The 57,671-nt window shown below is 74.8% G+C and carries 31 protein-coding genes (2 of these 31 cut by a window edge); 14 read left to right on the top strand and 17 right to left on the bottom strand.

Translation table 11 applies throughout. The features are described 5' to 3' along the window. The 3 genes from SYYSPA8_RS00630 to SYYSPA8_RS00620 form a co-directional block, all read right to left on the bottom strand. Nucleotides 1–8,088: the 5' portion of a non-ribosomal peptide synthetase gene (locus tag SYYSPA8_RS00630; protein ID WP_323444867.1), read on the bottom strand. Its footprint begins 4,401 nt before the window's first position; 8,088 of the gene's 12,489 nt are visible here — the first part of the coding sequence; it begins with the start codon at nt 8,086–8,088; its stop codon lies beyond the left edge, outside the window. Further along, nucleotides 8,085–22,397 (bottom strand): non-ribosomal peptide synthetase, encoded by a 14,313-nt coding sequence (locus SYYSPA8_RS00625; RefSeq protein WP_323444866.1) that lies wholly within the window; start codon nt 22,395–22,397, stop codon nt 8,085–8,087. The genes SYYSPA8_RS00630 and SYYSPA8_RS00625 overlap by 4 nt, the downstream gene beginning before the upstream one ends. A gap of 218 nt (nt 22,398–22,615) precedes the next feature. Beyond that, nucleotides 22,616–23,986, bottom strand: coding sequence for an MFS transporter (locus SYYSPA8_RS00620; protein WP_323444865.1), 1,371 nt, complete (start codon nt 23,984–23,986; stop codon nt 22,616–22,618). 511 nt (nt 23,987–24,497) lie between these two features. Here SYYSPA8_RS00620 and SYYSPA8_RS00615 point away from each other — a divergent pair. Next, nucleotides 24,498–24,986 (top strand): GNAT family N-acetyltransferase, encoded by a 489-nt coding sequence (locus SYYSPA8_RS00615; protein ID WP_323444864.1) that lies wholly within the window; start codon nt 24,498–24,500, stop codon nt 24,984–24,986. Nucleotides 24,987–25,074: 88 nt separating this feature from the next. Here the strand turns inward: SYYSPA8_RS00615 and SYYSPA8_RS00610 are convergent, their stop codons facing one another. Further along, entirely contained in the window at nt 25,075–26,430 is a 1,356-nt protein-coding gene (locus SYYSPA8_RS00610) for a sensor histidine kinase (protein ID WP_323444863.1), read from the bottom strand. Continuing rightward, on the bottom strand, nt 26,427–27,083 hold the full coding sequence (locus SYYSPA8_RS00605) for a response regulator transcription factor (protein ID WP_323444862.1): 657 nt from the start codon (nt 27,081–27,083) through the stop codon (nt 26,427–26,429). Before SYYSPA8_RS00605 ends, SYYSPA8_RS00610 begins: the two co-directional genes overlap by 4 nt. A gap of 243 nt (nt 27,084–27,326) precedes the next feature. Here SYYSPA8_RS00605 and SYYSPA8_RS00600 point away from each other — a divergent pair, with 243 nt between their 5' ends. Beyond that, nucleotides 27,327–28,316 carry a DUF3152 domain-containing protein gene (locus tag SYYSPA8_RS00600; RefSeq protein ID WP_323444861.1) on the top strand — a complete coding sequence of 330 codons (990 nt, stop codon included), beginning with the start codon at nt 27,327–27,329 and terminating at the stop codon, nt 28,314–28,316. A gap of 24 nt (nt 28,317–28,340) precedes the next feature. Here the strand turns inward: SYYSPA8_RS00600 and SYYSPA8_RS00595 are convergent, their stop codons facing one another. Further along, complete coding sequence (locus SYYSPA8_RS00595; protein ID WP_323444860.1) at nt 28,341–29,909, bottom strand: long-chain-fatty-acid--CoA ligase; 1,569 nt, start codon at nt 29,907–29,909, stop codon at nt 28,341–28,343. A gap of 130 nt (nt 29,910–30,039) precedes the next feature. Between SYYSPA8_RS00595 and SYYSPA8_RS00590 the strand changes: the two genes are divergently transcribed. Continuing rightward, nucleotides 30,040–30,168: a hypothetical protein gene (locus SYYSPA8_RS00590; RefSeq protein WP_323444859.1), complete on the top strand. Its 129-nt coding sequence runs from the start codon at nt 30,040–30,042 to the stop codon at nt 30,166–30,168. 134 nt (nt 30,169–30,302) lie between these two features. Continuing rightward, nucleotides 30,303–31,520 (top strand): 5-aminolevulinate synthase, encoded by a 1,218-nt coding sequence (gene hemA / locus SYYSPA8_RS00585; protein WP_323444858.1) that lies wholly within the window; start codon nt 30,303–30,305, stop codon nt 31,518–31,520. 128 nt (nt 31,521–31,648) lie between these two features. Here the strand turns inward: hemA and SYYSPA8_RS00580 are convergent, their stop codons facing one another. Continuing rightward, entirely contained in the window at nt 31,649–33,388 is a 1,740-nt protein-coding gene (locus SYYSPA8_RS00580) for an ABC transporter ATP-binding protein (RefSeq protein ID WP_323444857.1), read from the bottom strand. After that, on the bottom strand, nt 33,385–35,130 hold the full coding sequence (locus SYYSPA8_RS00575; protein WP_323444856.1) for an ABC transporter ATP-binding protein: 1,746 nt from the start codon (nt 35,128–35,130) through the stop codon (nt 33,385–33,387). Before SYYSPA8_RS00575 ends, SYYSPA8_RS00580 begins: the two co-directional genes overlap by 4 nt. Nucleotides 35,131–35,556: 426 nt before the next feature. Between SYYSPA8_RS00575 and SYYSPA8_RS00570 the strand changes: the two genes are divergently transcribed. From SYYSPA8_RS00570 to SYYSPA8_RS00540, 7 genes are read left to right on the top strand one after another with little or no spacing between them, the layout of a single operon-like run. Beyond that, on the top strand, nt 35,557–36,585 hold the full coding sequence (locus SYYSPA8_RS00570; RefSeq protein WP_323444855.1) for an NAD-dependent epimerase/dehydratase family protein: 1,029 nt from the start codon (nt 35,557–35,559) through the stop codon (nt 36,583–36,585). 18 nt (nt 36,586–36,603) lie between these two features. Next, complete coding sequence (gene asnB / locus SYYSPA8_RS00565) at nt 36,604–38,559, top strand: asparagine synthase (glutamine-hydrolyzing) (protein WP_323444854.1); 1,956 nt, start codon at nt 36,604–36,606, stop codon at nt 38,557–38,559. Further along, on the top strand, nt 38,549–39,763 hold the full coding sequence (locus SYYSPA8_RS00560) for a glycosyltransferase family protein (protein ID WP_323444853.1): 1,215 nt from the start codon (nt 38,549–38,551) through the stop codon (nt 39,761–39,763). Before asnB ends, SYYSPA8_RS00560 begins: the two co-directional genes overlap by 11 nt. Continuing rightward, on the top strand, nt 39,760–41,349 hold the full coding sequence (locus SYYSPA8_RS00555) for an asparagine synthase-related protein (protein WP_323444852.1): 1,590 nt from the start codon (nt 39,760–39,762) through the stop codon (nt 41,347–41,349). The genes SYYSPA8_RS00560 and SYYSPA8_RS00555 overlap by 4 nt, the downstream gene beginning before the upstream one ends. Nucleotides 41,350–41,393: 44 nt before the next feature. After that, the gene (locus tag SYYSPA8_RS00550) at nt 41,394–42,908 is read left to right on the top strand and encodes a B12-binding domain-containing radical SAM protein (RefSeq protein ID WP_323444851.1); all 1,515 of its coding nucleotides are present in this window, start codon (nt 41,394–41,396) and stop codon (nt 42,906–42,908) included. Beyond that, entirely contained in the window at nt 42,898–44,217 is a 1,320-nt protein-coding gene (locus SYYSPA8_RS00545) for a glycosyltransferase (RefSeq protein ID WP_323444850.1), read from the top strand. The genes SYYSPA8_RS00550 and SYYSPA8_RS00545 overlap by 11 nt, the downstream gene beginning before the upstream one ends. A gap of 8 nt (nt 44,218–44,225) precedes the next feature. Then, nucleotides 44,226–45,821, top strand: coding sequence for a carbamoyltransferase C-terminal domain-containing protein (locus SYYSPA8_RS00540; protein ID WP_323444849.1), 1,596 nt, complete (start codon nt 44,226–44,228; stop codon nt 45,819–45,821). A gap of 19 nt (nt 45,822–45,840) precedes the next feature. Here SYYSPA8_RS00540 and SYYSPA8_RS00535 read toward each other — a convergent pair whose 3' ends face one another. The 4 genes from SYYSPA8_RS00535 to SYYSPA8_RS00520 all read right to left on the bottom strand — a co-directional run bounded on the left by SYYSPA8_RS00535 (nt 45,841) and on the right by SYYSPA8_RS00520 (nt 49,440). Further along, the gene (locus SYYSPA8_RS00535; RefSeq protein WP_323444848.1) at nt 45,841–46,668 is read right to left on the bottom strand and encodes a Moenomycin biosynthesis protein MoeN5; all 828 of its coding nucleotides are present in this window, start codon (nt 46,666–46,668) and stop codon (nt 45,841–45,843) included. Next, nucleotides 46,665–47,522, bottom strand: coding sequence for a beta/alpha barrel domain-containing protein (locus tag SYYSPA8_RS00530; protein ID WP_323444847.1), 858 nt, complete (start codon nt 47,520–47,522; stop codon nt 46,665–46,667). The genes SYYSPA8_RS00535 and SYYSPA8_RS00530 overlap by 4 nt, the downstream gene beginning before the upstream one ends. Nucleotides 47,523–48,055: 533 nt before the next feature. After that, a complete protein-coding gene (locus SYYSPA8_RS00525; protein WP_323444846.1) occupies nt 48,056–48,718 on the bottom strand; it encodes an ABC transporter permease in 663 nt (220 codons plus the stop codon). A 14-nt stretch (nt 48,719–48,732) separates the two neighbouring features. Then, nucleotides 48,733–49,440, bottom strand: coding sequence for an ABC transporter ATP-binding protein (locus SYYSPA8_RS00520; RefSeq protein ID WP_323444845.1), 708 nt, complete (start codon nt 49,438–49,440; stop codon nt 48,733–48,735). Nucleotides 49,441–50,079: 639 nt separating this feature from the next. Between SYYSPA8_RS00520 and SYYSPA8_RS00515 the strand changes: the two genes are divergently transcribed. The 3 genes from SYYSPA8_RS00515 (at nt 50,080) to SYYSPA8_RS00505 (ending at nt 52,665) form a co-directional block, all read left to right on the top strand. After that, nucleotides 50,080–51,282 carry a glycosyltransferase family 2 protein gene (locus tag SYYSPA8_RS00515; protein WP_323444844.1) on the top strand — a complete coding sequence of 401 codons (1,203 nt, stop codon included), beginning with the start codon at nt 50,080–50,082 and terminating at the stop codon, nt 51,280–51,282. 12 nt (nt 51,283–51,294) lie between these two features. After that, nucleotides 51,295–52,113 carry a glycosyltransferase family 2 protein gene (locus SYYSPA8_RS00510; protein ID WP_323444843.1) on the top strand — a complete coding sequence of 273 codons (819 nt, stop codon included), beginning with the start codon at nt 51,295–51,297 and terminating at the stop codon, nt 52,111–52,113. A gap of 129 nt (nt 52,114–52,242) precedes the next feature. Next, nucleotides 52,243–52,665, top strand: coding sequence for a DUF350 domain-containing protein (locus tag SYYSPA8_RS00505; RefSeq protein WP_323444842.1), 423 nt, complete (start codon nt 52,243–52,245; stop codon nt 52,663–52,665). 44 nt (nt 52,666–52,709) lie between these two features. Here the strand turns inward: SYYSPA8_RS00505 and SYYSPA8_RS00500 are convergent, their stop codons facing one another. The 5 genes from SYYSPA8_RS00500 to SYYSPA8_RS00480 form a co-directional block, all read right to left on the bottom strand. Beyond that, nucleotides 52,710–54,179: an AlkA N-terminal domain-containing protein gene (locus tag SYYSPA8_RS00500; protein ID WP_323445492.1), complete on the bottom strand. Its 1,470-nt coding sequence runs from the start codon at nt 54,177–54,179 to the stop codon at nt 52,710–52,712. A gap of 140 nt (nt 54,180–54,319) precedes the next feature. Then, nucleotides 54,320–55,315 carry an NAD(P)H-dependent glycerol-3-phosphate dehydrogenase gene (locus tag SYYSPA8_RS00495; RefSeq protein WP_323444841.1) on the bottom strand — a complete coding sequence of 332 codons (996 nt, stop codon included), beginning with the start codon at nt 55,313–55,315 and terminating at the stop codon, nt 54,320–54,322. Between the two features lie 174 nt (nt 55,316–55,489). Beyond that, the gene (locus tag SYYSPA8_RS00490; RefSeq protein WP_323444840.1) at nt 55,490–55,921 is read right to left on the bottom strand and encodes an NUDIX hydrolase; all 432 of its coding nucleotides are present in this window, start codon (nt 55,919–55,921) and stop codon (nt 55,490–55,492) included. Between the two features lie 157 nt (nt 55,922–56,078). After that, nucleotides 56,079–57,347: an FAD-dependent oxidoreductase gene (locus SYYSPA8_RS00485; RefSeq protein WP_323444839.1), complete on the bottom strand. Its 1,269-nt coding sequence runs from the start codon at nt 57,345–57,347 to the stop codon at nt 56,079–56,081. A gap of 59 nt (nt 57,348–57,406) precedes the next feature. Next, nucleotides 57,407–57,671, bottom strand: partial view of an NAD(P)/FAD-dependent oxidoreductase gene (locus SYYSPA8_RS00480; RefSeq protein WP_323444838.1) — the final stretch only. Its footprint extends 1,172 nt past the window's final position; only the last 265 of its 1,437 coding nucleotides appear in the window; the start codon falls outside the window, past its right edge — the gene reads right to left on this strand; it ends in the stop codon at nt 57,407–57,409.

The raw sequence follows: 57,671 nt of genomic DNA, 5'->3' as shown, positions 1-57,671 counted from the left end.
CTGACGGTGCTCGACCAGCACCCCCTTCGGCCGCCCCGACGAACCCGACGTATGGATCACAGAGGCGAGGTGGTCCGGACGGACCGGCACGCCGACCGGGTCGTGGGCCGGGCCGTCCTCGGGGATCGTGTCGACGACGGCGACGGGGCGGCAGTCTGCGAGCAGGAGTTCCTGCCGTTCCACCGGATACGAAGGATCCACCGGCACATACGCGGCACCCGCTTTCAGCACGCCCAGGAGGGCCGCGATCAGATCGGCGCCGCGCTCCATCCGCACCGCCACCAGATCATCCGGAACCACACCCCGCGCCAGCAGGTCGTGCGCCACCCGATTCGCCCGCGCGTTCAACTCCCCATAGGAGACCCGCACACCACCATCGACCACAGCCACCGCACCCGGAACCGAAGCCACCCGGGCCTCGAACACCTCATGCACACACGACTCCACCCGCGACGAGACCACACCGGTCTCGACCGGCACCGGAACCGCGTCCAGTGCGACCACTGCCACCGACCCATCACCTGCGAGCGCGTCGGTGAGGGCCGTGGCGGCGGTGTGCAGATAGCCGGCGATCCGCGCGGGATCGGCCTGCCGGGGGGCCTGGACGGTCAGGGCGAAGGCGGCCGGGGACTCGTCCACGGAGACGGTGAGCGGATAGTTCGTACGGTCCAGGGCCGCGACGGGTGCGGCGGTGGCCGGGCCGGTGGTCCCCTGCGGGGTCTCCTGCCCGGCGGAGTCGTCGTGGCGGTAGTTGAGGAGGGAGGTGAACAGCGGCGCGGGCGCGGGCACGCCGCTGCACCGCTGGGCGTCAGCGAGGGAGGCGTGTTCGCGGCGGAGCAGTTCCGCCAGGAGGGCCTGCGTGTTCCGGACGGCGGTGGCCGCCGGGGTGCCGTCCACGGTCAGGCGGACCGGCAGGGTGTTGATGAACGGGCCGAGCGCGCCCGCCGTCGCCGCGGAGCGCCCCAGCAGGACCGTTCCGAAGACGACGTCCCGCCGGCCGGTGAGCCGGGCCAGGACGAGGCCCCAGGCCAGGTGCCAGAGGGCGGCGGGGCTGACGGAGAGCCGCCGGGCGGCGGCCCGCAGCCGTCCGGTGAGCGCGGGCGGCAGGACGGCGCGGTGTTCGGCGGGCGCCGCGGTGGCCCGGAGCCCGTAGGGGTCGGTGGGTGCGTCGACGTCGCCGAGCAGGTCGGTGAAGAAGGCCCGGTCGCCCGCCGGGTCGGCGGTGGTCAGGACGTGGGCCACGAAGTCGCGGAAGGGGACGGGCGGGGGCAGGGTGTTCCCCTCGCCGCTCACGAGCGCGGCGACTTCGCGGCCTATGGCGTCGAGGGTGCCGTGGTCGCCGACGAGGTGATGCAGATGCAGGCCGAGGAGCCAGCGGTCGCCGTCGGGGGCGACGCTCACGCGCAGCAGCGGGGCGCGGCGGATGTCGATCCGGCGGACGGCGGTGATGTCCCCGGGGCCGGCCGCCTCGGTCACCGGCAGGGCCGCCCGGCGCCAGACGACCTGCCGGGGCTCGGGCAGGTTCTCCCACACCACGGCGGTGCGCAGGATGTCGTGGCGGTCGATCACCCGCTGGAGTGCGGCGAGGGTCGCGTCGACGCGTTCCCGGCTGTCGTAGGGGAACGCGAGCGTCGTCAGATACGGATCGGTCTCGTCCGGCAGCGCTTGATCCGGCATCAGATGGTGGAAGAGCACGCCCTGCTGGAGCGGGGCGAGGGGGTAGACGTCCTGGACGTTGTCGGCGCCCCCGTCGACGGCGGGCGCGACGGCGGCGATCTCGTCCGGTCCCGGCGCGGGGAGCGTGGGCCGCTCGCCGGGTGCGGCGAGGACGGTCTCGGCGAGGTCGCGCAGGGTGGGCGCGGTGAAAACCGAGGTGAGGGTGGTCGCGAGGCCCCGTTCGCGGAGTCGTTCCAGGACGGTGACGGCGATCAGGGAGTGGCCGCCGAGGTCGAAGAAGTTGTCGTTGCGGCCGATCCGTTCCTGGCCGAGGACATCGGCCCAGACGGCGGCGAGGGCGGTCTCGACGGGGCCGTCGGGGGCTTCCCACGCCTGCCGGAGGTAGGCGTCGGGCCCGGGCTCGGGGAGGGCCGCGCGGTCGGCCTTGCCGTGGGGGGTGAGGGGCACGGTGTCGAGCCGGACGTAGGCACCGGGGAGGAGATGGTCGGGGAGCGAGCGGGCCAGGTGGGCGCGGAGTTCCTCGGGGGCGGCCGTGCCGGTGTGGTAGGCGACGAGGGCGCCGTCGCGGCCGGTGACGACGGCCTGGCGGACGGCGGGGTGTTCCCGCAGCCGGGTCTCGATCTCGCCGGGTTCGACGCGGATGCCGCGGATCTTCAGCTGGTCGTCGAGGCGGCCGAGGTGGGCGAGGGTGCCGTCGGAGCGCCAGCGGGCCCGGTCGCCGGTGCGGTACATGCGTGCGCCGGGGACGAAGGGGTCGGAGACGAAAGGACCGGGGAATCGTTCCGCCGTGGGGCCGGTGCTGCCGAGGTAGCCGCGGGCGAGGCCGGCGCCCGCGACGCACAGCTCGCCCGCCGTGCCCTCTGGCACCGGTTCGCCGTGCGGGTCCAGGACGTACACCCGGACGTTCTCGATGGGACGGCCGATGGGGACGTCGGTCTCCCCGGGGGCACAGCGGTGGTAGGTGGCCCAGATGGTGGCCTCGGTGGGCCCGTACTCGTTGACCAGTTCGGCGCGGGGGTGGGAGCGGGCGAGGTCGGCGGCGAGGCCGGGCGGGCAGGTGTCGCCGCCGACGACGACGCGGCGCAGGGCGGGTGCGTCCAGGACGGGCAGGACGGCGAGGAGCGCGGAGGTGGCGCAGATCAGGGTCTCGACGCGCCGCTCGCGCAGGAGGCCGGGGAGGGCGGCGGGGTCGGGCGGGGCGACGACGAGGGTGCCGCCGGTGGTGAGAGTGCCGAAGAGGGCGGCGGCGGACGCGTCGAAGGCGAGGGGGACGGCGAGGACGCAGCGTCCGGGTGAGCCGTGGACGCGGGCGCGGGCGCGGGTGGCGGCCACGATGGCGGCGTGTTCGACCAGCACGCCCTTGGGGGTGCCGGTGGTGCCGGAGGTGAAGAGGGTGTAGGCGAGGTGGTCGGGTCGGAGGGCGGTGCGGTCGGGCGCGGTGTCCGGCCCCTGCCCGTCGAGCGCTCGGCGGACGGCGGTGGTGTCGAGGACGGTGACGGGGGTGGCTTCCGCCGCGACGGCGTGGTTCCGGGCGGCGGGCGCGGCCGGGTCGAGGGGCACGTAGGCGCCGCCGGCCTTGAGGACGCCGAGGACGGCGACGACCATGTCGGTGCCGGGCGGGACGCTGATCCCGACCCGGTCGTCGGGGCCGGTGCCGAGGCCGCGCAGGTGGTGGGCGACCCGGTTGGCGCGGGCGTCGAGTTCGGCGTAGGTGAGGTGGTGGCCCGCGTCCTCGACGGCGACGGCGTCGGGGGTGCGGGCGGCCTGTGCCTCGAAGAGGTCGGGCAGGCAGGCCGGTGGGTGCACGGCGCGGGGGCCGGTGCCGAGGGCGATGAGCCGGTCGCGTTCCGCCGCTGTCAGGAGCGGCAGCCGGGACAGGGGGGTGGTGTCGTCGTCGGCCATGGCGGTGAGGACGGTCCGCCAGTGCCCGAGGAGGCGTTCCACGGTGGCCCGGTCGAAGAGGGCCGTGGCGTACTCGACGCCGCCGTGGATCGCGCCGTCCTCGGTGCGGGCGAGGGCGAGGGTGAGGTCGTGGGCGGCTCCGTCGTGGCGGTCCGGCGGCAGGGGTTCGGCGGTGACGCCGGCCAGGTCGGGGCGGGCCGCGCCGGTGCCGGTCTGCCAGGTGACGGCGTGCTGGAAGAGTGGCGCGTACGCGGCGGAGCGGGCCGGGGCGACCAGCTCCACCACCTGTTCGAAGGGCAGGTCCTGGTGGGTCTGGGCGGCGACGACCCGTTCGCGGACCCGGCGCAGCCACTGTCCGGTGGTGGGGTCGCCGGTGGTGTCGAGCCGCAGGGCGAGCATGTTGACGAAGAAGCCGATCAGGTCGTCGGTCTCGGTGCGGGTGCGGCCCGCGGTGGGGGTGCCGACGACGACCTCGCTCTGGCCGGAGAGGCGGGTGAGGACGGTGGCCCAGCCGGCGAGCAGGGTGACGAAGAGGGTGCAGCCGTGGCGGCGGCTCAGGGCTTCGACGCGGTCCGCCAGGGCGGGTTCGACGGCGAGTTCCACGAAGGCCCCGGCGAAGTCCCGCTGTGCGGGGCGGGGCCGGTCGGTGGGGAGTTCGCAGATCGCGGGGGCGCCGGTGAGGGCGGCACGCCAGTGGTCGGCCTGGGTGTCGAGGGGCAGGGACCGCTGCCAGGCGGCGTGGTCGGCGTACTGCACCGGGAGCGGCGGCAGCGGGTCGGGGCGCCCGGCGGCGAAGGCGTTGTAGAGGGCGTCGAGTTCGCGGACGAGGACACCGGCGGACCAGCCGTCGAAGACGATGTGGTGGGCGGCCAGGCGCAGTTCCCACTCCTTCTCGCCACCGCGGGTGAGCCGGCCGCGCAGCAGGGGGCCGCGGTTCAGGTCGAAGGGGGCTTCGAGGTCGTCGGTCCAGGGGAAGCCGGTGGGGGGTGCGATGCGCAGGGCGCCGTCGTCGGTGAAGGTGGTGCGCAGGATCTCGTGGCGGGCGACGACGGCGTCCAGGGCCCGTCGCAGCGCGCTCTCGTCGAGGTCGCCGGTGAGCCTCAGTCCCATGCGTACGCGGTGGGCGCGGTCGGCGCCGTCGAGCCGGGACAGGAGCCAGAGCCTGCGCTGTCCCGGCGCGGGTTCGAGGGTCCGCCCGCGTGGTACGGGGGTGATCGGCGGCGGGGCGGGGGTGCCGGTGGCGGCCACGGCGCGGGCGTAGTCGGCGAGGACGGGGGTGTCGAAGACGGCGCTGACGGCGGTGTCGAGGCCGAGTTCGGAGCGGAGCAGCGCGGTGGCGCGCATGGCGGTGAGCGAGTGCCCGCCGAGGTGGAAGAAGTCGTCGTGGCGGCCGACGCGGTCGACGCCGAGGACGTCGGCCCACAGGGCGGCGACGGCGTGCTCCAGCTCGCCCACGGGTGCGGGCCCGCGCTGCGGCCCGGCGGCGGAGGGGGCGGGCAGGGCGGCGCGGTCCAGTTTGCCGCCGGGGCCCAGGGGCAGCGCGTCGAGCCGTACCCAGCGGGTGGGCACGAGGGGCGCGGGCAGGTGGGCGGCGGCCTCGGCCCGGATGCGGTCGGTGGGGATGTCGCCGGTGACGTAGGCGACGAGGGCCCCGTCGTGGACGGCGACGGCGACGGCGCCTGCTCCCGCGGCGGGGGCGAGCACCGCTTCGATCTCCCCGGGTTCGACGCGGTGGCCGCGGATCTTGACCTGGTGGTCGAGGCGGCCGAGGAATTCCAGGGTGCCGTCGGCGCGGTGGCGGGCCCGGTCGCCGGTGCGGTACACGCGTGCGCCGGGGACGAAGGGGTCGGGGGCGAACCGTTCGGCGGTGAGGGCGGGCCCGCCGAGATAGCCGCGGGCGACTCCGGGGCCGCCGATGACGAGTTCGCCCGCGACGCCGGTGGGCGCGGGGCGGCCCCGCTGGTCGAGCACGTACACCCGGGTGTTGGCGACGGGCGTGCCGATCGGAACGGGGGCGCCGTCGGGGACGCAGAGGTGGGCGGTGGCCCAGACGGTGGCCTCGGTGGGCCCGTACTCGTTGACGACGGCGACATCGGGCAGGAGCGCGGCCGAGTCGGTGACGAGGTCCGGCGGGCAGACCTCGCCGGCGACGACGACGGTGCGCAGACATCGGCCCCGGGTCGCCAGGTCGGGTTCGTCCAGGAGGGCGCGGTGCAGGGAGGGGACGCAGAGCAGGGTGTCGATGTCGTGGCGGGCGATGTCGGCGGCGACGGCCCGGGGGTCGCGGGGGTCGGTGGCGATGACCAGGGTCGCGCCCTGGGTGAGAGTGCCGAAGACGCCGGCGACGGAGCTGTCGAAGGACAGGGAGGACAGCAGCAGGAAGCGGCGGACGTGCGGGTAGGCCAGGTTCCGGGCGTGGGTGGAGTGTCGGAGCTGGGCGTGCTCGACCATGACGCCCTTGGGCCGGCCGGTGGAGCCGGAGGTGTGGATGACGTAGGCGAGGTGGCCGGGGAGCAGCCCGTCGCGGGCGGGCGCGTGGTCCGGCCGGCGTGCGAGGTCGGCGTCGGCGAGCAGGGCGTCGTCCACGACGGCGACGGGCGCGGTGTCGGCGGTGATCCAGGCGAGCCGGGCGGGCGGGTACGCGGGGTCCAGGGGGACGTAGCCGCCGCCGGCCTTGAGGACGGCGAGCAGCGCGACGATCATGTCGGTGCCCCGGTCGAGGCGGACGCCGACGCGGTCGTCGGGGCGGACGCCGAGCGCTCGGAGGTAGTGGGCGAGGCGGTTGGCGCGCCGGTCGAGTTCGCCGTAGGTGAGGCGGGTGTCGCCGTGTACCACGGCGGGCGCGTCGGGGGTGTCGGCGGCGTGGGCCGCGATCCGTTCGTGCACCAGGGGTTCGGGCACGGGCACGGGGGCCGGGTTGAACCCGTGGACGAGGGTGTGGAGTTCGTCCGGCGGGAGGATGTCGGCGGGGTACGCGGCGGGGTCGGCGACGGCGGCGAGCGCCGCGTGGGCGTAGTCGCGGATCCGTTCGGGGTCGAGGGGCGCGGTGGCCTGCACGGTGAGGCCGAAGCCGGTGCCGAGGTCGTCCACGGACAGGGTCAGCGGGTAGTTGGTGCGTTCCTCGCCGTGGACGGGGCGGATTCCGGGCCAGGGGTGGTCCTGGGCGGGGGCGGAGTAGCGGTAGTTGAGCAGGGTGGTGAAGAGGGGGGCGGGCGCGGGGACGGCGCCGCACCGCTGGGCGAGGGCGAGCGAGGCGTGTTCGTGGGCGAGGAGTCCGGTGAGGAGCCGGTGGGTGGCGCGGGCGGCGGTGGAGGGGTCCGGCGCGGTGTCCACCCGCAGGGGCAGGGTGTTGATGAACGGTCCGACGGCGCGGTCGGCGCCGTCGCCGGAGGCGGCGAGACGGCCGGAGAGGACGGTGCCGAAGACGACGTCGTCGCGTCCGGTGAGGCGGGCGAGGACCTGGGCCCAGGCCAGGTGGGCGAGGGCGGCGGTGCTGACGCCGAGGGTACGGGCCCGTTCCCGCAGCCTCGCCGCGACATCGGGGTCCACGCGGCGGCGGGCCTCGGTGACCCGGGTGCCGTCGCCGCCGGCCCGGAGCAGGCCGTAAGGCGCGGTGGGCTCGTCGGTGCCGCCCAGCATGGTGGTGAAGAACGCCTCGTGGGCGGCGGTGTCGGCGGTGAGCCTGACCCGGGCGACGAACGTGCGGAACGGTACGGGGACGGGGAGCCGGTCGGCGGTCCCGGCGAGGTGGGCGCCGATCTCCTGGTGGACGACCTCCAGGGTCACATGGTCGGCGACGAGGTGGTGCAGCAGCAGCACGGCGAGCCAGCCGTCTTCTCTGCCGGGATCGCCGTCGGGGGCGACGACGACCTGGGCGAGGGGGGCGCGGCGCGGGTCGAGCCGCAGCCGGCGGGGGTCGGCCAGGGCACGCACCCGGGCCGCCCGGTCTTCGCCGGCCGCCGCCCGGGGGCCGGCGGTGATCTCGGTGACGGGCAGGGTGACGCTCCGCCACACCACCTGCACCGGCTCCGGCAGTCCCTCCCACACCACGGCGGTCCGCAGGATGTCGTGGCGGTCCACGACGGCCTGGAGGGCGGCGAGGAAGGCGTCGAGCCGTTCGCGGGTGTCGCAGGCGTAGGCGAGGCTCATCAGATAGGGGTCGGCGGCGCCGGACGTCAGATGGTGGAACAGGACCCCTTCCTGGAGCGGTGCCAGCGGATAGATGTCCTGCACCTGGGCCGCCCCGCCGTCGACGGTGGCGACGACGGCGTCGATGTGCCGCTGTTCCAGGGCGACGAGGGGCAGCATCGCGGGGGTGATCCGCCGGGGCGGCGCCCACCACTGGTCGTCCAGCCGGCCGAGGAGCGCGGTCTTGTGCTCCCGCAGGGCGGCGACGAGTGCGGGGCCGGGTGCGGGGCCGCGGACCTTGAGCGCGTCGCCCTCGCGGCGCAGTTCGACGCCGAGCGCGCCGAGTTCGGTCAGCAGGTCGTCGAGGGTCACAGCGGTCACAGCGTCAGCTCCACAGTGCCGGAAGCGGTACCGGAATCGGTGCCTGGATCGGTGTGGTTCGGGTCCGGGATGAGGTTGGGCGGGATCACCGGCGCGTCGGCGGGGGTGCCGAGCGCGAGGGCCAGCGCGGCGAGGGTGGGGGCCCGGTAGAGGGTGCGGACGTCGGTGGGCAGACCCGCCCGGCGCAGCCGCTCCATCAGGGTGACCGCGAGCAGGGAGTGGCCGCCCAGGTCGAAGAAGTTGTCGTGGCGGCCGACCCGTTCGGCTCCCAGCAGCTCGGCCCAGATCGCGGCGACCGTCGTCTCGACCGTGCCGCTGGGCGGTGCGTAGGCGCCGCGTACCAGGGCTTCGCCGCCGGGGGCGGGGAGCGCCGCGCGGTCCGTCTTGCCGCTCGGGGTGAGCGGCAGCGCGTCGAGGCGGACGTAGGCGGCGGGCACCAGGTGCTCGGGGAGGTGCCCGGCCAGCGCGGCCCGCAGCGCGGCGGGTTCGGCGGTGCCGGTGACGTAGGCGACGAGCGCCCCGTCGACGGCGGTGACCACGGCCTCCCCCACGTCGGGGAGCGCGGTCAGCGCGGCCTCGACCTCGCCGGGCTCCACCCGGAAGCCGCGCACCTTGACCTGGTGGTCGTCGCGGCCCAGGTACTCCAGGGTGCCGTCGGGCCGCCAGCGGGCCAGGTCGCCGGTGCGGTAGACGCGGCCGGGCCGGAAGGGGTCGTCGGTGAACCGTTCGGCGGTCAGCTCCGGGCGGCCCAGATACCCCCGGGCGACCTGGACGCCCGCGATCCACAGCTCGCCGGGGGCGCCGGCGGGGGCGGGCCGGCCGCGCCGGTCCACCACGTACAGCCGGGTGTTGGCGACCGGGCGGCCGATGGTGACCGGCCGGCCGGGCGGGCAGGGCGTGGCGCTGACGTCGACGGCGGCCTCGGTGGGGCCGTACAGGTTGTGCAGGGCCGCCCCGGGCAGGGTCCGGTGGGTCCGTTCGGCGAGCGCGTCGGTGAGGACTTCGCCGCTGCACAGCAGCAGCCGCAGCCCGGTGCACCGCGCGGCCGCCGGGTGGCCGAGGAAGGCGCCCAGCATCGACGGAACGAAGTGGATCGTGGTGATCCGTTCGCTGCGTACGAGGTCGGCCAGGTACTCGGGGTCCCGGTGGCCGCCGGGCCTGGCCAGTACCAGCCGGGCCCCGGTGATGAGCGGCCAGAAGAATTCCCAGACGGAGACGTCGAACCCGTACGGGGTCTTCTGGAGCACGGCGTCGTCGGCGCGGAGACCGTAGGTGTCCTGCATCCACAGCAGCCGGTTGACGATGGAGCGGTGCTCGACCATGACGCCCTTGGGCCGCCCGGTGGAGCCGGAGGTGTGGATCACATAGGCGAGGTGGTCGGGCCGGACCGGGGTCGGGGTGTGGGACGCCGTGCCCGTCTCCCGCAGGTCGAGCACCGGGATCCCGGAGCAGCCGGCGGGGGCGTCCCGGTCGGTGAGGACGGCGGCGGGGGCGCTGTCGCGGACGAGGAACGCCAGCCGATCCGCCGGGTCTTCGGGGTCGAGCGGCACATAGGCGGCGCCCGCCTTGAGGACCCCGAGCAGGGCGGTGACCAGGGCGGTTGCCCGCTCGGCGTGCACGCCGACCCGGTCGTCGGGCCGGACCCCTGCGGCGGCGAGACGGGCGGCGACGTATCCGGCGCGCGCGTCGAGTTCCGCGTAGGTCAGGGTCTCCTCGCCGACGACGGCGACCGCGCCGGGGGTCCGCCGCACCTGCGCCTCGACCAGTTCGTGCAGACAGACCTCGGGGTAGCCGGCCTCGGCGCCCCGGCCGGCGTCGAACACGGCGGCGCGGGCGGCCGGCGGCAGGACGTCCAGCTCGTCCACGGCGCGGCCGGGGGCGCCTTCGAGGGCGTCGGTCAGGACGGTGACGGCGTGTGCCGCGAGGGCGGCCACGTCCGCCGGGCCGACGGGTGCGGCGGCCTGGACGGTGAGGTCGAAACCCGTACCGAGGTCGTCCACGGCGAGCATCAGCGGATAGTTGGTGCGTTCCTCGGCGTGCTCCCAGTGGATGCCGGGCCAGGCCGCGCGGGGCGCGGGGGCACCGGAGTGGCGGTAGTTGAGCAGGGCGGTGAAGAGCGGAGCCGGGGCGGGCACCCCGCTGCACCGCTGGGCGAGGGCGAGGGGAACGTGCTCGTGGCCGATGAGTTCGGCGAGGAGCCTGTGGCAGGAGCGCAGCGCGGACCGTACGTCCGTGCCGTCGACGCGGACCCGGAGCGGGAGGGTGTTGATGGTGGGGCCGACGGCCCGCTCGGCGCCGCTCATCCGGCCGAAGAGCACGGTGCCGAAGACGACGTCGTCGCGGCCGGTGACCCGGGCCAGCACCTGCGCCCACGCCAGATGGAAGACGGCGGCGGCGCTGACGCCGCAGGTGCGCGCGGTCTCCCGGACCCGGGCGGCGAGCGGCGCGTCGAGGTGCACGGTGTGCTCGGTCACCGCCCGGCCGTCGCCGTCGGCGCCGGTGAGACCGTACGGGGTGGTGGCCTCGGTGACATCGGCGAGCATGCCGGTGAAGAAGCGGGTGGCCGCGTCGGTGTCGGCGCTGCCACGCGCCTGCTCCACGAAATCACGGAACGGGACGGGGGCGGGCAGGGTGTCCTCGCGGCCGTGCAGATACGCCTGGATCTCCGCGAAGACGGCCTTGAAGGTGGTGTTGTCGTCCATCAGGTGGTGGCTGACCATCAGCAGCGACCAGCGGTCCCCGTCGGCGGCGGTATAGAAGCGCAGCAGGGGCGCGCGCCGGACGTCGAGCCGGTGGCGGCGGGGGTCGTACCGCCGGCGCAGCTGCTCCAGGGCGGGCCCGCCGGCCGGGTCGAGATCATCGACCTCGGTGACGGGCAGCGGGGCGCTGCGCCAGACCACCTGCACGGGTGCCGGGAGTCCTTCCCACAGGACGGCGGTGCGCAGGATGTCGTGGCGGTCGGCCACGGCTTGGAAGGCGGCGAGCCAGCGGTCGAGGAGGTCGCGGCTGTCGAAGCCGATGCCGACGGTGAGGAGATAGGGGTCGCCCTCGTCCTCGCCGGTGAGGAGGTGGTGGAAGAGGACGCCTTCCTGGAGCGGGGTCAGCGGATACACGTCCTGGACGTTCGCCGCTCCGCCCGGGACGGCTGCCTCGACGGCGGCGCGCTGGTCGGGGGGCAGTGCCGCCAGAGGATCGGGTACGGCAGGTACGGGTTCGGGGGCAGGGGCAGGTACGGGTTCGGGTTCGGGTGCTTCCAGGGTGGTGTGCGCGGCCAGGGCGGCGAGGTCGGGGGCGGTGAACACCGCGCCGACGTCCACAAGGAGCCCCCGTATCCGCATCCGCTCCAGCAGGGCGACCGCGAGCAGCGAGTGCCCGCCCAGCGTGAAGAAGTTGTCGTGCCGGCCCACCCGGTCGCGGCCGAGGAGCCCGGCCCAGATCTCCGCGAGCGCGCTCTCCACCGGTCCTTCGGGCGCGGTGTACCGGCCGGTGGCGAAGGCGTCCGGGGCCAGCGCGGGCAGCGCGGCCCGGTCGGTCTTGCCATGCGCGGTCAGCGGCAGCACGTCGAGCCGGACGAAGGCCGTCGGCACCAGGTGCTCCGGCAGCCGGGCGGCGAGTTGCCCCCGTACATCCGTTTCGGTGGTGTCGGTGGTGTAGTACGCGGTGAGGTGCCGCTCCCCCGCCGCGTCGGCGCGGACGGCGACGCACGCGGTCCGCACCCCGGGGAGGTCGAGCAGGTGCGCCTCCACCTCGCCCGGCTCGATCCGGTGGCCGCGCAGCTTGATCTGGTCGTCGGCGCGGCCCAGGTACTCCAGCGTCCCGTCGGGCCGGAGCCGGCCGAGGTCACCGGTGCGGTAGAGCCGGCCCCAGGGCGTCGTCACGAACCGTTCGGCGGTGAGGTCGGGACGGCCCAGATAGCCGCGCGCGACCCCGGCGCCGCCGATGTGGAACTCGCCCGTCACCCCCGGGGGCACGGGCTCGCCGCGCTCGTCCAGGACGTACAGGGCGGTGCCGTCGATGGGCTGGCCGACGGGGACGGGACGGTCGGGGTCGGTGTCGGCGGCGGTGACCTCGTGCGCCACGCAGCCGACGACGGTCTCGGTGGGCCCGTACTCGTTGACGATCCGTACGGCCGGGTCGATCCGGTGCCACAGGGCGACGGTGGCGGGCGGCAGGGCCTCCCCGCCGACGACGACGGTCCCGGTGTGGACGGGTCCGCCGTCGGCGATGACCAGCCGGCCGAGCGCGTCCAGATGGGCGGGCGTGATCTTCAGCAGGCTGCGGGTGCCGGGCTCGGCGAGCAGCGCGCGCAGGCCGTCGACCTCGGCGCCCTCGGGGACGAAGCGGATCCGGCCGCCCCGGAGCAGGGGGACGAGCAGACTGGTGACGGTGGCGTCGAAGGACAGCGACGAGGAGACGATCGCGCCGTCGTCGGGCTGGTAGGCGCGGGCCGCCCAGCGCAGATAGTTGGCGAGTCCCCGGTGCTCGACCAGGACGCCCTTGGGGGTGCCGGTGGAGCCGGAGGTGTGCAGGACGTAGGCGAGGTCGCCGGGTCCGGCGGTGGCGGGCGGTTCGGTGTCGGGTCCGTCCTGGGCGGCCAGGTCGAGCGGGACGGTGCCGTCGGGCAGTTCGCCGGGCGGGGTCCCGTCGTGGAGTACGGCCCTGGGGGCGGTGTCGCGCAGGAGGAACGCCAGCCGGGCCGGGGGGTAGGAAGGATCGAGGGGTACGTACGCGGCACCCGCCTTGAGGACGCCCAGGAGGCCGGCGAGGACGGCGGGGCCCCGGCGGGCGTGGAGGGCGACGAGGTCGCCGGGGCCGGTGCCGAGGGCCCGCAGCCGGTGGGCGATCCGGTTGGCCCAGGCGTCGAGTCCGGCATAGGTCAGGCCGTCGGTGGCGGGCGCGTCGGGGGTGCGGCGGGCCTGCGCGGTGAAGAGTTCATGGGCGAGGGGGCCGTCCGCCGGGTCCGGGGCGGGGCCCCGGGCGGCGGCCGTGGCCAGCTCCCGCCCGGCGGGGGTGAGCAGGGGCAGCGCGCCGATTTCGGTGGTGTCGTCGCCGCCGGTCATCGCCTCCAGCAGGGTGCGCCAGTGGTCGAGGTAGCGGCGGACGGTCGCCGCGTCGAAGAGCGCGGACGCGTACTCGGCGCCGCCGGTGATCTCCGTGACGGAGTCGGCCCCGGACCCGGTGACGGTCTCGGCGAGCTTCAGCGACAGGTCGAACTGGGCGGTGGTGTGGGGCGCGGCGGGCAGCAGCGAGGTGCCGAGGCCGGGCAGGGCGGGCGGCGCGGAGCCGTCGGCGGTGGCCGCCTGCCACACGAACACGACCTGGACGACGGGGGTGTACGCGAGGCTCCGCTCCGGGCGCACCAGCTCCACCACCCGTTCGAAGGGGACGTCCTGGTGGGCCTGGGCGGCGAGGACCCGTTCCTTGACGTGGGCCAGCCAGTCGGCCACGGACCGGCCGCCGGACGCGTCCAGCCGGATCGGCAGGGTGTTGACGAAGAAGCCGATCAGGTCCTCGATCTCGCGCCGGTCCCGGTGGGCGCTGGGCGAGCCGATGACGACGTCGCTCCGGCCGGAGAGCCGGGCCACGACGGCGGCCCAGCCCGCGAGGAGGGTCATGTAGAGGGTGGTGCCGTGGCGGGCGCCGAACTCCTTGAGCCGGGCGGTGAGCGCCGCGTCCAGGGTGCAGTCGACAACGCCGCCGGCGATGTCCTGGCGGGCCGGCCGGGGCCGGTCGGTGGGGAGTTCGCACAGCTCGGGGGCGCCGGCCAGCGCCTCGCTCCAGTACGCGGCCCGCTCGGCGGCCGCCGGGGCGCCGGCCAGGTCCCGCTGCCAGGCCGCGTAGTCGCCGTACTGCACGGCGAGCGGCGGCAGCGGATCGGGGCGGCCGGCGGCGAAGGCCCCGTAGAGCGCGGCGAGTTCGCGGGTGAACAGCCGCAGCGACCAGCCGTCGCCGACGATGTGGTGCAGGGTGACGAGCAGCGCGTGCTCCTCGTCGGCGACACGGACCAGCCGGCCCCGGATCAGCGGCCCGGTGGCCAGGTCGAAGGGGCGGGCGGCCTCCTCGGCGGCGACAGCGGCAACGGCTGCGGCGGAGGCGGCGGGGTCACCGCCGGTGGGCAGCACCTGCTCGGCCAGGGCGAACGCCGCCCGCTCCGCGATCCGCTGCACGGGCTCGCCGTCCCGCTGGGCGACGGTGGTCCGCAGCACCTCGTGGCGGGCGACGATCGCATCGAGCGCCCGGCGCAGCGCACCGGTGTCGAGCGCGCCGGTCAGCCGCAGGCCGAAGGGGATGTGGTAGGCCCGGCTCATGTCGTCGATCCGGGAGAGGAACCACATGCGGCGCTGGGCGTACGAGAGCGGGGCGCCGTCCCGGCGGGGCGCGGAGGTGACGGCGGGGCTCGCGCCGGGCAGGGCGGCGGCGACAGCGGCGGCGAATCCGGCGAGCCGGGGCCGCTCGAACAGCTCCGCGAGGGCGACGTCGACCCCGAGGGCGGCCCGCAGCCGGGTCAGGACCCGCACGGCGAGCAGGGAGTGGCCGCCGAGGTCGAAGAAGTCGTCGTGGCGGCCGACCCGTTCCTGTCCGAGGACGTCCGCCCAGATGGCGGCGGTCCGTTCCTCGACGGGTCCCGCCGGGGGCTCGTGATCGGGGCGGCCGAACGAGGCGGCACCCGGGTCGGGGAGGGCGGCCCGGTCGAGCTTGCCGTGGGCGGTCAGGGGCAGGGCGTCGAGCCGGACGTAGGCGGCGGGCACCTGGTGGTCGGGGAGGACGGCCGCCAGCCGGGCGCGCAGGCCGGCGGGGTCGAGCGGGGCGTCGGCCGCGCAGTACGCGACGAGCCGCTTCTCACCGTGTTGGTCGGTCCGGGCGACCACGACGGCGGCCCGCACCCCGGGGCACCCGGTCAGCCGGGCCTCGATCTCACCGGGCTCCACCCGAAAGCCCCGGATCTTCAGCTGCTGGTCGCGTCGGCCGAGGAATTCGATGGTGCCGTCGGGCAGCCGCCGGCCGAGGTCACCGGTGCGGTAGTGGGGCCCGCCGAAGAGGGTGACGAACCGTTCGGCCGTCTCGTCGGGCCGGCCGAGGTAGCCGAGGGCGACGCCGTCGCCGCCGATGACGAGTTCGCCGGTGACGCCGGTGGGGACGGGTTCGAGCCGGTCGTCGAGGACATGGACGGAGGTACGGGCGATGGGGCGCCCGAGGGGGACCCTGCGGGTGGGGTCCGCGCCGGGGTTCGCGCGGTGGACATGGCCGGCGGCCTGGCGGATGTGCGGGTCCGCGCCGGTGGCCGCACCGGCGCCGGTCGTCGGGCCGGTGATCCGGTGGGCATCCCCGTCGGCGCCCGTATCGACGCGGGCGTCCTGGTCCGCGTCCGGCACCGCGTGGGGGCCGGGAACGCCCGCGCCGTGGTGGGACTCCGGGGTCGTGCCCATGGCCGCACCGGGGTCCCTGCCCGTGCCCGGCGCTGCCTGCGCGACGGGATCGCCTGCGCCACGGTGGGATGGCGCAGCCGCACCCGACTCCCCACGGGAACCAGGCATCGTGCCCATGGCCGCGCCGGGATCCCTGTCCGCGTCCGGGACCCGGTGGGCGCCGGGACCACCCGCACCCTGCCCGGTACCCGAGGCCGTGCCCGTGGCCGCGCCGGAACCCGGGTCCGCGTCCGGCACATGAGGGGGTTCCGGGGCCACGACCGCGCTTCGGCGGACGTCAGAGGTCCGGGCCGTTCCGGTGTCCACGCGGTCATCCGGACCCGGACCCGGGCCCGTGCCCGTTCCCGTACGGGGATCCGGGTCCGCACCCGGGAGGCGACGGGCTCCCCCGCCCGTGCCGGTGGCCGGGTACGTGCCCGTGACCCGGTGGGCCAGGGCGTACGTCGTGGTCTCCGTGGGTCCGTAGACATGGATGAACCCGCCCGGCGGGTGCCGGTCCAGGAAGCGGGCGAGCAGGCCCGGATCGAGGATGTCGCCGCCGACGAGGAGCCGGCGCAGGCGGGCCAGGGCCGGGCCCGCCTCCTCGGCGTAGCGGTGGAAGAGGCTGGTGGTCAGGAAGAGGACCGTGACGCCGTGCCGGTCGAGACAGCGGGCGAAGCGGTCGGGGTCGAGCAGGTCGTCCTGGTCGACGACGACGGCCCGGCCGCCGGTGACGAGCGGCGCCCATACCTCCATCGTGGCGGCGTCGAAGGCCGGGTTCGCGGCGAAGGCGACCCGGTCGTCCCCGGTGAGGTCGAGATAGCCGCTGTCCAGGGCGAGGCGGCCGACGCCCGCGTGCGGGGCGATGACGCCCTTGGGGGTGCCGGTGGAGCCGGAGGTGTACATGATGTACGCGGCTCCGGGCGGCAGGGGGGCCGCGTCCGTGCCGGTCCGGGTCCAGCCCTCCTCGGTGACGACCACCCTGGCGCCGCTGTCGGAGACCATGAGTTCGCGGCGCGGCAGCGGGTGCGCGGGGTCGATCGGTACGTAGACCGCGCCCGCGCGCAGGACGGCGAGCTGGAGCGCGACCAGTTCCACGGAGCGGGGCAGGACGAGGGCGACCCGGTCGCCGGCCGTCACGCCGTGTGCGGCGAGGGCGCGGACGTGCCCGTCGGCGAGGGCGTCGAGCGCGGCGTAGTCCACCTCGCGGTCGCCGTGGACGAGGGCGACGGCGTGCGGGGTGCGGGCGATCCGGTCGGCGACCAGTTCCTCGATCCGGGACCGGGGCGGCAGGCCGTGCGGGGAGTGGGCCCCGGCGAGCAGCCGGGCGCGCTCCGGCGGGGTGAGGAGGGGCAGGGTCGTGGGGTCGGCGGTGTCCTCGGTGGTCATCGCCCGCAGCAGGGTGATCCAGTGTCCGGTGAGGCGCCGTACGGTGTCGGCGTCGAAGAGCGCGGTGGCGTACTCGACGGCACCGCGCAGCCCGTCGCCGGTGCCGGTGCCGGTGCCGGTGCCGGTGCCGGTCAGGGCGAGGGTGAGGTCGAAGCGCGAGGTGCCGTGGCCGGGTCCTGGCACGGCGGCGACGGCGAGGCCGGGGAGCGCGGGGGGCTCGTCCGCATCGGGCTGCCAGGTGAAACCGGTCTGGAAGAGGGGGTGGTGGGCCGGGTCGCGGGTGGGCCCGACGAGGTCCACGATCCGGTCGAAGGGCAGGTCCTGGTGGGCCTGCGCGGACACCACGCGGTCCCGGACCCGGGCCAGCCAGTGCCGTACGGTGGGCGCGGCCCCGGGCTCCAGGCGCAGCGGCAGCATGTTGACGAAGAAGCCGATCAGGTCCTCGGTCTCGGCCTGGCCCCGGGTCGCCGCCGGGGTGCCGATCACCACCTCGGGCTGTCCGGAGAGCCGGCACAGGGTGGCGGCCCAGCCGGCCAGCAGGGTCATGAAGAGGGTGACGCCGTGGCGGGCGCTGAACTCCTGGAGCCGGGCGGTGAGCGCCGCGTCGATGTCGCAGGTGACGGTGGCGCCGGCGTAGTCCTGCCGGGCGGGCCGTGGCCGGTCGGTGGGCAGGGCCCAGACCTCGGGCGCGCCGGCGAGCGCCGTGCGCCAGTACTCGGCCTGCCGGGCGAGATCCGCGTCGGGGCGGGCGTGCTGCCAGCGGGCGTAGTCGGCGTACTGGACGGGCAGCGGCGGCAGCGGGTCGGGCTCGCCCCGGGAGAAGGCCGTGTAGAGGGCGGTGAGTTCGCGGCCGATGATCCGCAGGGACCAGCCGTCCGCGACGATGTGGTGGAGGACGAGGATGAGGGTCCACCCGCCCGCCGTATCAGGTCCGTCCGGTGCGTCCGGTGCGTCCGATGAGTCCGATGAGTCCGGCGTGAGGCTGCCCCGGAGCAGAGGGCCCCGGGCGAGGTCGAAGGGGGCGTCGAGGGCTTCTTCGGGCACCCAGGCGAAGCCGGTGGGGGCGCCGGTCCGCTGCACGGGCCCGTCCGGGGTGTCGTGGAAGGTGGTGCGCAGGACGTCGTGGCGTTCGACGATCCGGTCCAGCGCGCGGCGCAGCGCGTTCCGGTCGAGGTCGCCGGTGAGCCGCAGGGCGTGCCGGATGTGGTAGGCGCCGCCCGCGCCCGCCCAGTGGGAGAGCAGCCAGAGCCGGCGCTGTTCCGCCGACGCGGGCACCGGTCCGGTGCGGTCGGCGGGGGTGATCGGCGGCAGGGCGCGGGGGCGGGCGGAGTCGACGGCGGCGGCGAAGGCGGCCAGGGTGGTCGCGGCGAAGACGGCGCTCAGCGGGACCTCGGTGCCGAGTGCGGAGCGCAGCCGGGCGACGACGCGGACCGCGACGAGGGAGTGTCCGCCGAGGTCGAAGAAGTCGTCGTCGCGGCCGACGCGGCCGGCGCCGAGCAGGTCGGCCCAGAGGGCGGCGACGGTGGTCTCCGTCTGCCCCTCGGGGGCCCGGTAGGCGCGGCGGGCGTAGGCGGTGGCGCCGGGCTCGGGCAGCGCGGCCCGGTCCAGTTTGCCGTTGGGGGTCAGGGGCAGGGCGTCGAGGCGGACGTAGGCGGCGGGGACCATGTGGTCGGGGAGGGCGGCCGCGACATGGGCCCGCAAGGCCTCGGGACCGGCAGGACCGGCAGGGGTGGTCTCGGGGCCGGCAGGGGTGGTCTCAGCGCCGCCGGCGCTCTCGGGGCCGGCCGGGTTCCGACCGGTGACGACGTAGGCGACGAGCCGTTCGCCCCGGGCCACGACGGCGGCCTCGCGCACATCCGGGTGGCAGGCGAGCCGGTGCTCGATCTCGCCGGGCTCGACCCGGAAGCCGCGCACCTTGGCCTGGTGGTCGCGGCGGCCGAGGAAGTCCAGGGTGCCGTCGGGCAGCCACCGGCCCTGGTCGCCGGTGCGGTACATGAGGTCGTAGGCGCGCTCGGCGGGGGTGACCTCGCCCCGGGCGCCGGTGAAGCTGTACAGGGTGTACCGCTGGACACCGTCGCTGCTGGTGATGGCGTACGGCAGGGTACGGATCCCGATACCGGTGGCGCCCAGGGAGCGCAGCAGCGCGACGAGGGCGAGCCGGTCCTCGCCGGCGGTCCGCCCGGGGGTGATCCGGTGGTCCTCGGGGGTGTAGACGAGGGGTTCGGTGACGTCTCCGTCGTCCACGGGGACCACGGGCAGGGTGGTCTGGAGGGCGAACCGGCCGCCGGGGCGGAGCAGTCGGAGCAGGTTGGCGACGAGGTCGCGGGGGCGGTGGGCGCGGTCGAGCACCATGGTGCTGACGGCGAAGTCGAGGCTGCCCTCGGGGATGCCGAACTCGGCGGCGCTCTCCCCGGGGGGTACGTCCACCTTCGCGGGCCGTACGTCGTACCCCTCGCGGCGCAGCCGCTGGACGAAGAAGGGGCTGAGGTCGAGGCCGGTGACGTGGGCGCCCAGGGCGGTCAGGGTGCGCAGCACCTCGCCGCTGCCGCAGCCGAGTTCGGCCCCGCGCAGCCCGGTGAGGCCGTCGGGCCCGGCGTCGAGCAGGGTGCGCAGGACGTCGGCGTCGAGTCCGGCGGCGGCGTAGCGGGCGTTCGCGCCTTCGAGGAAGTACCGGCTGAAGCCGCCGTACGCGGCGCTGTCGGACCCGTACCGGTCCAGGAACCGGCGGACGGCGGCGACGAGGTCGGCGTCGAGTCCGTCCGTACGGGCGATGATCTCGTCGGGGCGCAGGACGCGTTCGGCGGGGGCGGGGGCGGCCGTGGGGGTGTGCCGGGCGAGGAAGCGGTCGATGGCGTCGGCGGCGGAGGCGCGGTGCAGCGGGCCGTGCTCGTGTACGGCCCCGGCCAGGGTGAACGGGTTGGGGACGAAGCGGTCGGCGGTGGCGTCGGGGCGGCCCAGGTAGCCGCGCGCGAGGCCGGAGCCGCTGAGGTGGATCTCGCCGGCGACGCCGACGGGCTGCGGGTGTCCGGCGGGGTCGAGGACATAGGTGCGGGTGTTGTGGACGGCGGTGCCGACGGGTATGCGGTCGCGGCCGGCGACGGCCCCGGGGCTCGCGTGCCAGAGGTGGGAGTAGACGGTGTACTCGGTGGGTCCGTAGCCGTTCATGAAGCGTACGGAGCCGGCCCAGCGCCGGGCGAGGTCCGGGGTGCACTCCTCGCCGACGGAGACCACGGTCAGGGCGTCGCCGTGGGCGAGTCCGGTGGGGTCGATCTGCCGCAGCAGGGAGGGCACGGAGACGAGGACGTCGACGCGGTGCCGGTCGAGGGCCGCGGTCAGCCGGGCGGGTTCGATGTCACTCTGTTCGAGGACGACCAGGGTGCCGCCGTTGAGCAGGGCCATCACGGTCTCGCCGACGGCGCCGTCGAAGCTGTACGAGAAGAGCTGGGCGATGCGGCGGGGCCCGGTGAGGCCGAAGGCGTCCCGCTGCCAGGCGGCCAGGTTGACGACGCCCCGGTGGGGGACCATGACGCCCTTGGGCGTGCCAGTGGAGCCCGAGGTGTAGATGACGTAGGCGAGGTGGTCGGGGCGGAGTCCGGCGCGGGGCGGGTTCGCCTCGTCCCCGGCGGTCGCGGCGGTGCCGGGGGCTTCGGCGGTGACGGCGGTGACGGCAGTGACGTCCACGGTCGATACGCCGTCGAGGAGTCCGGCGGGCGGGGTGGGGCCGGTGAGCGCGGCGACGGGCCTGCTGTCGGCGACCATCGCGGCGAGCCGTCCGGCGGGGTAGCCGGGGTCCAGCGGCACATAGGCGCCCCCGGCCTTGAGGACGGCGAGGACGGCGGCGGTCATGTCGGCGCCCCGGTCGAGGAGGACGGCGACCCGGTCGTCGGGGCGGACCCCGAGGGCGCGCAGCCGGTGGGCCAGCCGGTTGGCCCGGGTGTTGAGTTCGGCGTAGGTGATCCGCTCCTCTCCCCGGACCAGGGCGGTCGCCCCGGGGGTGCGGGCGGCGTGCTCCTCGAAGACCTCGTGGACGCAGCGGTCGTCGGGGAAGGGGGAGTCGGTGGCGTTCCACCGGTCGAGGACCAGGGCGCGTTCGTCCGGCGGGAGCAGGGGCAGGGCGGCGAGGGGGCGGGTGTCGTCGTCGGCCATGCCCGCGAGCAGGGTGCGCCAGTGCCCGATGTGGCGTTCGACGGTGGCCGGGTCGTAGAGCGCGCGGGCGTACTCGACGCCGCCCTCGACGGTGGTGCCCGCGTCGGACAGCTTCAGCATGAGGTCGAACTTGGCGACGGTGCCGGCCTCGGTGCCGTGGGGGTCCTGCGCGTCCTGAAGGTCCTGCGGGCTCTGGAGCAGCCGTTCCTCCGCGTCCTGCCAGGCGAAGAACATCTGGAACAGGGGGCTGTGGGCGAGGCTGCGCGTGGGCCGTACGACGTCCACCACCTGCTCGAACGGCAGATCCTGGTGGGCGAGCGCGGTGAGGGTGGCCTCCTTGACCCGGCGCAGCCACTCCCCCACGGACGGGTCGCCGGAGGTGTCGAGACGCAGGGCGAGGGTGTTGACGAAGAGACCGACGACGCCTTCGGTGCCCGCGTGGCCCCGGTTGGCGGTCGGGGTCCCCACCACCACCTCGTCCTGTCCCGAGAGCCGGGCCAGGACGGCTCCCCAGGCGGCCAGCAGGGTGACGAAGAGGGTGGTGTCGTGCCGCTTCGCCAGGGCGCGCAGCCGTTCGGTGAGGTCGGGGTCGAGTGCGCAGCGGACGAGTCCGCCGGTGTGGTCCTGGCGGTCCGGGCGGGGCCGGTCGGTGGGGACCTCGCAGAGGGCGGGGGCGCCGGCGAGGTGGTCGCGCCAGTGGTCGGCCTGGGCCCGCAGGCGTTCGGCGGTCAGCCACTGCCGCTGCCACACCGCGTAGTCGGCGTACTGGAGCGGCACCGGGGGCAGGGGGTCGGGGCGGCCCGCGCGGAAGGCGTCGTGGAGTGCCCCGAGTTCGCGGACGAGGAGCGTCATCGACCAGCCGTCGACCACGATGTGGTGGGTGGTCAGGGCGAGCAGCGCACTGCCGTCGGACCGCCGGGTGAGGACGCCCCGGATCAGGGGTCCCGTCGTCAGGTCGAACGGCTCCTGGGGGGCGGGGGCTCCCGGGTCCGGCCCGTCGGTGGTCTCCAGCGGGAAGCGGCCCTCGGCCGCGACGACCTGGACGATCTCGCCGTCGGCCTCGTGGAAGGTGGTGCGCAGCGACTCGTGCCGGGCCACCAGCCGGTCCAGGGCCCGGCGCAGGGCGCCGGTGTCGACCGGCGCCGGCAGCCGCAGCCGGGTGGTGACGTGGTAGGCGGCGCCGCCCCCGTCCAGCCGGGACAGGAACCACATGCGCTCCTGCGCCGCCGACAGCGGCACCGGGCCGGTGTCCGTGCGCGGGGTGATCGCCGGGGCGGGCCGGGTCCTTCTGATCCCGGCCGCACGCGCGCGTTCGAGGAGACGTGCCCGCTCTTCCGGGCCGAGGTCGGCGAGGTGGGGTGTGTCCATGGCGAAGGGCCTCAGAATTCGTCGGGTCGGGTCGAGACGTGTCGTGGCGGTTCGGCGAGTGGAAGAGCGTCCGTCGGAGGAAGGCGCGACCGGGCAGACGGGAGCCGCGTGCCACGGTGACGAGGAGGTGTCAGGGGCAGGAGGGGGCAGGGGTCGGGAGGGGTACGGACGGCGGAGGCGGCGGGGAGGGGCGGTGCGGAGGCCGGCGGGCCGCAGGCTCAGACGGCGGGCCGTGGGCCGGCGGTACTCGCCCCGGGCCCGGCGCCCGGACCGGCAGCCGGGCCGGCACCCGGACCACTGTCCGGACCACTGCCCGGCCCGGTTTCCGGCCCGGTTTCCCGCCCGGTTTCCGGCAGCGGGCCGGTGGGCCGCAGTCCGCCGGTGACCTGCGTGAGGGCGGCGACGAGCAGGCACAGCACCCCGCAGAAGGTGCCGGTCAGCCCCAGTGCCCCGGTGAGCCCCGCCCCCCACACCCCGGCGACGGCCCCCACCCGGTCCACGACGGGCGCGGCGAGCGCCTCGGCCAGCGGGACCGACAGGACGATCGAGAACGGGGTGAGCCCCCAGGCGATCATGCGCCGGAGGCTGAAGACCCGGCCCTGGAGTTCCACGGGCACCTGTGCCTGCCAGATCGTCTGGCTGGACGCGTTGAGCAGCGGGACCGAGGCCCCGTAGAGGAAGGAGGCGGCGTAGAGCGCGTACTCGTGCCGCAGCAGTCCCATCGCCGCCATGCAGGCCCCGGCGAGCAGCGCCCCGGCCAGGACGCCGTGGTGCTTGGCGGCCGGGCCGCCGGTGGCGGAGTAGACGGCGCCGCCGGCCACGGTGCCCGCGCCGACGAGGGAGAGCAGCACGCCGAGCGTCCCGGAGGTGGTGAACGACAGGACGTAGGGCGCGTAGAGGACGGTGAAGATCGACAGGCCGACGTTGACGCAGACGAAGAAGGCCAGCAGCCGCAGCAGGTCCCGGCGGTCCCTGAGGAAGTGCCAGGCGACGGTCAGGTCGTCGCGGAACCCGGCGCGGAAGGAGCCGGTGGGACGGTGCCGGGGGGCGGGGAAGCGGAGCCGCAGCAGCAGGGCCCCGCAGGCGAGGAAGGACACCAGGTCGAAGGCGGCGATGCCGGCCACGCCGACCAGCTGGTAGAGGAAGGCCCCGAGGACCGGGGAGCCGATGGTGACCACGCCCATCAGGCTCTCCGCGACGCCGTTGACGCGGGCCCGCCGCTCCGGGGCGGCGAGGACGGTGATGCTCGCGCCCACGGCGGGCCAGGAGAAGGCGGTGATCGAACTCATCACGCACCAGACCACGCCGACCAGGAGCGGTGTCAGGTTGTCGGTGAGCGCGACGGACAGGGTGAGGGCGAGGGTGACGGCGCCCGCGCCCTGGCACATCAGCAGGACGGCCCGGCGGTCGAAGCGGTCCACGACCACTCCCGCCACCGGGGCCAGTAACAGGCCGGGGAGGGCCGCGACGACGGCGAGCGTCGCGAACAACGCGAACGAACCCGTCTCCCGGAAGACCCACACGTTCATGCCGAAGCCCGTCACCGCCGAGCCCAGAGCGGTGGTGGCCTGGGCGACCACCAGCGTCATCGCGGACCCCTTGGGCGGACAGTCTCCGTCCTGGTCGCGCGCGATGTTCCGTTCCCCCACAGACGTGCCCCAAATCCGTTATGCCCCACACGAGTTGAGTTCGCGTCAGGCTAATGAACACACGACCGTCACACAATCCCCCCCTCTCCTCACCTGCGGTTCCCGCCGGGAAACCGGACGGAGACCGGGGTGACCAGCGAGGACGGCGGGCGGCGGAACCACCGCCGGGGACGGTCCCGCGCCGGGTTGGAGAGATCCCATAGGTCCCGGCGGCCCCGGCACGGCGGCCGGAAATGGCCCTGACACCCGGGAGGGCGGCCCTCATGGCCCGTGCCGGGGGCCCGGACCGGACCGGCCGGGGTCTCCACCAGTAACCGGTGCACAGGGCACGGTTTTTGGAGACCTTCCATAAAGCGCGGCGGCGGGCCGGCGGCGTACCACCCCCGGGCGCGGCCCGCCACGGGCCGCGCCGTGTTACGTGTAGGAAACAACTTCTCGGCAGAATCCCGGTATGAAGATCATGGAGACCGCGAAGATGGTGGAGATCAAGGAAGTTCCCTGGACCGACCCCGACGCGACCGCGCTGCGCGCCCGCCAGCGCGTGGAGATCGCCGCCGTCTACGGCTCGCCGGAGAGCGAGCCGGGACCGGCCCCGTCGGCGGCGGACACGGCCGCCTTCTTCGTGACGTACGACGCCCGGGGCACGGCCGTGGGCTGCGGCGGGCTGCGGGACCTCGGCGGCGGCACGGGCGAGATCAAGCGGATGTACGTGGCCCCGGACCAGCGGGGCACGGGCGTCGCCGGGCTGATCCTGCGCACCCTGGAGGAGCGGGCGCGCGAGCTGGGCTGGAGTCGGCTGCGAGTGGAGACCGGCAGCCGGCTCACCGCCGCCATCCGCTGCTACACCCGCGCCGGTTACGCCCCCATACCCGCCTACGGGCCCTACGTGGGGGCGGAGGACTCGCACTGCTTCGAGCGGACCCTGCCACCGGCTCCCTGAGGGCCGGGGAGGGGCACAGGCCGGGCCTTCCGCCGGGGTCCCGCCGCCAGGGCGCGCGCCGGGGTCCCGCCTGCCGGGGCGGCCGTCGTCACCCCTGCCCCGGTGGCAGCGTCGCCGTCACCTCCAGACCGCCCCCGGCCCGTGGCACGGCCGTGGCGTCCCCCTTGTGCGTACGGGCCACCGCGCGCACGATCGACAGGCCGAGCCCGCTGCCCCGGGCCGAGCCCACCCGGTCGGTGAGCCGCCGGAACGGTTCGAAGAGCACCGGGATCTCATGGGCCGCGATCTCCGCGCCGGTGTTGGCGACGGTGATCCGCGCGCCGGAGCGCCCCGCTGCGGTCTCCACCCGGAGCAGCCCGCCGGGCAGGTTGTACTTGACCGCGTTGTCGACGAGGTTGCGTACGAGCTGTTCCAGCAGGACGGGATCGCCCAGCGCCGGGGCGGTCCGCAGCTCGGTCTCCACGGTGAGGCCCTTGTCCCGGGCGGCCGCGCCGGTCTGCTCCAGCACGGCCCCGGCGATCCCCGCGAGGTCGACCGGGAGCAGTTCGGTGACCGAACTCTCCGCGCGGGCCAGCGTCAGCAGGGAGTCGATCAGCCGCTCGTGGCGCTCGTTGACGGCGAGCAGGTTCTCGCCGAGCCGCAGCACCTCGGGGGGTGCGGCGGGCCGGGCGACGGCCACTTCCACGAGGGTCCGGCCCACCGCGAGGGGGGTCTTCAGCTCGTGCGCGGCGTTGGCGATGAAGCGGTCCTGACCCGCGAACGCCTGGTCGAGCCGGTCCAGCATGCTGTCGAAGGAGTCGGCGAGGCGTTTGACCTCGCCGGGCGGCCCGTCGAGGTCGATCCGCCGGTGCAGGGTGCGGCCGGCGATGCGCTCGGCCGTCGACGTGATCCGGTTGAGCGGCCGCAGCAGCCGCCCGGCGACCAGCCAGCCCATGGTGGTGGCGACGACACCGACCCCGACGACGGTGAGCCCGCCCTTGGTGATCAGGTTCTCCCGCATCGATTCCAGGACGACGTCGCGGGTGGGCTCGTCGATGACGCGCCTCTCGCCGGGCAGCTCCCGCCACTGCTCGGGGTCGCGGCCGGAGAAGCGGTCGTCGGCGGGCCACGACGGCGGGTCGGACGGGGAGCGCGCGGGCTCCTCCGACGGCTGCGGGGTGGCGGTGGAATCCGTCATTCCCCCGGTCGTGTCCCCGTCGGCGGACGACAGCGTCGGTTCCGGCGTCGGGTACGCGGTGTACGGCCCGTCCGGGAAGACGGGTTCGGCGGTCGGGGAGGTGGCCTCCATGGGGAAGGGCAGCTTCAGCGTGTACTCCATGCTGTTGCCGACCAGGATCACGGCACCGCCGAAGACGGCCGCGCCCGCGACGAAGAACAGCACTCCGAAGACAGCGGTGAGCCGGAGCCTGAGACTGAGGCTCCCGGCGGGCAGGCGCGGCTTCACCGGATCCGGTAGCCGACGCCGGTCAGGGTCTCGATGACGGGGCCGTCCCCGAGTTTGCGCCGCAGCGAGCGCATGGTGACCCGGACGACGGTGGTGAAGGGGTCGACGTTCTCGTCCCAGGCGCGTTCGAGCAGGTCCTCGGCGGACACCGGGGCGCCCTCGGCGCGCAGCAGCTCCTCCAGGACCGCGAACTCCTTGCGGGACAGCTGGACGAAGCGCCCGTCCCGGGTGGTCTGCCGCAGATGGGGATCGAGACGGATGCCGGCCCGCTCCAGGACGGGCGGGACGGCGGGCCGGGAGCGCCGGCCCAGCGCCCGGATCCGGGCGACCAGCTCGGCGAAGGCGAAGGGCTTTGAAAGGTAGTCGTCGGCGCCCAGGCCGAGACCGGCCACCCGCTGTGCCACGGTGGTGGAGACGGTGAGCATCAGGATCCGCACCTCGGCGCCGGTGGCGACCGTACTCCGGCAGACGTCGTCCCCGTGGACCAGCGGCAGGTCGCGGTCGAGGACCATCACGTCGTACGTGTGGAGGTCGAGGTGTTCCAGGGCGGCCGCCCCGTCGTGGACGACGTCCACCGCGAGCCCTTCCAGACGCAGGCCCTCCGCCATGGCGCCGGCCAGCATTTCCTCGTCCTCGACTATCAGCACCCGCATCCGTACCCCCGCTACCTCACCCGTGATGACCCGCGATAACCCGCGATGACCTGCGACAACCCGCAACGACCTGCGATGTCCCCAGCTCTGGGACCAGTATCCCTGTCCGATGTGAGCACCGTGTGAGCGGCTTCGCTCACCGTGGTCCCACAGGCGATGGCGTGAACTGGGGCCCGCCCCGGCCGGCACCCCCCGCCGGCCGGGGCCCGCCCGCCAGGACCCCGCGCGAAGGCTGAACTCCCCATGTCCCACACCCGGCCCACCGAGACACCGGACCGGAACGGCGCCGTCCCCTACCGCCGTCCCACCGCCGGCACCCCGGCGCCGCCGTCCCGCCGGCAGGGCCGTGGCGCCCCGGCGGCACCGCCGTCCCGCCGCCGCCGGGTGGACCGGCGCAAACGGCGCTCCGCCCGCAGCAGGCTGGTACGGGCGCTGGCCGTCCTGGTCGGGGCGGGCACCCTGGCGGGGGCCGCCTGGACGGCGTGGCCGCAGGAAGGGGCAGGGCCGTCCGCCGCTCCGCTGCCCGGGGCCGACGACGGCCCGGCGGAGCGGGAACCCGGGAGGGACCCGGCGGCCACGCCCCGGACCGGCCCGCCGTCGTCCGCGCCGGCCCGCCCCGCCCGGCCGCGCTCCGACCGGAAGCCGTCGCGGCGCCAGGTGTCGTACGTGGTCGACGGCCCGCAGACCTACACCTGGGCGCAGGGCACGGGCCGCCGCGCCGGTGACCGGGGGCGGCTGATCCGGTACGGCGTGAAGCTGGAGGACGGCACGGGGCTGACCGCCGACGCGGTCGCCACCGAGATCGACGGCATCCTGCGCGATCCGCGCGGCTGGACCCGGCAGGGCGCGGCCTCGTTCCAGCGGGTCTCCTCACCCCCGTACGACATGGTCGTGCACGTGGTGTCGCCGGGGACCACCGACAAGCTGTGCGGGCGGTGGGGACTGGACACCGGCGGGCGGGTCAACTGCGCCAACGCGCCCGACCTCGTGGTCAACGTGCGGCGCTGGACGGAGCTGAGCCCGCAGTACCCGGACCGCCCGCACGACTACCACGCGCTGATCATCAACCATGAGGTCGGGCACGTCCTGGGCTACGGCCACCGGGGCTGCCCCGGCGCGGGAGAGCCCGCGCCGGCGATGATGCAGCAGATCAAGGGGCTGAAGGGCTGTCGGGCCAATCCGTGGGTGTACGACGCGGAGGGCCGCTTCATCGACGGGCCACGGGAGCCCTGAGCCCGGTGCCCCCGTGGCGCGGGCTCAGGCCGAGTACCGGGCGGCCAGCTCCCGCTTGAGCACCTTGCCGCTGGGTCCGAGCGGGAAGGACGCGACGAACTCGACCCGGCGCGGGTACTTGTAGGCGGCGACCCGCTCCCGGGCCCAGGCGATGATGCCGGCGGCGAGGTCCGCGTCCGCCACGGCCCCGGGGCGGGGCACGACCACCGCGCACACCTCCTGCCCGTGGCGCTCGTGCGGGACGCCGACGACCGCGACCTGGGCGACGGCGGGATGCCGGTTCAGGACCTCCTCCACCTCGCGCGGGTAGACGTTGTAACCGCCCCTGATCAGCATGTCCTTGGTGCGGTCGACGATGGTGAGGACCCCGTCGGCGTCCTTGGTGCCCAGGTCGCCGGTGCGGAACCAGCCGTCGGTGACGACCTCGGCGGTGGCCTCGGGCCGGTTCAGATAGCCCGCCATCACATTGTGGCCGCGGACGACGACCTCCCCGACCTCGCCCGGGGGCAGCAGCTCAATGCGGCCCGCGACGGCGGCGTCGGCGATCTCCGCCGTGACCCCCGGGATGGGCCGTCCGACGGTGCCGGGACGGCAGGGCCAGGGCCGCTGGTTGAAGGTGACGACCGGGGAGGTCTCGGTGAGCCCGTACCCCTCGTACACCGGGCAGCCGAAGACGCGGGTGACGTCCTCCAGCACCCGGACGGGCAGGGCCGCGCCGCCGGAGTAGGCGCGGTCGAGCGGCGGGCGCAGCGGGCTGCGCGCGGCGGCCTCCAGGAGACCGATGAACATGGTGGGGACGCCCATGGCGACGGTGCACCCCTCGGCGGCCATCAGGGCGAGCGCGGCGTCGGCGTCGAAGCGCTCCATCAGCACCAGGGTGGCCCCGGCACTGAAGCAGGTGCCCATGCCGCAGACCTGGCCGAAGGTGTGGAACAGGGGCAGGCAGCCGAGGAGGACGTCGTCGGGGCGCAGGGCGAAGGGGGTGACGACCGTGGTGGCGATGTTCATCACCAGATTGAGCTGGGTGATCATGGCGCCCTTGGGGTGGCCCGTGGTGCCCGAGGTGTAGAGGACGAGGGCGATGTCGTCGGGGGCGCGGGGCACCGGGTCCGGCAGGGGGGTTGCGGCCGCCGCCCGGATGTCGAGGGGGAGGACGCAGCCCTCGCCGCCGGATCCCCCGGATCCCCCGGATCCCCCGGTGCGTACGGTGAGCAGCGGGGTCGCGGCCGCCTCGGCGGCCCGTGCGCCCTCGCCGGTCAGGGCGTCGGAGCAGATCAGCACCCGGGCGGCGGAGTCCCGCAGCACATAGGCGATCTCCTCGGCCTTGAGCAGGGCGTTGACCGGGACGACGGTCGCGCCGAGGGCGAGGGCGCCGTAGTAGGCCCGGGGGAAGTGGGGGGTGTTGGGGAGCAGCAGCGCGACCCGGTCGCCGGGGCCGACGCCCTCCTCGCGCAGGACGGCCGCGTACCGCCGGGCGGAGTCCCACAGCTCGCGGTAGGTGATCCGGTCCGGTCCCGCGACGAGTGCGGGGTGGTCGGGGCGGCGGGCGGCGCTGTCCGCGAGGACCGTGGCGGCGGACAGGACGGCGTTCACCGGCGTGGCCCCTGTCCACGGCGACGACCGGCCCGTGGGCCCGTCCCGTCCGGGGGGTCCTGAGGCAGGTGGTCGTCATGCATACGCACACTCCGGGGAATTCGGGGCCCACGGCCGGCGGTGGCGGCCCATGACCATGGATACCGGTGGGATCGACGAGTTCAACGCGTTCGGTGGTCGCGGTGATTTCGGTGAGTTCGGTGATTGCGGTGAGATTGATGAGCCGGACGGGTCCGGTGAGTTCAGGAAGGGGTGGTGATCCCGGCGAGGTCGGCCGGATCGGCGAGGTTCACGGGCCCGAAGAGAACAGGAGAGCCGTACTGTGCAGAATCCGCCGGGCATTCTACGATGAGCCGCGGCCGATCGGGAAGCGACAGAGAGCGAGCCTGAATCATGTCCGAGTACATGAACTTCTTCGCACGGCTGGCACGGGAATCCACGGACCGGAAAAGGGAGTTCCTGGAACTCGGCCGTATCGCGGGACGCTTCCCCGCGGCAAGCACCGTGGAGAATGGCGAGATATCCGTCTGGTGCAGCAACGACTATCTCGGTATGGGTCAGCATCCACGGGTACTGGAAGCGATGCACCGCGCGATCGACGAATACGGCGGCGGCTCGGGCGGCTCCCGGAACATCGGCGGCACCCATCACTATCACGTCCTCCTGGAACGGGAACTGGCGCGGCTCCACGGAAAATCCGACGCGCTGCTCTTCACCTCCGGATACTCCGCCAATGAGGGTTCCCTTTCCGTGCTCGCGGGCCTCAGCGGGAACTGCGCCGTCTTCTCCGACCAGGAGAACCACGCGTCCATCATCGACGGGCTCCGGCACAGCGGCGCGAAGAAACACATCTTCCGGCACAATGACTGCGCCCATCTGGAGGAGTTGCTGGCGGCGGCCGACCCCGGGCAGCCCAAGCTGATCGTCACCGAGTCCGTGCACTCGATGGTGGGCGATATCGCGCCACTCGCCGAGATCGCCGACCTCGCCAAGCGGTACGGGGCGGCCACCTTCCTGGACGAGGTGCACGCGGTGGGGATGTACGGACCCGGGGGCGCGGGCATCGCCGCGCAGGAGGGCCTGGCCTCCTCGTTCACCGTGATCATGGGCACTCTCGCCAAGGGGTACGGGATGACCGGCGGTTATGTGGCCGGCCCGGCGGAGCTGATCGACGCGGTCCGGGCGCACGCGCGGTCCTTTGTCTTCACCACGGCGCTGCCGCCCTCCGTCGCGGCGGGGGCGCTGGCGGCGGTCCGGCATCTGCGCGACTCCGACGACGAGCGCCGCCGGCTGGCCGAGAACGCGCGGCTGCTCCACACCCTGCTGGACGAGCGGTCGATCCCGTATCTCTCCGACCACTCGCACATCGTCTCCGTCCTGGTCGGCGACGACGAGAGGTGCCGGGCGATGTCGCGGCTGCTGCTCCAGCGGCACGGCATCTACGTGCAGGCGGTGAACGCGCCGAGCGTGCGGGTCGGGGAGGAGATCCTGCGGGTGGCGCCGTCGGCGGTGCACCTCCCGGAGGAGATACGGAAGTTCGCGGCGGCCCTGGGCACGATCTGGACCGAGCTGGACGGCCCCCGGCCCGCGAGGGCGCGGGTCTCCGGCTGACCCGGAGGCGCCGGTCCGGTTTCGCGGGCACCGGAGCCGTCCGGGTTCGCGGGCACCGGGCCCGTCCGCATTCGGGTGCACCGGCGCCCGTCCCCGGTGCGGGAGTACCCGCGGGGGCCCGTCCGCGCTCAGGAGTGCGCCGCCCACAGGCGGCGCATCTCGGGCGAGGCCGCGAGCACCTGTGCCAGGGTGCCGGCGGCCTCCACCCGGCCGTCCTTGAGGACCACCACCCGGGCGGCCGCCCGCAGCAGCGCGGGCCGGTGGGAGACGGCGAGGACGGTGGGGCGGTCGGCGAGCAGCCGTTCCCACAGGAGGCGTTCGGTCTCGGGGTCCAGCGCGCTGGAGACGTCGTCGAGGACGAGCAGTTCGGGGTGGCGTGCCAGCATCCGGGCGAGGGCGGTGCGCTGGAGCTGGCCGCCGGAGAGCCGCAGCCCTCGGGGGCCGACGACGGTGTCGGCGCCGTCCGCGAGCGCGGCCAGGTCAGGGCCGAGGACGGCGGTGTGGGCGGCCAGGCCGAAGGCGGCCTCGTCGGTGCCGAGTAGGACGTTCTCCCGGAGGGTGCCGCTGAAGAGCCGGGGTGCCTGCGGTGTCGTGCCGCACCGGGGCGCGATGAGGAAGGCCGCCGGGTCGCGGATGGGTTCCCCGTTCCACAGCACCTGGCCGCGCTGGTGCGGCAGCAGGCCGAGGACCGCCCGCAGCAGGGTGGTCTTGCCGGCGCCGACCCCGCCGGTGATCACCGTGACGGTGCTGTGGACGACGGTCAGGTCGATGTCCTCGATCCCGGCGGCGCCGCCCGGATGGCGGGCGGTGAGGCCCCGTACCCGCAGCTCCCGCAGGGGTGGGGCGGCCACGGGGGCCTCGGCGGCGGCGACGTCGGCGGGCCCGTGCCGGGCCCCGTCGCGGCCGGAGAAGCGGCTGATCCGCTCCAGGGCGACGGAGACCCGCTGGAGCCGGACGGAGAGGATGCCGATGGAGGCCAGGGCCTCCGTCAGCAGCTGGAGGTAGAGGGTGAAGAGGGCCAGGTCGCCGACGGTGAAGGAGCCCTCCCCCGACCGGGTCGCGGTCAGCAGCAGCACCAGGCCGACGCCGACGGGGGCCGCGTTGCCGAGGACCGAGCGCTGGAGGCTCGCGTACAGCTCCTCGCGGACGGCGGCGCGCGCCCGGGAGTCGTTGAGCCGGGCGATGTGCGCGGTGACGTGCTCCTCGGCGGCGGCGGCCTGGACGGCGCGGACGGAGCCGACGGCCTCCCGCAGGGCCCCGGCGACCCGCGCGGACTCGGCGCGGGTCGCCCGCCGGTGTCGCAGGAAGCGGCCGTGCAGGGCGCCGGTCGCGGCGGTGACGGTGATCAGCAGCGCGAGCAGGGCGGCGGTGACCAGCGCGTCGATCCTGGCCATGATGGTCACGGCGGCGGCGACGAACAGCCAGTGGGCGACGTTGGTCGGGGACCAGGCGACGAAGAAGCCGGTCTCGTCCACGTCCTCGCCGACCGTGCGCAGGGCCTCGCCGGGCGCGGTCCGCGCGGTGTCGCCGGGCCGCCGCAGGGCGGTGCCGAGCAGTGCGCGGCGCACCCCGGCGGTGGTGCCGTACTGGAGCGCGGGTTCCAGGCGGCCGGCCATCACCCCGAACTGGAGGCAGAGCCGCCCGGCTTCGAGGGCGGCGACGCAGGCGATCAGCAGCCACAGGGGGTCGCCGCCGGCGCCGAGGGCGTCGAAGATCCGCTGGAAGAGGAGGCCGAGGAGCAGGGTGCCGGAGCGGACGAGGACCCACAGGCCGGTGAGCCCCCAGTAGGCGGCGCGGTGGCCCTTCAGGACGGCGGCGAGCCGGCCGGCGGTGGCGCGCAGGCCGGCGCCGTCGGCGGCGCGGCTCACCGGGTGCCCCCGCCCCCGCCGCCGGCGAGGAGGGCGTGGACGCGGGAGCCGGGGTCGGCGGCGAGGGCGGCCCGGGGTCCGTGTTCGACCACCGCGCCGGCCTCCAGCACCAGGACGCGGTCGACGTGGCGGAGGGTGTGCGGGCGGTGCTGGACGACGACGGCGGTGCGGCCGTGCAGGAGGCGTTCGATGGCGGGGTCGAGGAGGGCCTCGGTGTGCGGGTCGAGCCGGGCGGTGGGTTCGTCGAGGAGGACGACGGCGGGGTCCCGCAGGAAGACCCGGGCGAGGGTGAGGAGCTGTTCCTGTCCGGCGGACATGCCGTGGGCGCCGTCGGCGGGGCCCAGGACGGTGTCGAGGCCGTCGGGGAGGGTGTGCAGCCAGGGTTCGAGCCCGGCCTCGGCGAGGGCGGCGACGAGCCGCCGGTCCGTCACGGAGCGGTCGAAGAAGGAGAGGTTGTCGCGGAGGCTGGCGTGGAAGACCTGGACCTCCTGGGTGACGAGGGCGACCCGGGCGCGCAGGGCCGTGGGGTCGAGGTCCCGTACCGCGCGGCCGCCGACGGCGACGGAGCCGCCCTCGGGGTGGTGGAGTCCGAACACCAGCCGCACCAGGGTGGACTTGCCGCTTCCGGTACGGCCGACGACACCGAGCCGTTCGCCCGCGCCCAGGTCGAACGTGACCTCGCGCAGCACGGGTTCGGCGGGGTCGTAGTGGAAGGAGACGGCGTCGAAGCGCAGGCCGAGCGGCCCGGCGGGCAGCCGCCCGGTCCCGGCGCGCACGCTGTCGCGGGCGCCGGTGAGTTCGGCGATGCGCCGGGCGCTCACCACCGCCTGCTCCACGTCGTGGAAGCGGGTGGAGATGGTGAGCAGCGGACGGCGCAGCAGCAGCGCGTACGAGAGGGTCGCGAAGGCGGTTCCGGTGGAGAGCCGGCCCAGGGAGTGCAGCCAGACGCTGACGGCGAGGGCGAGGACGACGCTGAGGGCGGAGAGCGCCTGGACGGTGGCGGGCCACTGGACGGAGGCGCGGGCGGCTTCGCGGGCCCGCCGGGAGAGGGCGGCGAGCCGGGTGTCCAGGGCGCCCAGCGTGTGGGCGGTGGCGCCGTTGGTCCGCAGGTCCTCGGCGCCGGCGAGCCGTTCCTCCAGGAAGCCGAGGAGGTCGGCGGAGCTGCGCTGGCGTGCGGTGACCAGGGGCAGGGCCCGGCCGACGAGGCGTCGCAGCACCAGCAGGGTGCCCGCGACGAAGGGGGCGAAGACGAGGCCGATGCGCCAGTCGAGCCGGAAGAGGGCGGCGAGCACCCCGACGACCAGCAGGGCCTGGGCCAGGACCTCCAGGACGAGGGTGGACATCACCCCGGCGAGCCGGGTCACGTCGCCGTCGACGCGTTCGACGAGTTCGCCGGGGGGATGGTCCTGGTAGAAGCGGGCCGGGCGGCGCAGGCAGTGGCCGACGAGTTCGGTGCGCAGCCGGTTGGTGGTGCGCCAGGCGAGCCGTACGGCCAGGGCGTCGCCCGCGAGGACGGCGAGCAGCTGTCCGCCGGCCAGGGCGAGGTACCAGAGGGCGACCCCGGTCAGGACGGCGCCGTGGCCGGTAAGCGCGGAGTCGACGAAGCGGCGGAGCATTTCGGGGGCGGCGATCTGGAGTCCGACGCCGGTGGGCACGAGCAGGGCGAGCAGGGTCAGCGGGCGGCGCTCGCCACGGAGATAACGGGTGAGCACGGTCAGTTGCCATAAGGGACTGAAGGCCAATGGCCCTCCCCGCTCGTGATCAGCGACGGAAGTGGTCAGCATAGGGAGGGCACGGCGGATTGGGAATGGGGCGGTCACCCGCACGGAAGAAGATCAAGAAGAAGATCAAGAAGCCCGGCGGAGATCCACCAGAGGCGCCATTGCTGCCGATTCGGAGCGCTGTTAGACTCCCCGCGTCTCAGGGCTCTATTCCTGTGCCACATTCCTGTGCCGTGCGGAGAATTGCACAGGGTGGGGTCACTTCTCTCCAGTACTCGCACCGCAGCTCGGCCACTCCGCATCCCGGCACTCCCCGAAAGTCGCGGCACTTTCCGCGAGGGGAGCACGGCGTTCGGCCGTGATGCCCGGCGTGCCCCGGCACAGATATCCGCACAGCGCATGCACCGCCGTGAACGGACTCACCGGAAACGAGCAGGGGGGATTGTCATGTCGGGCGATGTCGAGGTCCTGGGAAGAAGCAGGAATGTCGTGGTCACGGGTGCCGCCGGATTCATCGGGCGGCATCTGGTCGAGGCATTGCGCGGCGATGGCGTCGATGTCGTGGGGATCGACCGCAGGGACAACTGGAACGACCGGGAAATCGAACGGACCGAGGACCGGGGATATTTACGCGCGGTGCACGGGGATCTGGTCCACATGGATCTCGCGGCCCTTCTCCGGGGCGCCGGGGCGGTCTTCCATCTGGCGGCGCTGCCGGGGGTGCGCCCGTCGTGGACCCGTTTCCCCGAGTATCTGCACTGCAATGTGCTCGCCACCCAGCGGCTGCTGGAGGCGTGCGTCCGCGCCGGGGTGGGCCGGGTGGTCCTCGCGTCGTCGTCCAGCGTCTACGGCGGCACCACCGGCGTCGGGGAGTCGGGTGTGGGGGCCATGGGCGAGGAGCAGGTGCCCTGCCCCCTGTCCCCGTACGGGGTGACCAAGCTGGCGGCGGAGCGGCTCGCGCTGGCCTTCGCCGCCCGCGACGACGCCGCCCTGGCCGTGCGGGCCCTGCGGTTCTTCACCGTCTACGGACCGGGCCAGCGCCCGGACATGTTCATCTCGCGGCTGATCCGGGCCACGCTGACGGGAGCGCCGATCCAGATCTACGGCGACGGCACCCAGCTGCGGGACTTCGTCCATGTCTCCGACGTGGTGCGGGCGCTGTGCCTCGCGGGCCGCGCCGGCGGCGGCAGCGATGTGCTGAACATCGGCACCGGCTCGCCCGTCACGGTCAACGAGGTCCTGGCCCTCACCGGGGAGCTGACCGGTCTCGCCCCCGACGCCCGGTACGGTCCGGCGCGCATCGGCGACGTGGGTGTGACCGCCGCCGACACCACCCGGGCCCGCGACCGGCTCGGCTTCAGCAGCGCCGTGGATCTGCGCACGGGCCTGACCGCGCAGATCGAGTGGACCCGTGGCGCCCTCGCCCCGGCGGGGGCGCAGGCCGCTCTCGACACCGCCTCCGCCTCGGGTTCCTGACCGTCGATGTGCGGTTTCGTGGGATTCCATGACCGGGCCGGCGGGCCGGAGGCGGCGCGGGCCGTCGCCGGGCGGATGCTCGCCGCCCTCGCCCATCGCGGCCCCGACGGCACCGGCTGGTGCCGTCACGCCGGTGTCACCCTCGCGCACTGCGCGCTGACGTTCGTGGACCCGCCCCGGTCGCGGCAGCCGTTCGTGTCGGCCAGCGGCGCGGTCGCGCTCGTGTTCAACGGCGAGCTGTACAACCACCCCGAACTCCGCCGCGAGCTGCGGTCCCTGGGCATCACCCCCCGCACCGGCGGCGACACCGAGGTGCTGACGGAGCTGTACGAGCGGCACGGCACCGCCGTCCTGTCCCGGCTGCGCGGCATGTACGCGTTCGCCGCGCACGACGCCAGGACCGGTGCCACGGTGCTCGCCCGGGACCCGCTGGGCAAGAAGCCGCTCTACTACACGCGGATCCCCGGCGGGATCGCGTTCGCGTCGGAGCTGACGGCCCTGCTGCGCCACCCGGACGCGCCCCGCGCCCCCGATGTCCGCGCGCTCGCCGACTATCTGGTGCTCCAGGCGTTCCCCGCGCCGGGCTCGGCGGTCGCGGGGGTCCACAAGGTGCGCCCCGGCGGCCTGGTGCGGTACGGGAACGGCGTCCTGACCGAGGAGGAGCACTGGCGGCCCCGCATCGGGCCGCCCCCGGGGAGCGGGCCGCCCCGGGCACGGGAGGCGGCCGCCCGGTTCGAGGAGCTGCTGCGGACGGCCGTCGCCCGCCGGGTCACCAGCACCGACCGGCCGCTCGGGGTGCTGCTCAGCGGCGGCCTCGACTCCAGCGTGGTCGCGGCGCTCGCCCAGCGGCTCTCGCCCGGCGCGCCGGTGCCGACGTTCAGCGCCGGTTTCGACGACCCCGACTTCGACGAGTCGGACCACGCCCGCGCGGTCGCCCGCCATCTGGGCACCGACCACCGGGTGGTCCGGGTCGGCGGCGCCGAACTGGCGGAGGTGGTGGAGTCGGAGTACGCCTGCGCCGACGAACCGCTGGCCGATCCCTCGCTGCTGCCGACCCGGCTGGTGTGCCGGGCCGCCCGGGAACACGTGCGCGGGGTCCTGACCGGCGACGGCGCGGACGAACTCCTCCTCGGCTACCGCTACTTCCAGGCCGAGCGGACCATCGCCGCGCTGCTGCGCGTCGTCCCCGCGCCCCGGCTGGCGGCCGCCGCCCGGATCGCCGCCGGCGCCCTGCCCTCCCGCAGTGGCAATCTGCCCGCCTCGCTGGCGCTGCGCCGGCTCGCCCGCGGTCTCGGGGCCGCGCCCGAGCACCGCTTCTACCTGGCGAGCGCGCCCTTCCCGCCGGGCGCGCTCGCCGGGGTCCTCACCGGCCGGGCACTGGCCGCACTCGCCGACCACCGGCCCTTCGCCGAAGTCGCCCGGCTCCTCGACGGCCAGCCGGACCGGCTCGGCTCCCTCCAGCGGGCCCAGCTCGCCGTCGTCGCCCACTTCCTGCGGGACGTGATCCTCACCAAGGCCGACCGGGGCGGCATGCGCAGCGCCCTGGAGCTGCGCTCCCCCTTCCTCGACCTGGACCTGGTGGAGTACGGCAACAGCCTCCCCGACGCGCTGAAGCTGCGCGGACTCACCGGCAAGTACCTGCTGCGCAGGGTCGCGAGGCCCTGGCTGCCCCGCGCGACCGTACGCCGGACCAAGCAGGGCTTCCGCGCCCCGCTGGCCCGGCTGCTCCGGCAGGAGCTGCGCCCGCTGCTGCTGGACACCCTGGCCGCCCCGGCGCTGGAACGCGGCGGCCTCTTCGACCCCGTCGCCGTCCGCGCCCTCACCGACGACCACCTCTCGGGCCGCCGGGACACCTCCCGCGGGCTCTGGGCGCTGCTGACCTACCAGCTCTGGTACGAGGGGCCGGGCCGCGCCGCCCGTCCGGCCCGGCCCCACCCCCTGGCCCTCCCGGAGGAGATCCACCGTGCCCCGTGACCCCCGTACCGTCCAGGTGCTCTCCCCCCGCACCTGGGGCAAGTTCGGCAACTACCTCGCCGCCACCAGCTTCTCCCGGGTGGTCCGGGAACGCGTCGGGGCCGAGGTGGAGCTGCGGGAGGCGGAGCCGCTGGTGCCGCTGCTCGGGGAGGCCGGGGCGGAGATCCGGACGATCTCCGAACAGAGCCCGGACCTGGCCACCCGTACCGTCCGCTACCGGGCGCTGATGCAGCGGCTCCAGGAGCGGTTCCCCCAGGGTTTCGAGGCGGACCCGGGCCCGGAGCAGATCGCCGCCCTGGCGGGACTCACCGCCCATCTGCGCGCGTCGGCGCCCGATGTCGTCGTCGGCACCAAGGGCTTCGTGGCCCGGCTCTGCGTGGCGGCGGTCCGCCTGGCCGAGGTCCCCACCCGGGTCGTCAGCCAGGTCACCAACCCGGGGCTGCTCCAGCTGCCGCTGCACCGCAGCCGCTTCCCCGACCTGACCCTGGTGGGCTTCGACTGGGCCCGGGAGCGGCTGATCGCCGACGAGGGCGTCGACCCGGCGCGGGTCCGGGTGGTCGGGCCGCTCGTCGCCCAGCACGACCTGCGGGAGTTCATGACCGGCGGGACGGCGTCGCGGGAGACCGGGCCGTGGGGCGGCGACGACGGGGACGGCTCCCGGCCCCGGCTGATCGTCTTCTGCAACCGGGGCGGCGAGGTCTATCTGCGGCTCCTGGAGCACATCGCCGCCCGCCATCCCTCCGTGGACCTGGTCTTCGTCGGCTACGACGACCCGGCGTTCGCCCGGCGGGCCGCCGACGCCGCCGCCGGGCTGCGGCACTGGCGCTTCCACAGCCGGCTGACCCAGTCCGAGTACTTCGACTACATCGACCGGGCCGCCCGCTCCCCGCACGGCCTGCTCATCTCCAAGGCGGGCCCGAACACCACCCTGGAGGCGGCCTACTTCGGGATCCCCGTGCTGATGCTGGAGTCGGGGCTGCCGATGGAGGAGTGGGTGCCCGGACTGATCCACGAGCACGGTCTCGGCCGGGCCTGCGCCGACCCCGGGGAGCTGCTGCGCACCGTGGACGAATGGCTCACCCGGCCCGAGGCGATCGCCCTGCGGAAGAAGTCCGCCATCGCCTTCGCCGGGAACACCCTCGACCAGGAGGCGGTGGCCGCCCGTATCGGGACCGCCGTGACCTCGCTCCTGGACGGGCGGTGAGCGCGCCGGCCGCCGGGACGGCCCGGCCGCGGCGGGACACCCGCCCACCGGCGGCCCGGTCGGCGGCGCCGTCGCTGCGGCTGGTGCGGACCCCGGACGGGGTGCGCGCGGCGGGCGCGCACGAGGCCCGCCTCGGCCACGCCGTCGGCGGCCACGACCTGGACGACCCGGCCGTCCCCGAGGGCGTGTTCGCGTCCTGGCGCTGGGACGGCGGACGGCTGCTGGTCCGCACCGACCGGTACGGCATGTTCCCGCTGTTCTACCGGGCGGGCGCCGGCTCGATCGCGCTCTCCACCCGCGTGGAGGAGCTGCTGACCCCGGGCGAGGACGCGGAGCCCGACCACGACGCGCTCGCCGTCTTCGTCCGGCTGGGCTTCTTCCTCGCGGAGGACACCTGCTTCACGGGGATCCGCGCACTGCCCCCGGCGGCCACCCTGACCTGGACGCCCGCCGCCGGGGTACGGATCGACGCCGGGGAGCGGGGCCCGAGGGGCACGGTCGACACCGACCGGGAGCGGGCCGTGGACGGCTTCGTCGAGCTGTTCCGGGCGGCGGTGGCGCGGCGGCTGCCCCCGGCCCCGTATCTGCTGCCGCTGAGCGGCGGACGCGACTCCCGGCACATCCTGCTGGAGCTGTGCCGGCAGGGCGTACCCCCGAAGCTGTGCGTCAGCGGGGCGAAGTTCCCGCCGGACCCGGGCGCCGACGCCGAGGTGGCGGCCGCGCTCGCCCGGCGGCTGGGGCTCGCGCACCGGACGCTGACACCCCGCCGCTCCCAGTTCCGGGCGGAGCTGACCGCGAACACCGCCCAGAGCATGACCACCCTCGACGGGGCGTGGACCCTGCCGCTGCTGGCGTATCTGGGGCGCCACTCCCCCGTCACCTACGACGGCATCGGCGGCGGCGAACTGGCCCAGAACCCCAGCATCGGACTGATCCGCGACCTGCCCCGCGAACTGTCCGCGCCGGCGGCCCTGCCGGAGCTGGCGGACACCCTGCTGCGGGCCGCCGGGCGCACCGGGCCCCACATCGACTGGCTGCTCGGTCCCCGCCACGCCGCGCTGTGGAGCCAGGAGCGGGCCCGCGCCCGGCTGGTCGCCGAACTCGCCCGGCACCGGGACGCCGCGTTCCCGCTGGGGTCCTTCTTCTTCTGGAACCGCACCCGCCGCTCCATCGCGATGGCCCCGTACGCGCTGGCCCCCGCGTCGACGGTGGTGCACGCCCCCTATCTGGACCACGCCCTCTTCGACCATCTGTCGACCGTGCCCCACCGGCATCTCATCGACGGCGACTTCCACGACCGCGCGCTCGCCCGCGCCTACCCCGAGCACGACGGCTTCCCGTTCGCCGCGGCCGTCCCCGGCCGCCACGGCGCCGCGCTGGCCCGGCACCGGCTGGCGTACCTGGGCCGGCTGTACGGCCATGCGCTGGCCGCCGAGCCCCGGTGGCTGCGGGCCGGTGAGGGGATGCTGGGCCGGCTGCTGGCCGCCGGGCGCGGTCCCGGCGGGCCCGTGCGGGTGAGCCGGCTGCTGCCGCTGACCCTCTATCTGCTCCAGCTGGAGTCCCTGGCCACGGGCCGCACCACGTGAGGCCCTCAGGCCACCACCCGCACCACCCCTGAAGGAGGGAAACCATGCGGAAGTCACTGCCCGTCATCAGCACCGGCACGCCGTCGGGGGGCGGCGGCGGGTGCGGAACCGCCGTCGCCGTCGCCCCGGCGAAGACCACCCTGCCCCGCTGGAAGCAGCGCAAGCTGCGGATCGCGCTGGTGCGCCACCACGACCTGTGCCTCAACACCCGGCAGATCACCCAGATCCAAAAGCGTGCGGGCGTCCTGCCCCACCTGGGCCTGGGCTATATCCACACCGCGCTCAAGACGGCCGGCTTCCACAACGTCATCCAGGTCGACACCCCCGCGATGGGCCTGGACAGCGAGGGACTGCGCAGGCTCCTCGCCGACTTCGGGCCCGACCTGGTGGGGGTGAGTACCACCACCCCCGGGCTGCCCGGCGCGGTGGAGGCGTGCCAGGCGGCGAAGAGCACCGGCGCCAAGGTCATCCTGGGCGGCCCGCACACCGAGGTCTACGCCCGGGAGAACCTGTTCCACGAGTCCATCGACTACGTGGGCGTGGGCGAGGGCATCACCATCATGCCGGAGCTGGCGGAGGCCCTGGAGCAGGGCGAGAAGCCGGACGGCATCCGGGGCCTGGTCACCCGCGACCACGACGGCGGGGCCGCCCCGATGGTCAATCTGGAGGACGTCGGCTGGCCCGAGCGCGAGGGCCTGCCCATGGACAGCTACTACTCGATCATGGCGCCGCGCCCCTTCGCCACGATGATCTCCAGCCGGGGCTGCCCCTTCAAGTGCAGCTTCTGCTTCAAGCAGGCCGTCGACAAGAAGTCGATGTACCGCACCCCCGAGGACGTCGTCGGCGAGATGGCGGAGCTGAAGCGGCGCCACGGGGTGAAGGAGATCATGTTCTACGACGATGTCTTCACCCTGCACCGGGGCCGGGTACGGGAGATCTGCGCCCTCATCGGCGAGAGTGGCCTCAAGGTCCGCTGGGAGGCCCCCACCCGGGTCGACCTGGTCCCCGAACCGCTGCTCACGGCGATGGCGGGGGCGGGCTGCGTCCGGCTGCGCTTCGGGATCGAGCACGGCGACCCCGACATCCTGGCCCGGATGCGCAAGGAGAGCGACGTCGCGAAGATCGAACGGGCCGTCACCTCCGCGCACGAGGCCGGGATCAAGGGCTTCGGCTACTTCATCGTCGGCTGGCTCGACGAGAGCCCCGAACAGTTCCGCCGGACCCTCGACCTCGCCTGCCGGATCCCCCTGGACTACGCCAGCTTCTACACCGCGACCCCGCTCCCCGGCACCCCGCTGCACACCGAGTCGGTGGCCGCGGGACGGATCCCCGCCGACTACTGGGACCGGTTCGTCCGGGGCGAGTTCGACGCCCGGATCGGCTATCTCGTCCCCGACGCGCAGCGCCGCGCCCAGATCGCCTACCGGCGCTTCTTCCTCCGCAGGGAAATGGTCAAACCGCTGGTCAGCCATATGGCGACGACCGGGCAGTGGCGGAACACCCTGGACGGCCTGCGCAGCCTCGCCCGCTCGACCTCCAACACCGACCGTGACTTCTGAGCCCGGCGTCACCGGCGCCGCCCCGGGGGCCGCGCCGCCGCCGCGCGCACCGCTGCGGCCGGGCCCCGCCGTACCGCTGAACGAGCCGCTGCCCCCGCGCGGGCCGGAGCGCCGGAGGCAGGGGGAGCCGCTGGTGCTGCGCCACCTCCGGTCCATGATCGCGCGCGGGTTCAGCCCGGCGCCGTCGTGGTCGGTGCCGGTCCGGCAGGTGTTCCCCGACGGCACGGTCACCGGCAGCGCCCGGGAGGCCGCGCGGGTGCTGCGGGCGGCCGGCGGGAACGGCGGCGGCCCCGCGCTCGCGCTGATCGCGCCGACCTGCGTCGGCCGGGACTCGCTCGCCGGGCAGCAACGCCGCCTGGACGGAGTGCTGGAGCGGGTCGCCGAGCTGACGGCGGCCCACCCCGGGGTGCCGGTGGTGCTGCTGCTGGGCATGCAGTGGACCTCCGGCGCGGAGCGGGACGAGTCCGCGCACCGCCTTGAGGTGTTGCTGCGGCGGGCCGCCGCCCGGCTGCCCGGGGTGCGCTGCCTGGGACTGTCCCTGCCGGGCCCCGGCAAGCCGCGCACCCTCAACGCCGGGATCGCCATCGCCGAGGAGCTGGGCTGCGCCGGCGTCGGCTGGGTCGACGACGACGTGACCCTGGACCCCGGCGCCCTGGCCCGGCTCACCGACGCCTTCCGCGCCGCCGGCTGCCGGGGCGCGGTGGGCGCCACCAAGATCCCGCACACCAAGGCGTACGCCACCTCCCGGCTCCTGGCCCGCGCCAAGGAGATCGCCACCCCCGCGACCAGCTATCCGCACGGCTGCTGCATCCTCGTCGCCACCGACGTGGTCGCGGGCGGCCTGCCCGGCCGCTACATCTCCGACGACGGCTATGTCTGCTTCCGGCTCCTCGCCCCCGGCGAGAGCGACCCGCTGGTCCGGCTGCGGCTGGTCCCCGACGCGATCTGCCACTACTACGTCGCCGGACCCGCCGGGGAGACCCGGCGCCGGGTGCGCCGGCTGCTCCTCAACCACCTCGTCGACCTCGCGGACTGGCCGCTGCCCGCCGCCCGCCACTACTTCCGCCGGGTCCTGTTCGCCGGGATGTGGCCGCTGACCGGCTGGGACGGCTCCCGGGGACGCCGCATCGGCGTCCAGAAGGCGGCGATCGCCTGGATCTACTTCGGCTGGTTCGCGGGCGTCGCCGCCGAGTTGTACGTCAGGGGGGTGACGGGACGGCCGCTGCGCCGGATCGAGTGGGCCCCGTACTCCTCGGTCCCCGCCCCCGCCACCGGCCCGCTGTCCGCCGGTACCGCACCGACCGCGTGAGGAGCCCCATGAAGGTCCTGTCACTCCACTCCGCCGGGCACGACACCGGCGTCGGGTACTTCGAGGACGGCCGGCTGGTGTACGCCGTGGAGACCGAACGGCTCACCCGCGTCAAGCACGACCACCGCTCGGACCTGGCCCTGCACCATGTGCTGGCCCGCCCGGAGGTCGACACGGCGGGCATCGACCTGGTGGCCGTGAGCACCCCGGTGCGCGGCTCGCTGCTGCGGATCCCGGACCTGGACCGGGCCATGGAACGGATCACGGCGGGCGCCCCGCACCACGAGACCGTCTGCGAGCTGCTGGGCCGGCGCCTCCCGTGCGTCGTCGTCACCCACGAGGTGTCGCACGGGGCGCTCGCCGCGCACTACGCGGGCCACGCGGAGGGCACCACCGTCCTGGTCAACGAGGGCCGGGGGCAGATCACCCGCAGCTCCCTCTTCCAGGTCAGGGACGGCCGGCTGGAGTGGACGGCGAAGGACCCGCTGCCCTGGTACGGCAACGGCTTCGGCTGGACCGCGATCGGACACCTCCTCGGCTACGGGCTCGGGCCCTCCGTCGCCGGCAAGGTGATGGCCCTGGGCGGCTACGGCAGCCCCGACCCGGCGATCCGCGACACCCTGCTCGCCGTCGACCCCCGCGTCATGCACGACCTGGAGCTGGCCGGGCGGGTCCACACCGAGCTGTCGGCCCGGCCCGAGTTCGCCCGCGACTTCGAGCGGATGGCCCATGTGGTGGCCACCCTCCAGGAGCTGTTCACGGAGACGGTGTACGCGACCCTGGAACGCCACGCCGTACGGATCGGCTCCGGCGTCGGGCCCATCGCGCTCGGCGGCGGCTGCGCGCTGAACATCGTCGCCAACTCGGAGCTGCGGCGCCGCTTCGGACGGGACCTCGCCATCCCGCCGGCCTGCGGCGACGCGGGCCATCTGGTGGGCGCCGGCATCTACGCGCTGAAGTACGTCCTCGGGCAGGAGGTGGCGCCGCTGAGCGTGTACGCCAACGGCGCGGGCGAGCCGGCGGACGCCGTCCTCGAAGCGGTGGCGGACGCGGGGCTGACCCCCGTGCCGTACGACCCGGACGCGGTGGCCCGGCTGCTGGCCGACGGCGGGGTCGTGGCCCTCCAGGAGGGGGCGGCGGAGCTGGGGCCCCGGGCACTGGGCCACCGTTCCCTGCTGGGCAGCCCCGCCGTGCCCGGGATGCGCAAGCGGATGAGCGAGGAGCTGAAGCAGCGCGAGTGGTACCGCCCGCTGGGCGCGGTCATGCGGCCGGAGCGCTTCGCGGAGCTGTACCCGGGCGAGCACCCCTCCCCGTACATGCTCTTCGAGTACACGCTTCCGGAGGGCACCGCGCCCGAGGCCCGGCATGTGAATGGGACCTGCCGGATCCAGACCCTGGAGCCGGACCAGCGCCGGCTGTCGGCACTCCTGGAGGCCTTCGAGGCGGCGAGCGGGGTGCCCGCCCTCATCAACACCTCGCTCAACGGGCCGGGCCGGGCGATCGCGCACACCGCGCGGGACGTCCTGGACGACTTCGCCCGTACCGGGGTCGATCTCTATGTCTTCGACGATGTGATGGCCTACCGGGCGGGCGGCGCCCGGTAGGCCCCGGGGCAGCAGCGGGTCAGGCCACTCCCGCCGCCAGGTAGCGGGGCAGCAGCCGGTTGAGCACGTCGTCCTGGTAGAGGGCGACGACGGGGGCGAGACCCCGGGCGGCCGGCTGCTCCCCTGCCGCCGCCAGCGCGCGGGCGACCAGCCGGTCCACCAGCCCCCTCAGCTCCGCGACGGTCACCGCGCCGCTGGTCAGCAGGTGGCCGAGGTTCCCGGCCCGTTCGCCGTCGCGGTGGTAGTCGGTGAGGTCGTCGGCGATGGTGATGAGGGTGCCGTACGCCTCGGCGAACTCCCGGGCCGGGCCGATGGATCCGGGTCTCCTGCCGCAGAGGGCGGCGAGCGCGCCGTAGCAGCCGAGGAAGGCCGCGCCGTAGGTGCTGGCGTTGACGCACCACTCGTCCAGGTCCCGGGCGCGTTCGCGTTTGGTGCGGATCTGGCCGGTGCAGACGGTGGTGAAGTCGTGCTCCAGCAGGTCCACCACGGCCTGGGCGTCGCCGGAGAGGGCGCACATCTCCCGCAGGGCGGTGAGGTGCAGATGGAGGCAGAGGCAGGCCAGTTCGATGCGGTCGAGCCCGGTGTCGTCGTCCATCAGGTCGTCCAGGAGCTTCATCGCCACGATGTCCAGGACCAGGGCGGAGGCGACGTCGGCGCGGAGGGCGGGATCCTCTATCCACTCGGTGAGGAAGTGCGGCACCCGTAAGTAGAGCCGGATCGCCGCGACATGGGCGACCAGGTCGGGGGAGCCGCCGTTCGCGGCGACGAAGGCGGTCACCCGGTCGCGGTTGGCGGACTCGGTCACGAGCATCGCCGCGCTGTAGTCGGCGGACAGCGCGGGCTTCACCGGGGCCCTCCCGGCAGCCGGTCGGCGCCCGCCGGCCCGTGGTCGGCGCCCGTCAGCTCCTGGAGTGTCGTACGCCAGTCGGGGTGTTCCAGGGCCCCGGCGAAGCACACGAAGTCGGCCCCGGCCGCCAGATAGGCGCTGACCTGGTGGCGGGCGCGGACATTGCCGCTGACGAAGAGGAGCTGGTCCGGGGCGAGCAGGTCCCGGAAGCGCCGGACGACAGGGGTCGGCACGCTGGAGCAGCGGGAGTAGAGGTAGACCATCTGGAAGCCGAAGCTGCGGATGACGGCGAGATGCCCGTCGAGCTGGGCGGTGTCCTTCGTGCCGACGGGCACGGTGCCGAGGAGGGCACCGGTCCTGCGGTCCTCGCCGAAGGTGAGCGCGGCGGTCAGCAGCAGTTCGGGCCAGTCGGCGCGGTCCAGCCGGCCGGGCATGGTCAGGAGGGTCTCCAGATAGCTCTTCCAGACGTAGTAGTCGTCCGTCGACCCCAGCAGGGCGGGCAGGAGGACGGCGTCCGCGCCCGCCGCCAGCGGGAAGCCGATGCCCTTGCGGGGCGGGAAGTGGAGCAGCAGCGGCAGCGAGGTCACTTCCCTGAGGGCCGCGATGTACGGCTCCATGCGGTCCTCGAAGGACGCGTAGTCCGTGCTGGCGAGGAGGATCGCGGGGAAGCCGAGGGCGTCCAGCGCCGCCGCCTTCTCCTGCGCCTCGCGCTGCGGGATCTTGAAGGGGTCGATGATGTGGACCGGGCCGCCCCGGCCGGCGCGCAGCCGGGCCAGGGTCTCGCCCGCCTCGAACACCGGTGGCCGGGCGGATCGCCCCGGTGTCTGCTGGGTCAGTTCGGGTAGGGCGTTCACCAGCGTGCTCCCCCCTGGGATCGGTGGTCCGACGTGTCGCTGTCACACCTCTGCGGCGCGGCGCCGGGGCGTCGCACGGGTACGCGGGGAAAGAGCGGGAACGGGCCCGTATTTCCACCGCGCCATGCCGGTCACGGGAACTCCGGTGAGAATTCGGGCAAGGACTCAGGGAAAGCGAATTCCATGGCACCGGGCCGGGGATTTATCCGGCCCCGCCGCCGGTGGATCATCACCGTGCATCGTTCACGCACTCTCCTTCACCGGGAGAGGAGGGCGACAGAGCGGGATGTCTTTCCGGGGCACACCAGGTGCCCCGGTTCACGAAAACCACACCCTACACGCGTTCGTTTCCGCGAGGTAGAGGTCATCCACGGCGGGTGTGCCGGCCCGGGAGTTCCCCGGAGTCCCGGTGATTTCCGGCTATTTCCGGGAGGTTTGGGGAAGAACCGGGGAATCCGGCAGAGACACGGGGGAGAATCGACGGGACCACTCGGCAATCCTCCCAGCCCTGCCGGCACATCCGCCCCAGGAATTCACACGAATTGCATGTGGGCACGCCGGCGCAGCCGGACCGACAGCACCGCGGCAGCGACGGCGGCGAGCACCGCGGCCACCACGAGGGCGTGCGCGGCACCGGCGGTGAACGAGGCCGCGTCCGGCCCGTCGACGGCGTACGTGACGATCTCGCGGGTGGACCAGAACGGGAGCACCCTGGCCGCGCCGTCGTCCGGGTCCATCACCATCTGCGCGCCGATCACGGAGATCAGCAGCAGACTGCCCTCCAGATCGCGCGGCACGGCGAGGCCGAGCAGCAACCCGAGCGGGACCGCGACCAGGGTGGTCAGTGCGAACTGGGCCACCACGGCGGGCACGCTGCGGACGTCCTGGCCGACGGCGACGAGCACCGCGTACGCGCCGGCGATCACCAGTCCGGCGGTGAGCAGGGCGAGGAAGCGGCCGATCAGGAGGTGATGCGGGCGGAACCCGGAGAGGGTGAGCCGGGGGTCGACGTCACGGGCGCCCACGGCGGAGAAGAGGGCGGCGGTGGAGACCGCGAAGCCGACCCCGAGGGCGGCGAAGCGGACGGCCTGGCCGGTCTGGTCGTACCGCCCCAGATAGAACACCAGCGGCACCAGGAGCAGCAGCCCCAGCACGCTCCGGCGGCGCGTGAGTTCGCGCAGGGTCATCTCGGCCATGCGGAGTGTCCGGTTCACCGGCCGGCCTCCGGGGCGTGGGCCGGGTGTCCCGCAGGGGCCCGCCGGGCGCCCCGGGGGCCGAGGTCGAGCACCTGGTCGGCGCGGTCGAGCTGGTGGAGCATGTGCGTGACCACGACGACGGCCCGGCCCTCCTCCCGCCAGTTCCAGACGTTGTCCCAGAAGTCGAGGTAGGAGCCCCGGTCGAAGCCCTGGTAGGGCTCGTCGAGCAGCAGCACCTCGGGCTCGCCGAGGGCGGAGAGCACCAGGTTGAGCTTCTGCCGGGTGCCGCCCGACAGGTCCTTGGTGAGGGTGTCCCGGTCGACGGACCAGTCGAGCCGGGCGGCGAGTTCCCGGCCTCTGCGGTCGGCGGCCGGGCCGCGCATGCCCCGGCCGACCCCGAAGAGGGTGAAGTGCTCACGGGGCCGCAGATGGCCGAGGGTCCCGCCGGTCTGCGGGCAGTAGCCGAGCCGCCCGGCGACGGTGACCCGGCCCCGGTCCGGGGAGACGAGCCCGGCGCATATCTTGAGGAAGGTGGATTTCCCGGCGCCGTTGCCGCCCACAATGGCGGCGACCTCCCCGGCGCGTACGACGAGATCCACCCCGTCGAGGATCCTTCGGCGGCCGTAGCGTTTCCCGATGCCCTGCGCATGCAGCAGAACGCCACCGGAATCCCCGGGTACGCCCCCACCCAGCCGCTCTTCCGCACTAGCGGAATACACCATGTGCACAAACCTCCTGCTGGTGTCCGGTGTCCGGCTCGGACCCCGCTTCCCCGGGAGTTTAGGGTTCGCCGGGCGCGCCCCGCCGGAAATCGGCGCGTCCCGGACAGGCGCTCTTCCGGTAGAAATCCGGGCGGTTGGGGCGTCCTCGCGTCCGTGCGCCCCCGGGGCGCTCCGGGCAGCCGTCGGCGCACGGGGCACGCCCGGGGCAATTCCCCCTCCCCGGGGCGCTCTTGTGATCACGTAACGCGGCTGGTTAGCGTGTCGCCGCAATTCCCTCGCGATGCGGCGGGCCCGCCGGGAATGCCCAAAGCCGTCGCGACACCCGCACCGTCCGACCGCCTCCGGCCCATGACCTTGGGCCCCGTGCGAGTGAGCCGAAGGGGCGCGCGGGGGTCGAAAGGGAGAACGCGCGGAGGCCGTGAGGAACGAGCGGCCGAGCACGATCGACCGTCGACACACGCTGGAGCGCCCCGGAGGCGAACCAAAGGAAGAGGTGCCGAAGGGGCGCGCGGGTGTCGGAAGGGAGAACGCGCGGAAGGTCCACCGGTACGCCGGCAACGACGCCCAGAGCACGATCGACCGTCGGCACTCGCTGGAGCGCCCCGGAGGGGAACCGAGCCTGCAAAGAGGGGAGCTGTCGTGAACGGACGGACCTGGTGGCAGCGGGCCGTGGCCCGGGGTTACGCGCCTTTGCCGGAGCCGGCGCTGTCGGTCACGCTGGTGGGGCCCGGTCACGAGGCCACGGTCCGGCTGCCGGAGCAGGGGCTGCCCGGTGGCTTCGCGTTGCCTGCCGGGGGCCTGGGGGTGCTGTTGCCGACGTATGTGGCCCGGTGCGGGCCGCAGGCGCAGTCGACCGCGCTCCGTCATCTGCTGGATGCGCTCGTCCCGGTCCGGCGGGCGCATCCGGATCTGCCGCTGACGGTGTGGGTCGGTATGCAGTACGGGAGCGGGGAGCGCGCGGAGGCGGTGCGGCGGCTGCGCGCGCTGACCGTGCTGGCCCCGCCGGCGGGAGCGACGGTCGTGGGGATCGCGCTGCCCGGCCCCGGCAAGCCCCGGACCATCAACGCGGCGGTGCGGCTGTCGCGTTCCCTGGGCTACCGGGGCTGGCTGTGGACCGACGACGATGTCCGGTTCGCCGGGGACTGTCTGGAGCGCCTGGTCACCCGTTTCCGGGAGCGCGGCTGGAGCGGCGCGGTCGGCTCGCGGGTCACCACCCTGTCCCGGGCCACCCCCGCCGCGCGCACCATGCACCGGGTCTCCGGGACGACGGTGCCCCCGGACGCGTACCCCGTGGCCGCCTGCATGGTCGTCGCGACGGGTGTGATCGCGGCCGGTATCCCGGCGCGGCGGCTCGCCGACGACGGGCATGTGCTCTTCGAGCTGCTCGATGTGGCCGCCGCCGACCCGCTGCACGATCTCGAAGTCCTCCCGGACGCCGTGAGCCTGGTCCACCGGCCGGCCCGCGCCCGGGACACCGTCCGCCGGCTGCGGCGTTCGCTGTACTCCCACACGACCTGCATGGCGGACTATCCACGGCCGGTGGCGGCCCACTACTTCTCGGCGATCCTCTTCCACGGTCTGTGGCCGCTGGCCCGGTGGGACGGCAGCCGGGGTACGCGCCGGGGTCTGGTGCGCTGGGCGGTGAAGGCGGTGCATTTGGGCTGGCTCTGCGCGGTCGCGGCGGGGCTGGCGGTACGCGGGGCGGCGGGGCGGCCGCTGCGTTCGGTGGCCTGGGGCGACGAGGGGGACTTCCGCAGCCCGGTCGCGGGCGGGCCGCACCCGCACGAAGACAGCGACGGCGGCGACGGCGGCGCGGCGGCGCGCCGCACGGCAGCAGGGTGAGAGGAGACCAGGGTGCGGGCATCGGCGACACCGGGCACGACGGCGGTCAGCGTCGTCCTCCCCCACTACGACTGCGCCCGGTACGTCGGGGACGCGGTCGCGTCCGTACTCGCGCAGGACCGCCGGGATCTGCGGCTGTACGTCGTGGACGACTGCTCCCCGGACGAAAGCTGGACGGGCGCGCTCCGCCCGTACACCGCCGACCCCCGGCTGACGGTGCTGCGGACCACGCGGAACGTGGGACATCTGCGGATCAAGAACCGGGTGCTGGAACGGATCGACACGCCCTTCGTCGCCTTCCAGGACGCCGACGACATCAGCCTGCCCGACCGGCTCCGCCACCAGCTGGACCGGCTGGAGCGGGACCGGGCCGACCTGGTGGGCTGCGCGTACGAGTACATGGACGCGCAGGGCCGGGCCACCGGGCGCCGCCGGATGCCCCGGCACGGCAATCTGTGGCTGCGGATGGGCCGGACGACGGTGGTGCTGCACCCGTCGACGGTGGTCCGCCGGGAGGCCCTGGCCCGGATCGGCGGCTTCGACGGTACGGTGCGGTTCGGCGCGGACACCGACTTCCATCTGCGGCTGGCCCGGCTCTACCGGCTGCGCAGTGTGCGCCGGGTGCTCTACCGCTACCGGATCTGGCCGCAGTCGCTGACGCAGTCCCCCGAGACCGGTTTCGGGTCGGAGCGGCGCCGGGCGTACACGGCGGCGATGACCGAGCAGGAGCGGCGGCGCCGGGCGGCGCGCACCCGCGAGGAGCTGCTGCCGCTGCTCGTCGCCCCGCCCAACGACATCGACTTCGACCTCGAACCGGTCAGGATCGCCTGAGCCCACCCGTGCGACCTGCGAGGAGTGCCGGGGGGACCGGGCGGGGCCGGTGATCGTCGGCCAGGGGCATGCGGTAGATTGCGCGCCCTTGACCGGTATCACCTCTCGTACACGGAGACTGGCTCCTCAATGGAAGACATCGTCAACGGACTTGGCCGCGCGAGCGCCTACGGCGCCCTCGGTCTGGTCCTGCTGATCCTCGGCATGCTCCTCATCGACGTGCTCACCCCCGGCAAGCTGGGCCGGCAGATATGGGAGGACCGCAATCGCAACGCCGCACTGCTGCTCAGCTCCGCGCTGCTGGGCATCGGCGGGATCGTGTTCACCTCGATCTGGACCACCTACGACGACTTCGGCAAGGGCCTCGCGTCCACGGCCGCGTTCGGTGTCCTCGGCCTGGTGATGATGGCGCTCGCGTTCCTGGTGGTGGACGTGCTCACCCCCGGGAAGCTGGGCGCGACGCTGGTGGACCCGGAGCCGCATCCGGCGGTGTGGGTGACGGCGTCGTGCAACATCGCCGTCTCCGCGGTCGTCTCGGCCGCGATCGCCTGACACCGGCGCGGGCGCGGCCCGTACCGTCCCTACCGTCGTACGGGTCAGGGCGCGGTGCGGAGGTAGTACGCCGCGTAGCTGCTCCACGGCCGCCAGCGTTCGGTGCCGCCGGGGTGCGCTCCGGCACGGCGCATGCCGGCCCGTACCTCCCGGTCGTCGGTGAGCGGGACGTCGGGGTCGCCGAGGGCGCGGGTACGGATGTGGCCGGCCGTCCAGGCGCCGACGCCGGGCAGGGCGAGCAGCAGCCGGGTCGTCGCGGCCCGGTCGGCGCCGGGGTCGAGGGCGACGGTGCCGTCCGCGAGCGCGGTGGCCAGGGTCCGCAGGCCGGCGCGGCGCTCCCCGGTCAGGCCGAGCCCGGCCAGCGGGGCGCCGGCGAGGGTCGCGGCCGTGGGGAAGAGATGGGTCAGGCCGCCGCTGGGCCGGCCCAGGGGCTGTCCCAGGGCCGCCACGAGGGCGGTGCCCCGCCGCCGGGCTCCGGCGGGTGTGAGCCCGCGGCCGAGCAGGATCCGCAGCGCCGTCTCGTCGGGGTCCGCCGAGCCGGGGACGCGCAGCCCGGGGCGGGCGGTGACCAGCGGGGCGAGGGCCGGGTCGGCGCCGAGCCGCTCGGCGACGGCGCCGGGGTCGGCGTCCAGGTCGAAGAGGCGGCGAAGCCGCTGGGTCGCGGTGGTCAGGTCCCGCAGGTCCGTCAGGTGCAGCCGGCACTCCAGCCATCCCGCCGCGCCGGACCTCTCCCCGACCTCGGCGATGCCGGGCCCGCCGGGCAGCCGCAGGGTGCGGCGGTAGATCCGGGCGCCGGGTGCGCCGGTCAGCTCCTCGATACCGGGCAGGGCGTGCGCGGCGAGCCCGTCGAAGAGGGCGCCGGTCGCGCAGGGCAGCCGGTGGGCGAGGCGCAGCGGCACACCGGCGGTGCCGTGCTCGGTGGTGACGGGCCCGAAGCGGGTGGGCACGCCGGACGGGGCGCGGCGGGCCTCGCGCAGTTCGGTGGGGGTCGCCGCGTAGATGGCGCGGATGGTGTCGTTGAACTGCCGTACGCTCGCGAAGCCCGCCGCGAAGGCGATCTCGGCGGCCTGGAGGTCGGTCGTCTGGAGCAGTACCCGGGCGGTGTGGCCGCGCTGGGCCCGGGCGAGCGCGATGGGCCCCGCGCCGACCTCGGCGGTGAGCTGCCGCTGCACCTGGCGGGCGCTGTAGCCGAGCCGTCCGGCGAGCCCGGCGACTCCCTCCCGGTCCACGACGCCGTCGCCGATCAGCCGCATGGCCCGGCCCACGACATCGGCACGTACGTTCCACTCGGCGGACCCGGGCACGGCGTCGGGCCGGCACCGCCGGCAGGCCCGGTATCCGGCGCCCTGGGCGGCGGCGGCCGTGCGGTAGAAGGACACGTTCCGGCGCTTGGGGGTGATCGCGGGGCAGCTGGGCCGGCAGTAGATGCCGGTCGTGGCGACGGCGAAGAAGAACACCCCGTCGAACCGGGCGTCCCGGCTGCGCACCGCCTCGTACCTGCTGTCCTCGACCATCGTCATAGGTCCAGTATGGGCGGGTTCCGCGCAGGGGGCTGGCGGCTTTCGGACACGGCTTCTCCCACGGCGGCGATGCCGTACACCGCTCCGGCGGGGTCCGGGCTCCACGGGGAACCCCGGACGTCGGCGGTACGGGCTCACTCGGATCCCGCGGCCCGCCCCATCAGCTCCTTGACCGCGGTCCGGGGCCGCACCCCTGCCCTGATGACGCCGACGACCGCTTCGGCGATGGGCATCTCCACACCATGGCGTTTGGCGAGGTCGAGGACGGATGCGCAGGAGGTGACACCCTCCGCCGTCTGCGTCATGGCGGCAGCCGCCTCGGCGACGGACATTCCGCGGCCCAGGTTCGCCCCGAAGGTGTGGTTGCGGGACAGCGGCGAGGCGCAGGTGGCGATCAGGTCGCCCATGCCGGCGAGCCCGGCGAAGGTCCGCGGGTCCGCTCCCATGGCAGCGCCGAGGCGGCTGGTCTCGGCCAGTCCCCGGGTCATCAGCGTGGCCTTGGTGTTGTCGCCGAGGCCCATGCCGTCCGCCATGCCCACGGCCAGGGCGATGACGTTCTTCACCGCTCCGCCGAGTTCGCAGCCGATGACGTCGGCGTTCGTGTAGGGGCGGAAGCAGGGGGTGCGGAGGATCTCTTGAAGCCGCGCGGCGACCGTGAGGTCCCGGCAGGCGACCACGCTCGCGGCGGGCTGCCGCGCGGCGATCTCCCGGGCGAGGTTCGGCCCCGAGACGACCCCGATCCGCTCCGGCCCTGCCCCGGTCACCTCGGCGATCACCTGGCTCATCAGCAGGCCGGTGCCCAGCTCGACACCTTTCATCAGGGACACCAGGACGGTGTCGTCCCGGATGGCCGGTGCCCAGGTGCCGAGGGCGCCCCGGAGCTGCTGGGCCGAGACGCAGAGGAACGCGACCTCCGCGCCGTCGGCGGCTTCGGCCGGATCCGCTGTCGCCGTTACCGCGTGGGGCAGGACACTGCCCGGAAGGTAGTCGGGGTTGGTCCGAGTCGTGTTGATCGCCCGGACCAGCTCGGGCCGCCGCCCCCACAGGGCCACCCGGCAGCCGGCGTCGGCGAGGACCACCGCCGTCGCCGTCCCCCAGGACCCCGCACCGTAGACCGCGACACGTGCCACTTCGCTCTCGACCGCCCCTCGTCCGGATCCCGGGTATCGCCCGTCACGCCGTAGCGTACGGCGCGCGGCCGTGAGGTCGGCGTCTGCTGTTCGCCCGGCGTCACTGGTTGGTGCGGAGGATCCGGGCGGGCGCCGGACAGCTGAAGCACGCCAGGTCCCACGGCGGTGAAGCGGTCACTGCCAGCCCTGCTCGGAGTACGGGCGGCGGGCGGCGATGTGGACGAGTGCGCCGGCGGTGTACGGGACGATCGGGCCGGGCAGGGCGGTGGGTGGGTACCAGGCCCAGCCGTCGCACTTGTCGGGCTCGGGGTTGCCGAGCGTCCACGGTGCGCGGGGGACGGTGAAGAACAGCGCGACGCGGCCGGCGTCGGTCCGGTGGTGCATGGTGTGGACCAGGGTGAGACCGTCCGGGGGGACGAGGACGCCGGTCTCCTCCTCCAGTTCGCGGGCCGCGCCTTCGCGAGCGGACTCGCCGTCCTCCAGATGGCCGGAGGGGAGGTGGTGGTGGCCGTCCATCCAGCCGGTGTTCCGCCTCCGTCCGAGGGCGATCCGTCCGTCCGGGTCGCGCAGGACGATGTGGAGGTCGACACAGCTGGTGTACCGCATGGTGTTCCCTTCGAGCGGGGTGGTTCCGCCGTGAGCAACGACGCCGGGCCGCACAGGTGCCGACCCGGGCCCCGGGGCTGCGTCGTGCCCGCTCCCCGTCCGCACCGGGTCGTACGGGCGAGGACGGCGGCCCCCGGGCGCCCACGGGCCGTCAGGCTCACGTCAGGGTGATCGTGACCGGGCCTCCCGACGGGTTCGCGCGGGGGAGCCAGGCGGCGGTCAGGCGGAGGGAGCGGCCCGGGAGGGCGGGGCGGGGGAAGCGGTCGCGGTGGAGGGTGTGGTCGTCCTGGGTGACCCTGAGGCGGGCCAGGGGGCGGGGTTCTGCGGTGCGCAGGACGAAGTGGTCGAGGAGGGGGGCGGGGCCCGTCGGGTGGACGCGGTTGGGGGCCGCCCACAGCAGGGGTGGTCCGACGCGGACCGGCAGTCCCGGGTCCGGCCAGGGCTCCCCCGCGAGGTGGGCGAGTACCTGTTCGGCGGCGGCCCGGCCCTCCTCGGCGGCGAAGGCGGCCCGTTCGACGCCGTGCAGCAGATTGCCCGCCGCGAAGACGGCGGGACGGGCGGTCCGGTACGCGGTGTCCACGGCGGGTCCCCGGGTGCCCGCATCGAGCGGGACGCCGCCCCGGCGGGCCAGTTCGTGGTCGGGGATCCAGTCGCCGGTGAAGACGACCGTGTCGCAGGCGACGACACCGGTGCGGCCGTCGTCGTGGCGTACGCGGACGCCGGTGAGTCTGCCGTGGCCGAGGAGTTCGGTGACGGTGGTCCGGTGCAGGACCGGTACGGAGCGGCGCGCCCCTCGTACGGGAAGCGGCGCGCGTTCGGTGACGAGGGCGACGGTCCGTACGCCCTGGGTGCGCAGGGCGAGGACGGCGTGGTCGGCGACGGGGTCGGTGCCGACCACCAGGGCGACGGTGCCGACGGGCCGGTGGTACAGGTTGACGGCCTGCTGGAGTTCTCCGGTGGTGAGGACGCCGGCGGGGCGGGTGCCGGGGATCAGGCGGGCGGCGCGGGGGCGTTCCCGGGCGCCGGTGGCGAGCACCACGGCCCGTGCGGTGACGCGTTCGAGCCCGCCGGGGCCGGTGAGGAGGAGGGTGCGGGGGCCGTCCCAGCCGGTGACGGTGATTCCGGTGCGGGGCGGTGCCCCGGCGGCCTCGGCGGCGTCGATGAGGCGGCGGGCGTACGCGGGGCCGGTCGTCGTACGGAAGGCGCCGGCCCGCAGTTCGCCGAAGCCGCCGTGGAAGCAGTGCCGGGGGATGCCGCCCGCCTGCTGTTCCCGTTCGACGATCTCGACCTTCCCGGCGCCGCCGGCCGCGAGCCGGGCCCCGGCCGCCAGTCCGGCGGGGCCGCCGCCGACGACCAGCACGTCGACGTGCCGTTCGATATGGGCAGGTACGGCGGGTACGGCGGGCCGGTCGGTCCGCTGGTGCATGGTCGTCCCTTCCCGGGGGTTTTCCGGCCGGTCCGGCGGTGTGTCCGTGGTGGATCCGGTCATGGCGTCGGCTCCCCCGCAGTGGTCTCCCCCGGCGTGGTGGGCCCGTCGAGCAGTTCCGCGACCGCAGGGCCGCAGTAGAAGCCCTGGCAGCGCCCCGCGCGGGCGCGCGTGCGGCGGCGCAGCCCGTCGAGGGTGCGCGGCGGGACGGTGGAGCCGAGGGCGTCGCGGATCTCCCCGAGGGTGACGCGTTCGCAGTGGCAGACGACCGTTCCGTACGCGGGGTCGGCGGCGATGAGGTCGGCGCGCTGGTAGGGGCGGGGG

Source organism: Streptomyces yaizuensis (assembly GCF_034961445.1).
Classification (GTDB): domain Bacteria; phylum Actinomycetota; class Actinomycetes; order Streptomycetales; family Streptomycetaceae; genus Streptomyces; species Streptomyces yaizuensis.
The sequence above is the reverse complement of the archived record's forward strand: the minus strand, read 5'-3'. Positions and strand labels throughout refer to the sequence as shown.

Bases quoted from the DNA above. Each gene is read 5' to 3' on its own strand.
- SYYSPA8_RS00520 (WP_323444845.1), bottom strand. From the start codon at position 49,440: ATGGTGTATTCCGCTAGTGCGGAAGAGCGGCTGGGTGGGGGCGTACCC.
- SYYSPA8_RS00620 (WP_323444865.1), bottom strand. From the start codon at position 23,986: ATGACGCTGGTGGTCGCCCAGGCCACCACCGCTCTGGGCTCGGCGGTG.
- SYYSPA8_RS00485 (WP_323444839.1), bottom strand. From the start codon at position 57,347: ATGCACCAGCGGACCGACCGGCCCGCCGTACCCGCCGTACCTGCCCAT.
- hemA (WP_323444858.1), top strand. From the start codon at position 30,303: ATGTCCGAGTACATGAACTTCTTCGCACGGCTGGCACGGGAATCCACG.
- SYYSPA8_RS00525 (WP_323444846.1), bottom strand. From the start codon at position 48,718: ATGGCCGAGATGACCCTGCGCGAACTCACGCGCCGCCGGAGCGTGCTG.
- SYYSPA8_RS00605 (WP_323444862.1), bottom strand. From the start codon at position 27,083: ATGCGGGTGCTGATAGTCGAGGACGAGGAAATGCTGGCCGGCGCCATG.
- SYYSPA8_RS00550 (WP_323444851.1), top strand. From the start codon at position 41,394: ATGCGGAAGTCACTGCCCGTCATCAGCACCGGCACGCCGTCGGGGGGC.
- SYYSPA8_RS00625 (WP_323444866.1), bottom strand. From the start codon at position 22,397: ATGGACACACCCCACCTCGCCGACCTCGGCCCGGAAGAGCGGGCACGT.
- SYYSPA8_RS00540 (WP_323444849.1), top strand. From the start codon at position 44,226: ATGAAGGTCCTGTCACTCCACTCCGCCGGGCACGACACCGGCGTCGGG.
- SYYSPA8_RS00500 (WP_323445492.1), bottom strand. From the start codon at position 54,179: ATGGTCGAGGACAGCAGGTACGAGGCGGTGCGCAGCCGGGACGCCCGG.
- SYYSPA8_RS00600 (WP_323444861.1), top strand. From the start codon at position 27,327: ATGTCCCACACCCGGCCCACCGAGACACCGGACCGGAACGGCGCCGTC.
- SYYSPA8_RS00570 (WP_323444855.1), top strand. From the start codon at position 35,557: ATGTCGGGCGATGTCGAGGTCCTGGGAAGAAGCAGGAATGTCGTGGTC.
- SYYSPA8_RS00615 (WP_323444864.1), top strand. From the start codon at position 24,498: ATGAAGATCATGGAGACCGCGAAGATGGTGGAGATCAAGGAAGTTCCC.
- SYYSPA8_RS00590 (WP_323444859.1), top strand. From the start codon at position 30,040: ATGACCATGGATACCGGTGGGATCGACGAGTTCAACGCGTTCGGTGGT.
- SYYSPA8_RS00505 (WP_323444842.1), top strand. From the start codon at position 52,243: ATGGAAGACATCGTCAACGGACTTGGCCGCGCGAGCGCCTACGGCGCC.
- SYYSPA8_RS00490 (WP_323444840.1), bottom strand. From the start codon at position 55,921: ATGCGGTACACCAGCTGTGTCGACCTCCACATCGTCCTGCGCGACCCG.